Annotated in this window: 57 protein-coding genes and 1 riboswitch; of the genes, 47 read left to right on the forward strand and 10 right to left on the reverse strand. The window is 33.8% G+C overall.

The genetic code is table 11. The features are described from left to right. A partial coding sequence (locus tag RYK07_RS03800; RefSeq protein WP_314852475.1) for a DUF2785 domain-containing protein occupies positions 1 to 828 on the forward strand: 828 nt, incomplete at its 5' end. A 327-nt stretch (positions 829 to 1,155) separates the two neighbouring features. On the opposite strand, the gene RYK07_RS03805 is transcribed toward RYK07_RS03800, so the two are convergent. Further along, positions 1,156 to 2,331, reverse strand: coding sequence for a GTP-binding protein (locus RYK07_RS03805; RefSeq protein ID WP_314852476.1), 1,176 nt, complete (start codon positions 2,329 to 2,331; stop codon positions 1,156 to 1,158). Positions 2,332 to 2,508: 177 nt separating this feature from the next. Between RYK07_RS03805 and RYK07_RS03810 the strand changes: the two genes are divergently transcribed. The 5 genes from RYK07_RS03810 (at position 2,509) to RYK07_RS03830 (ending at position 7,618) form a co-directional block, all read left to right on the forward strand. Continuing rightward, positions 2,509 to 3,366: a methyltransferase domain-containing protein gene (locus RYK07_RS03810; RefSeq protein WP_314852477.1), complete on the forward strand. Its 858-nt coding sequence runs from the start codon at positions 2,509 to 2,511 to the stop codon at positions 3,364 to 3,366. 16 nt (positions 3,367 to 3,382) lie between these two features. Continuing rightward, on the forward strand, positions 3,383 to 4,738 hold the full coding sequence (locus tag RYK07_RS03815) for a hypothetical protein (RefSeq protein ID WP_314852478.1): 1,356 nt from the start codon (positions 3,383 to 3,385) through the stop codon (positions 4,736 to 4,738). Positions 4,739 to 4,868: 130 nt separating this feature from the next. Then, complete coding sequence (locus RYK07_RS03820) at positions 4,869 to 5,318, forward strand: MarR family transcriptional regulator (RefSeq protein ID WP_314852479.1); 450 nt, start codon at positions 4,869 to 4,871, stop codon at positions 5,316 to 5,318. Between the two features lie 55 nt (positions 5,319 to 5,373). Continuing rightward, positions 5,374 to 6,105, forward strand: coding sequence for an ABC transporter ATP-binding protein (locus tag RYK07_RS03825; protein ID WP_314852480.1), 732 nt, complete (start codon positions 5,374 to 5,376; stop codon positions 6,103 to 6,105). Continuing rightward, positions 6,098 to 7,618, forward strand: a complete 1,521-nt coding sequence (locus tag RYK07_RS03830; protein ID WP_314852481.1) for an ABC transporter permease/substrate-binding protein — start codon at positions 6,098 to 6,100, stop codon at positions 7,616 to 7,618. The genes RYK07_RS03825 and RYK07_RS03830 overlap by 8 nt, the downstream gene beginning before the upstream one ends. Positions 7,619 to 7,730: 112 nt before the next feature. Here RYK07_RS03830 and RYK07_RS03835 read toward each other — a convergent pair whose 3' ends face one another. Further along, entirely contained in the window at positions 7,731 to 8,291 is a 561-nt protein-coding gene (locus RYK07_RS03835; protein WP_314852482.1) for a TetR/AcrR family transcriptional regulator, read from the reverse strand. Positions 8,292 to 8,420: 129 nt separating this feature from the next. On the opposite strand from RYK07_RS03835, the gene RYK07_RS03840 reads away from it, so the two are divergent. From RYK07_RS03840 to RYK07_RS03875, 8 genes are all read left to right on the forward strand, one after another. Then, positions 8,421 to 11,072 (forward strand): YhgE/Pip domain-containing protein, encoded by a 2,652-nt coding sequence (locus RYK07_RS03840; protein ID WP_314852483.1) that lies wholly within the window; start codon positions 8,421 to 8,423, stop codon positions 11,070 to 11,072. 275 nt (positions 11,073 to 11,347) lie between these two features. After that, complete coding sequence (locus RYK07_RS03845) at positions 11,348 to 13,279, forward strand: PTS sugar transporter subunit IIA (protein WP_314852484.1); 1,932 nt, start codon at positions 11,348 to 11,350, stop codon at positions 13,277 to 13,279. Positions 13,280 to 13,291: 12 nt separating this feature from the next. Further along, entirely contained in the window at positions 13,292 to 13,771 is a 480-nt protein-coding gene (locus RYK07_RS03850; RefSeq protein WP_314255919.1) for a PTS sugar transporter subunit IIA, read from the forward strand. Beyond that, positions 13,768 to 14,046 carry a PTS sugar transporter subunit IIB gene (locus tag RYK07_RS03855; protein WP_314112220.1) on the forward strand — a complete coding sequence of 93 codons (279 nt, stop codon included), beginning with the start codon at positions 13,768 to 13,770 and terminating at the stop codon, positions 14,044 to 14,046. The genes RYK07_RS03850 and RYK07_RS03855 overlap by 4 nt, the downstream gene beginning before the upstream one ends. 11 nt (positions 14,047 to 14,057) lie before the next feature. Next, on the forward strand, positions 14,058 to 15,398 hold the full coding sequence (locus RYK07_RS03860) for a PTS transporter subunit IIC (protein WP_314852485.1): 1,341 nt from the start codon (positions 14,058 to 14,060) through the stop codon (positions 15,396 to 15,398). 531 nt (positions 15,399 to 15,929) lie between these two features. Next, positions 15,930 to 16,763: a rhamnulose-1-phosphate aldolase gene (rhaD, locus tag RYK07_RS03865; RefSeq protein ID WP_314450174.1), complete on the forward strand. Its 834-nt coding sequence runs from the start codon at positions 15,930 to 15,932 to the stop codon at positions 16,761 to 16,763. Between the two features lie 163 nt (positions 16,764 to 16,926). Then, positions 16,927 to 17,676: an SDR family oxidoreductase gene (locus RYK07_RS03870; protein WP_314852487.1), complete on the forward strand. Its 750-nt coding sequence runs from the start codon at positions 16,927 to 16,929 to the stop codon at positions 17,674 to 17,676. Positions 17,677 to 17,720: 44 nt separating this feature from the next. Further along, positions 17,721 to 18,650, forward strand: a complete 930-nt coding sequence (locus RYK07_RS03875; protein WP_314852488.1) for a 2-keto-3-deoxygluconate permease — start codon at positions 17,721 to 17,723, stop codon at positions 18,648 to 18,650. A 54-nt stretch (positions 18,651 to 18,704) separates the two neighbouring features. On the opposite strand, the gene RYK07_RS03880 is transcribed toward RYK07_RS03875, so the two are convergent. Next, a complete protein-coding gene (locus RYK07_RS03880; protein ID WP_314852489.1) occupies positions 18,705 to 19,010 on the reverse strand; it encodes a hypothetical protein in 306 nt (101 codons plus the stop codon). A gap of 153 nt (positions 19,011 to 19,163) precedes the next feature. Here RYK07_RS03880 and cdaA point away from each other — a divergent pair, with 153 nt between their 5' ends. From cdaA to RYK07_RS03900, 4 genes are all read left to right on the forward strand, one after another. Further along, positions 19,164 to 20,009, forward strand: coding sequence for a diadenylate cyclase CdaA (cdaA, locus tag RYK07_RS03885; protein WP_314852490.1), 846 nt, complete (start codon positions 19,164 to 19,166; stop codon positions 20,007 to 20,009). Then, complete coding sequence (locus RYK07_RS03890) at positions 20,002 to 21,009, forward strand: CdaR family protein (RefSeq protein WP_314852491.1); 1,008 nt, start codon at positions 20,002 to 20,004, stop codon at positions 21,007 to 21,009. Before cdaA ends, RYK07_RS03890 begins: the two co-directional genes overlap by 8 nt. A gap of 30 nt (positions 21,010 to 21,039) precedes the next feature. Beyond that, the gene (gene glmM, locus RYK07_RS03895; protein ID WP_314255902.1) at positions 21,040 to 22,395 is read left to right on the forward strand and encodes a phosphoglucosamine mutase; all 1,356 of its coding nucleotides are present in this window, start codon (positions 21,040 to 21,042) and stop codon (positions 22,393 to 22,395) included. Between the two features lie 252 nt (positions 22,396 to 22,647). Continuing rightward, a complete protein-coding gene (locus RYK07_RS03900; RefSeq protein ID WP_169816064.1) occupies positions 22,648 to 22,752 on the forward strand; it encodes a putative holin-like toxin in 105 nt (34 codons plus the stop codon). 249 nt (positions 22,753 to 23,001) lie between these two features. Here the strand turns inward: RYK07_RS03900 and RYK07_RS03905 are convergent, their stop codons facing one another. Both RYK07_RS03905 and RYK07_RS03910 read right to left on the reverse strand, forming a co-directional pair. After that, a complete protein-coding gene (locus RYK07_RS03905) occupies positions 23,002 to 23,352 on the reverse strand; it encodes a type II toxin-antitoxin system RelE/ParE family toxin (protein ID WP_314852492.1) in 351 nt (116 codons plus the stop codon). Beyond that, complete coding sequence (locus RYK07_RS03910) at positions 23,342 to 23,629, reverse strand: type II toxin-antitoxin system RelB/DinJ family antitoxin (protein ID WP_314852493.1); 288 nt, start codon at positions 23,627 to 23,629, stop codon at positions 23,342 to 23,344. The genes RYK07_RS03905 and RYK07_RS03910 overlap by 11 nt, the downstream gene beginning before the upstream one ends. A gap of 183 nt (positions 23,630 to 23,812) precedes the next feature. On the opposite strand from RYK07_RS03910, the gene RYK07_RS03915 reads away from it, so the two are divergent. The 3 genes from RYK07_RS03915 to yidD all read left to right on the forward strand — a co-directional run bounded on the left by RYK07_RS03915 (position 23,813) and on the right by yidD (position 25,380). Continuing rightward, complete coding sequence (locus RYK07_RS03915; RefSeq protein ID WP_314852495.1) at positions 23,813 to 24,343, forward strand: acyl-CoA thioesterase; 531 nt, start codon at positions 23,813 to 23,815, stop codon at positions 24,341 to 24,343. A 115-nt stretch (positions 24,344 to 24,458) separates the two neighbouring features. Beyond that, entirely contained in the window at positions 24,459 to 25,070 is a 612-nt protein-coding gene (locus tag RYK07_RS03920) for a VTT domain-containing protein (RefSeq protein WP_314852496.1), read from the forward strand. A 22-nt stretch (positions 25,071 to 25,092) separates the two neighbouring features. Beyond that, positions 25,093 to 25,380: a membrane protein insertion efficiency factor YidD gene (gene yidD / locus RYK07_RS03925; RefSeq protein WP_399546352.1), complete on the forward strand. Its 288-nt coding sequence runs from the start codon at positions 25,093 to 25,095 to the stop codon at positions 25,378 to 25,380. Between the two features lie 24 nt (positions 25,381 to 25,404). Here yidD and RYK07_RS03930 read toward each other — a convergent pair whose 3' ends face one another. Beyond that, a complete protein-coding gene (locus tag RYK07_RS03930; protein ID WP_314852498.1) occupies positions 25,405 to 25,944 on the reverse strand; it encodes an ECF transporter S component in 540 nt (179 codons plus the stop codon). Beyond that, positions 25,944 to 26,345 (reverse strand): DUF4430 domain-containing protein, encoded by a 402-nt coding sequence (locus tag RYK07_RS03935; protein ID WP_314852499.1) that lies wholly within the window; start codon positions 26,343 to 26,345, stop codon positions 25,944 to 25,946. Before RYK07_RS03935 ends, RYK07_RS03930 begins: the two co-directional genes overlap by 1 nt. Before the next feature lie 193 nt (positions 26,346 to 26,538). On the opposite strand from RYK07_RS03935, the gene RYK07_RS03940 reads away from it, so the two are divergent. Together RYK07_RS03940 and RYK07_RS03945 are read left to right on the forward strand one after the other, a co-directional pair. Next, on the forward strand, positions 26,539 to 27,339 hold the full coding sequence (locus tag RYK07_RS03940) for a formate/nitrite transporter family protein (RefSeq protein ID WP_314852501.1): 801 nt from the start codon (positions 26,539 to 26,541) through the stop codon (positions 27,337 to 27,339). A 146-nt stretch (positions 27,340 to 27,485) separates the two neighbouring features. Next, complete coding sequence (locus tag RYK07_RS03945) at positions 27,486 to 29,102, forward strand: peptide ABC transporter substrate-binding protein (RefSeq protein ID WP_314852502.1); 1,617 nt, start codon at positions 27,486 to 27,488, stop codon at positions 29,100 to 29,102. A gap of 35 nt (positions 29,103 to 29,137) precedes the next feature. On the opposite strand, the gene RYK07_RS03950 is transcribed toward RYK07_RS03945, so the two are convergent. Together RYK07_RS03950 and RYK07_RS03955 are read right to left on the reverse strand one after the other, a co-directional pair. Continuing rightward, a complete protein-coding gene (locus RYK07_RS03950; RefSeq protein ID WP_314852503.1) occupies positions 29,138 to 29,704 on the reverse strand; it encodes a GNAT family N-acetyltransferase in 567 nt (188 codons plus the stop codon). A gap of 9 nt (positions 29,705 to 29,713) precedes the next feature. Beyond that, complete coding sequence (locus tag RYK07_RS03955) at positions 29,714 to 30,556, reverse strand: AraC family transcriptional regulator (RefSeq protein ID WP_314852504.1); 843 nt, start codon at positions 30,554 to 30,556, stop codon at positions 29,714 to 29,716. A gap of 194 nt (positions 30,557 to 30,750) precedes the next feature. Beyond that, positions 30,751 to 30,850, forward strand: a riboswitch (THF riboswitch). A 63-nt stretch (positions 30,851 to 30,913) separates the two neighbouring features. On the opposite strand from RYK07_RS03955, the gene RYK07_RS03960 reads away from it, so the two are divergent. The 7 genes from RYK07_RS03960 (at position 30,914) to RYK07_RS03990 (ending at position 35,470) form a co-directional block, all read left to right on the forward strand. Beyond that, positions 30,914 to 31,441, forward strand: coding sequence for a folate family ECF transporter S component (locus tag RYK07_RS03960; protein WP_314852505.1), 528 nt, complete (start codon positions 30,914 to 30,916; stop codon positions 31,439 to 31,441). Positions 31,442 to 31,475: 34 nt separating this feature from the next. Further along, complete coding sequence (locus RYK07_RS03965; RefSeq protein WP_227931913.1) at positions 31,476 to 31,655, forward strand: 2-hydroxymuconate tautomerase; 180 nt, start codon at positions 31,476 to 31,478, stop codon at positions 31,653 to 31,655. 234 nt (positions 31,656 to 31,889) lie between these two features. Beyond that, positions 31,890 to 32,261 carry a GntR family transcriptional regulator gene (locus RYK07_RS03970; RefSeq protein ID WP_314852506.1) on the forward strand — a complete coding sequence of 124 codons (372 nt, stop codon included), beginning with the start codon at positions 31,890 to 31,892 and terminating at the stop codon, positions 32,259 to 32,261. 1 nt (position 32,262) lies between these two features. Then, the gene (locus RYK07_RS03975; protein ID WP_314852507.1) at positions 32,263 to 32,952 is read left to right on the forward strand and encodes an ABC transporter ATP-binding protein; all 690 of its coding nucleotides are present in this window, start codon (positions 32,263 to 32,265) and stop codon (positions 32,950 to 32,952) included. Then, entirely contained in the window at positions 32,949 to 33,743 is a 795-nt protein-coding gene (locus tag RYK07_RS03980) for an ABC transporter permease (protein WP_314852508.1), read from the forward strand. Before RYK07_RS03975 ends, RYK07_RS03980 begins: the two co-directional genes overlap by 4 nt. 13 nt (positions 33,744 to 33,756) lie before the next feature. Next, positions 33,757 to 34,977, forward strand: coding sequence for a hypothetical protein (locus RYK07_RS03985; RefSeq protein WP_314852509.1), 1,221 nt, complete (start codon positions 33,757 to 33,759; stop codon positions 34,975 to 34,977). Between the two features lie 256 nt (positions 34,978 to 35,233). Beyond that, on the forward strand, positions 35,234 to 35,470 hold the full coding sequence (locus RYK07_RS03990; protein WP_314450145.1) for a hypothetical protein: 237 nt from the start codon (positions 35,234 to 35,236) through the stop codon (positions 35,468 to 35,470). A gap of 53 nt (positions 35,471 to 35,523) precedes the next feature. On the opposite strand, the gene RYK07_RS03995 is transcribed toward RYK07_RS03990, so the two are convergent. Further along, positions 35,524 to 36,057, reverse strand: a complete 534-nt coding sequence (locus tag RYK07_RS03995) for an aromatic acid exporter family protein (RefSeq protein ID WP_314852511.1) — start codon at positions 36,055 to 36,057, stop codon at positions 35,524 to 35,526. 110 nt (positions 36,058 to 36,167) lie between these two features. On the opposite strand from RYK07_RS03995, the gene RYK07_RS04000 reads away from it, so the two are divergent. The 17 genes from RYK07_RS04000 (at position 36,168) to RYK07_RS04080 (ending at position 55,466) form a co-directional block, all read left to right on the forward strand. Continuing rightward, on the forward strand, positions 36,168 to 36,848 hold the full coding sequence (locus RYK07_RS04000) for a glycoside hydrolase family 73 protein (protein WP_314852512.1): 681 nt from the start codon (positions 36,168 to 36,170) through the stop codon (positions 36,846 to 36,848). Positions 36,849 to 36,855: 7 nt separating this feature from the next. Continuing rightward, on the forward strand, positions 36,856 to 37,968 hold the full coding sequence (locus RYK07_RS04005; RefSeq protein ID WP_314852513.1) for an ATP-grasp domain-containing protein: 1,113 nt from the start codon (positions 36,856 to 36,858) through the stop codon (positions 37,966 to 37,968). A gap of 26 nt (positions 37,969 to 37,994) precedes the next feature. Further along, entirely contained in the window at positions 37,995 to 40,292 is a 2,298-nt protein-coding gene (gene pcrA, locus RYK07_RS04010) for a DNA helicase PcrA (protein ID WP_314852514.1), read from the forward strand. Then, entirely contained in the window at positions 40,293 to 42,305 is a 2,013-nt protein-coding gene (gene ligA, locus RYK07_RS04015) for an NAD-dependent DNA ligase LigA (protein WP_314852515.1), read from the forward strand. It abuts the gene before it with no gap. Continuing rightward, on the forward strand, positions 42,302 to 43,420 hold the full coding sequence (locus RYK07_RS04020; protein WP_314852516.1) for a CamS family sex pheromone protein: 1,119 nt from the start codon (positions 42,302 to 42,304) through the stop codon (positions 43,418 to 43,420). Before ligA ends, RYK07_RS04020 begins: the two co-directional genes overlap by 4 nt. A gap of 68 nt (positions 43,421 to 43,488) precedes the next feature. Beyond that, positions 43,489 to 43,788, forward strand: coding sequence for an Asp-tRNA(Asn)/Glu-tRNA(Gln) amidotransferase subunit GatC (gatC, locus tag RYK07_RS04025; RefSeq protein WP_227931903.1), 300 nt, complete (start codon positions 43,489 to 43,491; stop codon positions 43,786 to 43,788). A 5-nt stretch (positions 43,789 to 43,793) separates the two neighbouring features. Beyond that, positions 43,794 to 45,251 carry an Asp-tRNA(Asn)/Glu-tRNA(Gln) amidotransferase subunit GatA gene (gatA, locus tag RYK07_RS04030; RefSeq protein WP_314852518.1) on the forward strand — a complete coding sequence of 486 codons (1,458 nt, stop codon included), beginning with the start codon at positions 43,794 to 43,796 and terminating at the stop codon, positions 45,249 to 45,251. Between the two features lie 13 nt (positions 45,252 to 45,264). Continuing rightward, positions 45,265 to 46,695 carry an Asp-tRNA(Asn)/Glu-tRNA(Gln) amidotransferase subunit GatB gene (gene gatB / locus RYK07_RS04035; protein WP_314852519.1) on the forward strand — a complete coding sequence of 477 codons (1,431 nt, stop codon included), beginning with the start codon at positions 45,265 to 45,267 and terminating at the stop codon, positions 46,693 to 46,695. A gap of 146 nt (positions 46,696 to 46,841) precedes the next feature. Beyond that, positions 46,842 to 47,252 (forward strand): DUF1934 domain-containing protein, encoded by a 411-nt coding sequence (locus RYK07_RS04040; protein WP_314852520.1) that lies wholly within the window; start codon positions 46,842 to 46,844, stop codon positions 47,250 to 47,252. A gap of 62 nt (positions 47,253 to 47,314) precedes the next feature. Next, on the forward strand, positions 47,315 to 47,923 hold the full coding sequence (rpoE, locus tag RYK07_RS04045) for a DNA-directed RNA polymerase subunit delta (protein WP_006703627.1): 609 nt from the start codon (positions 47,315 to 47,317) through the stop codon (positions 47,921 to 47,923). A gap of 84 nt (positions 47,924 to 48,007) precedes the next feature. Then, positions 48,008 to 48,436 (forward strand): GtrA family protein, encoded by a 429-nt coding sequence (locus tag RYK07_RS04050; protein WP_314852521.1) that lies wholly within the window; start codon positions 48,008 to 48,010, stop codon positions 48,434 to 48,436. Positions 48,437 to 48,526: 90 nt separating this feature from the next. Next, positions 48,527 to 50,539: a methionine--tRNA ligase gene (metG, locus tag RYK07_RS04055; RefSeq protein ID WP_314852522.1), complete on the forward strand. Its 2,013-nt coding sequence runs from the start codon at positions 48,527 to 48,529 to the stop codon at positions 50,537 to 50,539. Positions 50,540 to 50,626: 87 nt separating this feature from the next. After that, positions 50,627 to 51,988, forward strand: a complete 1,362-nt coding sequence (gene brnQ / locus RYK07_RS04060) for a branched-chain amino acid transport system II carrier protein (RefSeq protein ID WP_314852523.1) — start codon at positions 50,627 to 50,629, stop codon at positions 51,986 to 51,988. Between the two features lie 14 nt (positions 51,989 to 52,002). Next, positions 52,003 to 53,031 (forward strand): YdcF family protein, encoded by a 1,029-nt coding sequence (locus RYK07_RS04065; protein ID WP_314852524.1) that lies wholly within the window; start codon positions 52,003 to 52,005, stop codon positions 53,029 to 53,031. 180 nt (positions 53,032 to 53,211) lie between these two features. Beyond that, on the forward strand, positions 53,212 to 54,036 hold the full coding sequence (locus RYK07_RS04070) for an ABC transporter ATP-binding protein (protein ID WP_314405489.1): 825 nt from the start codon (positions 53,212 to 53,214) through the stop codon (positions 54,034 to 54,036). Further along, positions 54,029 to 54,757, forward strand: coding sequence for an ABC transporter permease (locus RYK07_RS04075; RefSeq protein ID WP_314405490.1), 729 nt, complete (start codon positions 54,029 to 54,031; stop codon positions 54,755 to 54,757). Before RYK07_RS04070 ends, RYK07_RS04075 begins: the two co-directional genes overlap by 8 nt. Before the next feature lie 328 nt (positions 54,758 to 55,085). After that, entirely contained in the window at positions 55,086 to 55,466 is a 381-nt protein-coding gene (locus RYK07_RS04080; RefSeq protein WP_314348964.1) for a hypothetical protein, read from the forward strand. Positions 55,467 to 55,954 lie beyond the last annotated feature (488 nt).

Genomic DNA, 55,954 nt, shown 5'->3' on the forward strand with positions numbered 1-55,954 from the left:
GAGGTGAATATCATGTTAGAACAAGAAATGATTTCTCAGTTAAAAATAAAACAAGGGAATAAATTAGCATTAACACAAGAAGAGTTAGAATGGTTATGGGAGAATATCGGAAATCCGAATCCAGAAATTCGTGATGACTTAGTTTTTAATTTATTTGGACAATTTATTTTTGAACAACTGATAACAAGAGAACAATTACGTTGGCTGATTGAAAAAATGAATGTCACGAATCCTTTGGAGTATAGAATAGAAGAGACCGGTAGTGTAACAGCCTATCGTTCATTCTCAGCACTTGTCATGGGAATGATTTTACAAGTTGATGGGGATCAAACAAGTGGATATGACTCTTGTTTAACAAATTCAGAGAGAGTTACGTGGATGCAAAATGGAATTGGTTATTTGAAAAGAGAAAAAGACAGAATGGGATATGATGAGAAGTTAGGATGGGTACATGCATTTGCTCATGGTGCCGATTTATTAGGAACCATTATTTCTCATCCGAATTGTACTCAAGAATATGTAGTAGAAGCATTAGAAGTCATTAGCGATATTTTTCAAAAGAGTCAACAACCATTTATAGATGAAGAAGAAAAAAGATTAGGATTAGCAATCTTTTTTGGAATAGAGTCTGGAAATCTTTCTCAAAAACTTTTGTGTGAGTGGATGAAAAAGCAAAGATTTGAAGAATTAAATGGAAGCCGTGAAAGTTATTATCGTTTAGCAATGTATAAAAGTTTTTTAGCGGCCATCTATTTTAGATTGGAGTCTTTAAACCTTTGGGAAAATTCTTTGAAAGAGGAAATGATGATTATTCTCCAAGAATATTAAAAAAACCACCGACACAGCGGTCGGTGGAAAAAAGGATTTTGAAATATTTAACTTGGGAGGATAATATTTCTTATTTGGGAATGACTAAAGTATAGAGTGCAATTTTGAAAATTATATGAATACTCCAATAAGAAAGTGAGAAGAAATGTGAAAAAATAAAACAGACAAAAACATTTCTCCGTAGCAAAAGTAATATAAGCCTTCAGCTTATATTACTGGGAAAAATCGAGCCTGAGGCTCGATTTTTAGCCATGAGACAGCATTGCTGGCTGCTGGCGACCATGCTACGGCTAGGAATGTTTTTTCTGTTTTATTTTCTTACGCTTATTATTTATTTGTACAAGCGACAAAGCTTTCTCTTAATGTATCTTCTGGCAAGTTTTTACCAATAAACACTAAAGTCGACTTACGTTCTGTATCATTCCAATCACGTCCACGAGAAATATCAAAGCTCATTTGAACCCCTTGGAAAATGATTTGATAATCTAAACCTTCTACGCTTAAAATCCCTTTATAACGATATAATTCAGGTCCATAAATATAAACTAATTCATTCAACCATTCGTTAATATGAGCTAAAACAAGAGGTTTCTCTGTTTCAATGACAAATGAATTAATACCGCTGTGGTGGTGATGTTTGTGATGATGATGTCCATGATGGTGATGATCATGGTCGTGATCGTGGTCGTGGTGATGTTCTTCATCATGATGGTGGTGATCGTGATCGTGTTCACCGTGTGCATGAGCATGACCGCATTCTTCGCAGTGTTCTTCATCGTGATGATGGTGGTGATCATGTTCGCCATGAGCATGAGTGTGTCCACATGCTTCACAATATTCTTCTTCAGAATTTTCTTGCATTTCTAAAATTTTCTTTTCAGAAGCATAGAATAATTCAAGGCCAAACATATCTTTCATTTCAACTGGACGAGCATCTAAATCTTGAATTTCTGCAAAAGGATTGATAGAACGAACTTCGTTAATCACTTTTGCATAAATTGTATCGTCTACTAAACTATGTTTAGACATAAAGATTTTGTCTGCAAAACCAACTTGTTTTGCTGGTTCAGTTTGATGAGTGGTTTGATATAAGAAATTTTTTGAATCGACAACTGTTAAAACAGCGTCTAAAATAAAATGTTCATTTAAAAATGGTACATTGATAAATGTTTGAGCAATTGGTGCAGGATCTGCTAAACCAGTTGTTTCAAATAATACACGGTCTACTTTAATACCGTTTTGTTCTTTGACCATTAAAATAGATTTTAACATGTCTGCAATATCTGTACGAAGAGTACAACATAGACATCCATTATCCATTTGATAAATTTCTTCTTCTACATCTAAGACGAATTGGTGGTCGACACCAATTTCTCCAAATTCGTTAATAACTACGGCAATATGTTCGCCATGTTTTTCTTTTAATACTTTGTTAATGAGCGTTGTTTTACCTGCTCCTAAAAATCCGCTGACAATGGTTACTGGAATTTTACTACTCATCATGATTTCCTCCATTCATGTAATTAAATCGGGATAATTACGATTCTATTCTATTGTATCATTGCAGGAAAAAATGTCAAAATAAAAAATCGGTTATTTTGATGGAGAAAGAAAATCAAACAGAAAAGTAATTTTATGGTATACTGACAATTGAGAATAAATGGAGCAGGAGTGTGGATGATGCAAAAGAAAATCGACTGGAGTCGAGACTTTATACAAAAACATCAACATTTATTTGCATGTCCCTACTGTCATGCAGCTATTGAAACAATAGATGGGTATAGTATGGTTTGTACGAATCGTCATCGTTTTGATATTAATAAAAAAGGAACGCTCCATTTGATGAAACAAAAAGCGAATGAGGATTATGATGCAAAGTTATTTATGCATCGTTATGAATTAGCGCAGAGTGGTTTCTTCAATCCGCTATTAGACGAAGTTTTGTCACGGATTCCAAAACAGGAGAATAAACTGATTGTTGATATTGGTTGTGGAGAAGGAAGCCCACTTGCTTATTTATCGTCATTTTTAGAAGATATTCCTTTATTAGGGATGGATATTGCTAAGGAAGGAATTTTGGCTGCTAGTCATCATCACTCTCAAAAAGCTTTGTGGATTGTGGCAGATTTAGCGCAGCTGCCTTTCGGGGATGAATCCTGTGGCACGCTTATCAATATGTTAACTCCTTCGAATTATAAGGAGTTCAACCGTGTGCTAGCACCAGGAGGAACATTCATTAAAATTATTCCTGGAAGTAACTATTTAATTGAATTAAGACAACAATTATATAAAAGTAATGAAGAAAAACAACACTATTCGAATGAGGATATTGTAGAACGGTTTAAACAAGAATATTCATCGATGAAGATGGAAGAAGTTTCATATCAAGTAAAACTGACTACAGAAATGTATGAACACTTATTACAAATGACTCCTTTATATTGGGGATCTAGTAAAGAAGATCAAGAATATAGTAAAAATCATCCATTAGAAACGATAACGGTTCATTTATGGATATTAGTTGGAGAAAAGAATTAACGACGGAGGAACGAAAATGGGATTAAAAGATTTATTTAAAAAACAAGAAACAGAAGAAACAGCACAAGAAAAACCAGCATTCAAACTAGGAGTAGAGGATGTTTATAAAATTAGTGATGACTCACTAGACCTAGTAGTAACAGGAAATCTTGAAGGAACATTAAAAGTAGGGGACTTTGTTTGGTTGACAAACCTTGGAGATGACAATGGAACTGTCACAACTTCTGCGATTTACGCAATGGAAAATGCTCAGCGAGAAAAAGTGTTTGAAGTAACTAATGAACCAGTGGCTCTTTGGTTAGAAGATGCAATGCCTTTAGGCATTAAAAAAGGAACTGTATTACACGAAGAAGGTGCCGACAAGGAAGAAATCTATAAAACATTTGTCAATACATTAGGAAATGTCTTTGTGGGACGTCAAGAAGGTGTTTTAACACAAAGAGATATTGATACATTAAGCTTAGCAGATTTATCAGAAATTGCACGTGTATTTTTACTATACTGTCATATGAATGCTTCACAAGAAATACCAGAAGAGCATGCTGCAAATGTCGGCAAAATTGAACAATTAATGATTGCTGTGCGTGATAAATTACTACAAGCAGATGAGTTAGTAACTGTGTATTCTAAAAAAACAGAAGAACCTTATTTATTCTCTCAAACACAACAAAGAGAAGAAGGTGGATTCATTTGTAGTTCGCCAATGATTTTCATTGCTCCAGTAGCGTATGAAGAAAGATTAGCGTCTCGATTTGCAGACACAGAAATTTTTGAATTACGTCGTATTCAAAAAGGAGAAGATGGAAAAGGAATTGAGAATTTCTTCTTAGAAACGTTCTACCAAAACGGAGCTACAGGAGTCCATCTTGTAACAGAACAAACATCTCTTGCAGCAGAAGGAATTATTGCTGCACCTGATTATACAGGAGTAGCAGAAGAAGATATTCCTGTTACAAATCCTGATGCCATGAGATGGATCTTGTTATTAGGACAATTAGGATTTCCGCAGACAGAAGAACAAAAAATTATGCACGGATTATACTATCGATTCTTATGCTTAGAATTACCAAAAGCAAAATTCTTAACACCAATTAAATTAGAAAATGCAGATCCAAATGCACAAATTGATTTACAATCTGGAGAGAAATTAAATGTTGCCATTTTACCAGGGAAAGATGAAAAAGAAGCAATGGTCTTCTATACAGATTGGAAGAGATTGAGACAAATTTATGATGAAAGCTGGAGTGGAATGATTCAGACTTTATCTCAAGTAACAAAAGCTTTCGATGTAGTGATTAACCCATCTGAAAATCCTGCTCTAGGTTGTTATGTCAATGATGAAATGTTTGAAGAAATGAAAAAAGTAGATTAATGAATCGAAGAGGAGTGTTCGAGTACGAACGCTCTTCTTTTTTATAAAGTTTCTACATAGAAGTAATTGACAAAGTGAGCAAAAAGGAATATAGTTCTATATAGAAACAAAAAGAAAGGAGATGAATGTCATGGGGGCTAGAAAGAATGGGGGATATTTAATTCACCATATTCGTTTATTGAATGGAAGACTTTATCAAAAGTTATTAAGTAAAGAACCGGATGCACTTTTTAGAAGTGAACAAGGGAAGATAATGTCTGTTTTATGGAATGATACGGAAGGGTATATTACCTGTTCAGAATTGAGCTGTAGAACAGGACTAGCAAATAACACATTAACGAGTATGTTAAAACAATTAGAAAAACAAGGTTTAGTGTGCATGGAAGATTGTCCGAAAGATAAACGTAGAAAATATGTGAACTTAACGGAATTAGGAAAATCTCAAAAAGAAATCGGAGAAAGAGTTAGCAGAGCGTTAGGAGAAATCTTCTATGCAGGATTTAAGGAAGAAGAAATTGTTCAAGTAGAGAACTATTTAAATCGAATTTTGCAAAATTTAAAAGATGGAGAACTGGAGTAAAATTAGAGGAGCTGTTTGTTGATACAATCTGCTTTTACTAAAAGGGGGAGTTAAAATGATTGAATACAAAAATGTAGCATTGCGCTACGCAGAAAAAACTGTCTTAAAAGATGTTAATTTACGCATTGAAGACGGTGAATTTATGGTTTTAGTGGGACCATCGGGTTCAGGGAAAACGACGATGATGAAAATGATTAACCAATTAATCGAACCAACAGATGGAAATATTTACTTGAATGACAAGCGTATTAAAGATCATAATCAACGAGAATTACGATTAGAAACAGGCTATGTCTTGCAACAAATTGCACTTTTTCCAAATTTAACGGTAGCAGAAAATATTGCCTTAATTCCTGAGATGAAAGGTTGGAAAAAAGAACAAATTCAAGAGCAAACAAAGGTGTTATTAGAGAAAGTTGGACTTTCTTTTGAAGATTACGCGCATCGTTATCCAAAAGAATTATCTGGAGGAGAACAACAACGAGTAGGGATTGTTCGAGCAATTATTGCGACTCCGAAAATATTATTAATGGACGAACCTTTCTCAGCATTAGATGCGATTAGCCGTAAACAATTACAAGATTTAACGAAACAATTGCATCAAGAATTTAAGATGACAACTTTATTTGTTACACATGATACAGATGAAGCTGTAAAATTAGCCGATCGAATTGCTGTGTTAAAAGATGGAGAAATTGTCCAAGTAGACACTCCTTACGAAATTCAAACAAATCCGGCTAATGCATTCGTTAAAGAATTATTTAAAGGGGGAGAACATCATGAATGAATTCATTCGAACTTTTCAAGAGAGAAATAGTGAATGGATGTTAGCTCTTGGACAACACCTTCAACTGTCGTTATTAGCGTTATTATTAGCAGTAGTAATTGCTATTCCTGTTGCAGTATTAGTGAGTCCATCGAAAAAGATTTCTGGATTTTTATTACAAATTGCAGGGATTATTCAAACATTACCATCTTTAGCGTTAATTGGATTATTTATTCCGTTTATGGGGATTGGAACATTGCCAGCCTTAACGACTTTAGTGTTATATGCTTTATTCCCAATTTTGCAAAATACAATTACAGGACTTCAAGGAATTGATGAAAGTCTTGTTGAAGCAGGGATTGCTTTTGGGATGACAAAAGTAGAACGTCTTAAAAAATTTGAAATTGCATTAGCAATGCCTGTCATTATGTCAGGAATTCGTACCGCAGCTGTATTCATTATTGGAACAGCGACTTTAGCCGCGTTAATTGGTGCAGGAGGATTAGGAAGCTTTATTTTATTAGGAATTGACCGAAATAATTCAAGTCTTATCTTGATTGGAGCGATTTCTGCGGCGATTTTAGCCATTTTATTCAACTTCTTATTAAAATGGATGGAAACTGCAAAATTAAGAACGATTTTGGCAGCATTTTTAGTCTTGATTATTGGCTTAGGAACTTCCTATGCTCCAACAATTGCTAAAATGCAAACATCAGATAAGCTAGTTATCGCAGGAAAATTAGGACCAGAACCTGAAATTTTGATGAATATGTATAAATTATTAATCGAAGATCAAACGAAATTAAAAGTTGAAGTGAAGCCAAACTTCGGGAAGACGAATTTCTTATATGAAGCATTGAAAAAGGGAGATATTGATATTTACCCAGAATTTTCAGGAACCATTACAGAAAGTTTATTGAAAAATAAACCAAAAGTTAGTCATGAACCTGAAGAAGTGTATGAAGTAGCTCGTAAAGGGATTTTAGAACAAGATGGTTTTGTATTCTTAAAACCAATGGCGTATCAAAATACTTATGCCGTTGCTGTGCCAAAATCATTAGCTGAAGCTGAAAATTTAACAAAAATTTCTGATTTGAAAAAAGTGAATCGTCCATTAAAAGCTGGATTTACCTTAGAATTTAATGATCGTGAAGACGGAAATAAAGGATTGCAAAGTATGTATGGTTTACAATTGGATGTAGCTACCATGGAACCTGCATTACGTTACCAAGCGATTCAATCTGGTGATATCCAAGTAACAGATGCTTATTCAACAGATGCAGAAATTTCACGTTACCAATTGAAAGTATTAGAGGATGATAAACAATTATTCCCACCTTATCAAGGGGCTCCTCTAATGAAACAAGAATTGTTGAAAAAACATCCTGAATTAGAAGGGATTTTAAATCAATTAGCTGGTAAAATTTCTGAAGAAGAAATGAGCCAAATGAACTTTGAAGTAGGGGCAAACGGAAGATCTGCTGAAGACGTTGCTAGAGAGTATTTAGTGAAGATTAATCTTTTGAAAAAGTAAGAAAGACAAGAGAAAAATCTTTTTGTTTGTGAGTCTCATGGGGAACTTTCGTTACAAAAAATTATAAATGTTAAAAACGCATGAATCGTAAGCGTACGATTCATGCGTTTTTCTATTTTTTTGAGAAAACTTCGCTGACGGCATTTGTTAGTGGGAATAAAAAGTCTGTTATTTCTTGAGGGCTTTCTTTTTTACCGTGAGCAATCCATATTTGACAAACACCAAATAGTGCATTGGCTAAATAAACGCCACAATATTCTAAATCTGTTTCATTTAACGGGCGATTTGCAGAGCGTGTTAAAATATCTGTTTTTAGTAAAATAAGCAATTTATTGCGAAGGAAATTTTGAATTTCTTTTGTCCCGTTTTCAGATAATAGGGCTGCTAATAGTGGTTCAGACTGTAAATATTCAAACACTTCTAAAATAGCTTGTTGTTTATGGTTAGCATATTTCCCAAATATATATTCTAGCGTATGAAATAGTCTACTTTGATAGTGATCAATCATGTCGTACTTATCTTTGTAATGCGTATAAAAACTTGAACGACTGATTCCAGCTGTTTCAGCTAATTTTACCGTACTAATTTGATCGAAAGGTTGTTCTGTTAGTAATTGTACCATGGCATTTTCAATAGCTTGTTTTGTTTTTTGTCGTTTATTACTCTCTGTCATAATGTCTCCTTTATGCACATTTTTATACACTGTGTCTAAAAATGAATTTTATTACTTGATATCTTTTTTTACTGATGTATAATCTATTTTATCAAAAATTAGACAGTATGTACAGAAAAGAGGAGTTATATGTTTAGAGAGTGGAAAGCCATTTTGAAAAAACCAACTTTCATTATTGTGATGATAGGAATTGCACTGATTCCTGCCTTATATAACATTATATTTTTATCTTCTATGTGGGATCCATATGGAAAGTTATCTGAATTACCAGTAGCGGTTGTGAATAAAGACCAGGCTGCTTCGTATAATGGAGAGTCGATGAATATTGGCGAAGATATGGTTTCGAATTTGAAAGATAATGATGCGTTGAATTTTCATTTTGTAACAGAAGAAGAAGGGGTAGAAGGACTAGAAAATGGGACTTATTATATGGTTGTGACATTACCTAGTGATTTATCCCAAAAAGCTGCATCGATTTTAACGAATCATCCAGAACAAATGAACATTGATTATCAAACTTCTAGTGGGCATAGTTTTATTGCTAGTAAAATGAGTGATTCAGCAATGGTTCAATTAAAGCAAACTGTTGCGAAAAACGTGACAGAAACTTATACAAAAGCTTTATTTGAAAAAATGGGTACTTTAAAAGATGGAATGGAACAAGCTTCGCAAGGAAGTCAAACTCTTGCTTCAGGTTCCAATCAATTAAAAGAGGGAAGCCAACAATTAGCTGATAATCTACAAACTTTAGCTCAATCAAGTGTTACTTTTTCAAATGGAGCAGAGCAATTTACGAGTGGATTAACGACTTATACAGATGCCGTTAAAAAAATCGATTCAGGTGTAGCAAGCTTCCATAATGGATTGCTAACTTACACAGGAGCTGTATCTCAGTTAGATAATGGTTTAAATCAATTATCTTCTAAAACTCCAGAATTAGCATCTGGAATCCAACAATTAAACGACGGGGTTCAAGCGTATGCTGGAGGAGTTGTAAAACTAGACTCTGGGTTGAATCAATTATCTAGTGGAGTTCAAGCATACACTTCTGGAGTAGATAGCTTATCTTCAGGGGCAAGTCAATTGGCAGGGCAATCAGATACTTTGCGAAATGGAGTTCAACAATTGAACCAAGGAATTCAGCAATTATCGAGTCAATTAGAGGCGTCTGCACAAAAGAGTAGTCAAGTTTCTCAATTGGCAGCTGGATTAGATCAATTAAATCAAGCCATTCAATCAGCGAATGCAACTGAAAGTACAGCATTAATGGGTGAAGTAACGAATGCTTTATCTACAATTGCTGCTTCAGCACAAAGTGTAATGGTGAATAGTCAAGCTTCTCAACAAGCTGCATTAACAGCCATTCAATCAACCAATGCTTATAGCACTTTAAGTGCGGAACAACAAGCAGAATTAACAGCAGCTGTATCGAATCAAACGAATACGAGTGCACAATCTGCAAAAGAAATTTTATCGACAATTCAAGCATTAAAAGGGAATTTGGAACATGCAAAATCTCAAGCGGAGAGTGTCGCTAAATTACAATCTGCAGCAGGACAAGTGTTGCCATTAGCATCTTCTTCATTAACACAATTATCAGGAGGAATTGGAACACTACAAGCTGCAGTCAGTCAACAACTTGTTCCAGCAAGTCAAGCAATTCAAAGCGGTGTTGGTGCTTATACAAGTGGAGTGGATAAAGTAGCACAAGGAGCTAATACTTTAAGTTCTAAAAACAGTACTTTAAACGGTAGTGTGAGTCAGTTAGCATCAGGTTCTTCTCAATTAGCCCAAAAATCTTCTACGTTAACTTCTGGAGTTGGACAATTAGCACAAAAAGCTCCTGAACTAGTCGCAGGGATTGAAAAAATTTCTTCTGGAAGTAATCAGTTAAACCAAAAATCTTCAGAATTAGTATCTGGAATCACTACCTTACAATCTGGAACAAGCCAGTTAAATCAAAAATCTGAACAACTTCTTTCAGGTTCTTCTAAATTAACAGATGGATCACAAAAAATTGCAGAAGGTTCAGAAAAACTTGCTGATGGAGGAAATACCCTTTCAGCTGGATTGGAAACTTTATATGGTGGAGTGACTACTTTAAGTACAGGATTAATGGATGCCAATGAACAATTAGCATTAGCTTCGACAGAAGAAACAAATGCGAAAACTTTATCTAATCCATTGGCATTATCAAAAACAGATCATGATGTCGTAGCAGTCAATGGGATTGCAATGGCTCCATATATGATTTCTGTTGCATTATTTGTGGCAGCATTATCAACGAATATGATTTTTGCAAAACTTCCATCTGGAAGACATCCAGAAACACGTTGGGCTTGGTTTAAAGCTCGATTCGAAATTAATGGAATGATTGCTGTATTAGCAGGAATACTTGTTTATGGTGGAGTACACATGATTGGATTAACAGCAGTCCATGAAATGAAAACTCTAGTTCTTATTCTATTAGCAAGTGTCACATTTATGGCAATGGTAACGGCATTAACAACATGGAATTCTCGTGTGGGAGCATTCTTCTCATTAATACTCTTATTATTACAATTAGCCTCAAGTGCAGGAACTTATCCTCTTGCATTGACGAATGATTTCTTCAAGAGTATTAACCCATGGCTTCCAATGAGTTATTCAGTATCAGGATTACGACAAACGATTTCGATGGCAGGAACGATTCAGGAACAGGTTGTATTCTTAATTGTTACATTAGTCATCTTTATGGGGTTAGGCGTGATGGCGTATCGACCTGGTTTAGGGGAAGAGTAGAATTTAGGATGAATTAACGACTTTTACTGTTAGATTTTTTCTAATAGTTAAAAGTCGTTTTTATATTTTGATTTACAAATTTGATGGAAGGTATTGATTAAGAAGGGATAAAGTAGGAAAATAATAGGAAATAAATTCTGCATTTCTATAATTGAAATTTGTAATTTGATGAGTGGAAAATAAAACTTCCACAATGTTCTGGAAAAAAGTTGACTTAATATATTTTTGCAAGCGGTTTAAAATGGAAATGTGGAAATAGTTGGAGGGTGATTTTAATGAATAATAGACAGGTGGATCTATTGAATCGGTTAATTCAAGAAAACGAGCCTGTTACAGGGAAGGTGTTAGCTCAACAGTATTTAGTTTCCACTAAAACGATTTACAATGATATTTCAGTAATTAATCAATATTTAAAAGCTTTTTCTTCAGAAATAAAGAAAAAACCTAGTACGGGGATTTATATTGAAATAGATGAAAAATACAAAGAACAATTGAAGAAAACTTTTCAAACTTCACAAAAGACGAATAAGCAAAATGAAGAGTATAAACTATTATCTACATTTATGCTAAAAAATGAAGTTGATATTTTAGATTGTTCAATTGAAAACTTCACGAGTGAATCTACTATAAGAAGAGAAGTTCATGAATTGGAAAAAGAAATTAATAAGAATGGAATCAAATTGATTAAACATCAAGGGAAAATTTCATTGGATGGTTTGGAAGATAATATTAGAAAATTCTTTCGTAACAAGCTGTTAAGTGGATTAATTCATTTTAATTTAACAGGATTATCGAATTATGGATGTATTAATCAGAATAGAGTTCAAGAAATTATTCAAATTATGAATCATTTGTTAGAAAAATATAAATTTTCAGTTTGTTATGAATATCGTCATTACTTATTAATGGACTTGATTATTTTCGATATTCGTTGGAAAAACGGCTATTTTATAGAACAGCAAAATGATTTAGATAGTAATAACCCAAAAATTATTGAAACTTATTTATTAGCTAGAGATTTATTGAATGAAGTTTCTGGAAAAGAAGTTGCCGAGAAAGAAATCATTTCTCTTTCTCAGAGCTTAATTACTATTGGAAATTATGAAAATACTTATTTAGAGTCCAATGCTCAAATTGAGAAAACAGTCGATGAATTTATAGCCTTAGTTGGTGAGTTAGCGGGTATTCATTTTGAGCAAGACGATTATTTACGAGGAATGTTAATCAATCATATCCCAGCAATGATTATGAGATTGCGAAATAAAATTCATTTGAAGAGTGATTTGATGGAAGAAATTAAGTACCAGTATGGAGTCTTGTATAACTTTGTTTGGTTATCAGGAAAAGTTTTTAAGAATAATTTTAACGTTGAATTAACAGATAATGAAGCAGCGCTTTTAACCATACATTTGGAGATATCAGTAGAAAAGATAAAAAAACCAATGAATATCTATGTGATATGCCCTCATAGTTTAGCAACATCGGAATTATTATTGAATCAAGTTAGAAAAATAACAGGTCAATACGAACATATTCATAAAGTTGAGTATTCCAAAGCAAGCTCTTTAGATATTAGCATAAACGACTTAGTGATTAGTTCTGTGGAATTAAAGAATGTGTCGTTTCCTTACATTCATGTTGGAACGATTATGAAAGAAGATGATTTACTAAAAATCCAAAGAAAATTTTTAGCCAATACAATGGAGCAAACACAATATAACTTTTTAACGAAAAATGATGAAGAATATACGAATCGACTTATAAAAAAATTACTTGGAAAATCAGTATATATCAGAGAAAAAGTAAGCAGTGTGGAAAAGTGTTTATCAAAGATTATTCAATTGGCTAATGAGAAAAATCTTGAAAATATAAAATTTGAAAAGACTATACGACATAGAGAAAATTTAGGAATTACAAGTACTTATACAGGTATAGCACTTCCTCATGCAAATCCAAAAGAGGTTCAAACTAGTGAACTGATTATGATGACATTAGAGAAACCAATCTATTGGGGACAAAATTTAATTAAAGTCGTAATGTTAATTGCAATTGCAGAAAAGGAATTAGAGTTTTATAAAGATGCTTTAAAAGTTATTTATTCTAAGATTGATAGTTCTTCTTATATACAGAACTTATGGAAGAGCGAAGATTATGAGAGTTTTATGACGGCATTATTTTCAGAAGCTAACTTTGAATCAATTTTATAAGGAGTGAAAAAGATGACAATTATATCACAGTTAGTCAATAAACAATTAATTAATTTAGAAGGAGTGGGTGAAAACCAAAAAGATTTATTACAGCAATTATCAAAAACTTTGTTTGATAAAGGGTTTGTAACTGATGGATTTGCAACTGCAATTGTGGAAAGAGAGGAGGAATTTCCAACAGGATTGAGATTAGAAAAAACAGCAGTAGCAATTCCGCATACGTATAGTGAGTATGTGAAAAAACCGTTTATTTACATTGTAAAATTATCAAAACCTATAACTTTTATTCAGATGGGGACATCAGATGAAGAGGTTCCTGTAAATTTTGTAATTGTATTAGGAATTTCTGAGCCAAAAAATCAAACAGGTTTGTTAGTCGAACTAATGAATATTTTTGGACAAGATGAATTTATTACAAAATTACAAAACGCAAAATCTGAAGAAGAAGTTTATCAATTATTTGTAACAGTAGAAATGGAGGAAGAGTTATGAAAAAATTAATTGTTGCATGTGGATCAGGAGTGGCTACTTCTCAAACAGTAGCATCAAAAGTTGAAAGATTATTAAAAGAAGCTAACGTACCTTGTGAAATTGAAGCTGTAGATATGAAGGCATTAGAAACGCATTTGAAATCAGCAGACGGATATATTTCAATCGTTAAAGCAAAAAAAGATTATGGTGTTCCAGTATTTAATGGAATTGCATTTTTAACAGGAATGGGTCAAAAACAAGAGTTACAAAAAATTATTGATTTTTTAAATAGTTAGGAGGAAATAATATGGAAACCTTGCAAGTCATTATTCAATATATTTTGGATTTAGGAGCGGCAGTATTTGTTCCATTTTTAATGTTAATTGTTGGATTAGCAATGAAAATGAAGTTCAGAGAAGCTTTCACAGCAGCGTTAACTCTAGGGATTGCATTTACAGGTATGGGAATTCTTGTAAACTTTATCATGACAAGTATGGGTGCAGCAGCAAATGATTTAACAACTCATACTGGATTAAGTTTACCAGCGGTTGATATTGGTTGGCCTGGTGCAGCAGCAATTAGTTGGGCTTGGCCATATGCGTTCTTAGTTTTCCCATTACAATTAGCGATTAACTTCGTAATGTTAGTAACTAAACAAACAAAAACATTAAATGTAGACTTATGGAATGTGTGGAATAAAATTTTCACAGCAGTAATTGTAACGTACTTTACAAATAACATTTTCCTAGGATTTATTGCAGCGGCTATTATTATTGTATTAGAACTAAAACTTGGAGATGTATTTGCACCAGAAGTAGAACGTTTAACTGGAGTTCCAGGGATTACAGTACCTCACTTCATTTGTATGATTGCAGTAATTTTACATCCAATTGATGAATTATTGAAAAAAATTCCTGTATTAAATAAACAATTTGATGCAGATACATTAAAAGAAAAAATTGGTGTATTTGGTGAAAATGGAGTAATGGGAGCTATTATTGGATTTGCATTAGGAGCTGCATCTGGTAATGGTATTAAATATGCATTAACTCTTTCAGTTCAAGCTGCAACAGCTTTAACTTTATTCCCAATGGTATCAAAATTATTCTCTCAAGCTTTATCACCAATTTCAGAAGCAGTATCTGACTTTATGCGTGAAAAATTTGAAGATCGTGAAGTTTATATTGGTTTAGACTGGCCAGTACTTGGTGGACGTAATGAATTATGGGTAGCTGTTATCTTTACTATTCCATTCCTATTGATAGGATCTATCGTTTTACCAAATAATATTGTATTACCTTTTGCAGGTATTATTAATTTATCATTTGTAGTAGGAGCACTATTATTAACAAATGGTAATGTATTAAGAATGATTATTCATGGTTTAATTTCTACTCCTTTATTCTTATATGGAGCAACTTACTTCACTCCATATATGACTCGTTTAGCAGAAGAAACAAAAACGTTAAATCAAAGTGGTTTAATTTCATGGGCAACTTTTGAAGGTCCAGATATTCGTTATATTTTAGCTAATGGATTTAATGGGGATGTTATTGCTATTGTATTAGGAGTTGTATGGTTGGCACTATACGTATGGTTATTAAAAGATAGAAAGAAATATAATGAAACATTAGAAGTAGGCGAATAGAATGAAGAAATTGCTTGTTTTAGTATTAGGAATACTATTTGTCTATTCTATTATCTCTCAAATAATTTGGTTAACGGTCTTAATTTTACCTGTCGCAATCTACTTGGATAAGCAAAATTTATTCAAGGAATTTGATGAAAGCAGATTAAAAAAATTCCGTAACATGAAAAAAGAATCGTAAATAAGACGAAATTTCAAAGGATTGGTTCAGAAATAGATGGAATAGAAGAATCAATGAATTTGGTTGAATGGGAAAAATTTGAAGAAATAAAAGAATGGATCTCATTATAGGGATCCGTTCTTTTTGTAGAATTAATATTAGGAATCGTTCATAGAGTTTTTTAATTGAATACTTAATCTCAATAAAAATCCATATTATTCAACCAGTGAAATAAAATAAGTATAAATTGCTAAAATTAAACAAATTAGGTTGACGATGAACAAGAAAACGGTTACTATTATGTTGGATAAACAAAAAAATTTTTTTCAGGTACGGCTGAAAAATATTATAGTTAAAGAAGGGGAATAATTATGGGGTATCCTAAGTTTATTGAAGGATTATGTCAAGTGACATATGATATGTGGAATAAAGGCTGGGACGAATATAACGGAGGAAATGTTAGTTATCGTTTAACAGTTGAAGAAGCTGAGAATCTTGAAAGCAGCTTAGCAGGTACAGAATATACGTACTATGCTGAAAATAGAAAAGAAGTGGAAGTTTTAGATGTTCCAGAACATGTGAGAGGAGAATATATTTTAATTACAGCTTCTGGAAGTCATTTTAGAACATTACATTCACAACCACATGCGGATACTGGTATCATTCAATTAACAGATAAAGGTTATCAAGTAGTTGCAGGTTTTGTTACAGGAAAACGTCCTACAAGTGAAATCTTCATGCATGTATTATCTCATGCAGCTAGATTAAAACAAAATCCAAATCATAGAGTAGTCATTCATAACCATGCAACAAATGTTGTAACATACTGCTTATTAAATGATGTAACAACTGAATCTTTATCTTTAGATTTATGGTCAGTGTTAACTGAATCAATCGTAGTATTCCCTGATGGAATTGCTGTTCTACCTTGGGAAGTACCGGGAACTCAACAAATTGGTTCTGCTACAGCAAAAGAATTGGAAACTCATCGTTTAGTTGTTTGGAGTAAACACGGAGTGCTTTCTACTGGTGTAGATTATCAAGATTGCTTCGGATTAATTGAAACTGCTGATAAAGCTGCTCATATTGCATTAGATGTTCAAAGAGTTAGTGGTAAGAGCATTTATGAAAGTAATGTTCTATCAAAAGAAGATTTGAAGAAAATCTGTGCCGTTCTAAAAGTACCAGAAAGATATTTAGATTAATTGGAACAATTTCGTAACCTGTTGGTGAATCCAGCAGGTTTTTTTAGTTTCACGGATTTTCCATAAAAAATTTGCAAAAACTGTGAAAATAGTAACAAATGATAACAAACTGATTTTTTCATAGGAATAGAATGTAAACAATCAATCAAAGGAAGTGATTTTTATGAATTTTTCAGGAAAAGTTGCTATCGTGACAGGTGGAGCAAATGGGATTGGAAAAGAAGTAGTAAGAGGAATTGTTGAAGGTGGAGGTTTTGTAGTTATTGCAGATATTAATGAAGCTGCTGCTACAAAAACAGTAGCCGAGTTTGGAGCAGAACATACTGCATTTGAATACATGGATTTAGGAAATCATGAATCCATTGTTGCAAGTATGAAGAAGATTCTCTCTGAACGTAAAGTGGATATTTTAGTCAATTGTGCAGGAGTGATTAGTGCGAAACCTTTTGATCAATTAACTTATGAAGAATGGGAAAGAACAATTCGTATTAATCTTTCTGGATGTTTCTCAACGATTAGTACGATTTTCCCTCACTTTATTGAAAATAAAGGCGGTAGAATTGTCAATGTTTCTTCCGTTGCTGCAAAATTAGGGGGAGGTCTTCTAGGAACTGCAGCGTATGCTTCTTCAAAAGCAGGCTTGAATGGTTTGACAAAAGCAGTTGCTAAAGAAGGCGGAAAATACAATATTGCTTGTAATGCAGTATGTCCATCCTTTACAAGAACAGATATGACAACGGTACTTTCTGAAGATAAAGAAAAGAGTCAAAAAGTGATTAGTATGATTCCTTTAGGACGTCGTGCAGAACCTGTTGAAATTGCTCAAATGATTTTATTCTTTGCTAGTGATTTAGCAAGCTTTATTACTGGCGAAATCGGCGACTGCGATGGCGGTATTACATTAGATGGTTGATTTTTTTCCGTTTAGTAAAATTTTCAAAAAGGTATGTGAATGCAATGAAAAAGATTAAAATTCCTGGGGATACTATTATTGTTCCAATGTTTATTGGATGTTTTATTAATACATTTATTCCTCAAATTTTGCAAATTGGTGGGTTTACCACTCCGATTGTAAAAGGTGCAGGGCCATTAGTTGGGGCGTTCTTATTTGTCATTGGGGGAACGATTTCCCTTAAAAATACACCGAAAGCTGTTGTTCGTGGGGCGTCCATTATTATCGCCAAAATTATTGTATCAATTATTCTAGGACTATTGGTAGCGAAAGTGTTCAATGATAATTTCTTAGGATTGAGTGCAGTAGCGGTGATTGGGGCGATTTCAGTAGCGAATAATGCCATGTATGCTGGAATAGTCGAAGTTTATGGAGATGAAATTGATGCTGGTGCTGTTGGGATTACGACTTTAAGTGTTGGTCCAATGGTAACAATGGCAGTGTTAAGTACTGCAGGACTTGCGAACATTTCCATTTGGAATTTGATTGGAACGATCTTACCGCTAGTTATTGGGATTATTTTAGGAAATGCCTTCCCTTATATGAAGAAGGTTCTATCAAATGGGATTACAGCAATTATTATTGTCGTAGGATTTTGTCTAGGGGCAAATATGAACTTTGGACAAATTCTTGAAGGTGGACTTCCTGGTATTTTACTAGGGGTGATTACAACCTTAATTGGTGGGGTTGCAGCGATTGCTGCAGATAAGTTGTCTGGAGGAAATGGAGTTGCAGGTGCTGCGATTTCTAGTACGGCTGCAAGTGCTATTGCGACACCAGCTGCACTTTCTGCGGTGGATGCTTCCTTTAAAGCAATTGAAGCGACTGCTACGACTCAAATTACAGCTTCTGTTATTGTAACGGCTATTTTAACACCAATTTTAACGGCGTATATCGCTAAACGAGTTCAGCAAAAAGACAAAAATGTTGGATAAAGTAGATAGATAACCAAAACCACTCCGCAATATTAAACGGAGTGGTTTTTCTATTTAATCTAAGAAATAAGTATGTTCAGCTTTCCATTCTAGTATTTTAATATGAACCCAGAATCCATAGATTCCTAATGTGATAATACATAAGAAAAACCATTTGACCCAGTTTCTAAACAATTCGAGTGCAGTGCCATTAAATCCAAGACGACGGCCTTCAACAACGGTATGTTCAATTTCCCATTTATAAAAAATGCAAATTGCCCAAGGAGTTCCTAATCCAAAGGTAAATGTGATAATAAAAAATGAAATAATACAACTGAAAATATACGTTAGTATTCCACCGTCAAAATAACTTTTTTGCATAATAAATCCTCCCTTAATTAGTTGATTGTAGTGTAGCATGCAGAGGAATTTACTGTCAAAAAATAAAGATATAAATAAGTTCATGCTAGGGGCAGTTGTAATGTTTTTAGAAAAGGTATAAACTAAAGAAGATATAGAAATGGGGGTTGAGTGATGCAATTTAATTGGAGTAGTTTAGGTGCTTGGAGTAGCATTCGTAATATTGTCGATATTGTGATTGTTTGGTACTTATTATATAATCTATTACTCATCATGAAAGGTACAAGGGCTGTACATTTGATGAAGGGATTGGCAGTTATTGCTGGGGTAAAATTCATCAGTTATATGTTTGGGCTAATTACTCTTGACTGGATTATGAATTTAGTAATCCAATGGGGAGTTGTGGGAGCTATTGTCGTCTTTCAACCAGAAATTCGAAGAGGGTTGGAACATATTGGTCGTTCGAACTTTTTCTCAAGGAGAGCTTCGGGAACGAATCAAGCTCAAAGGATGATTGAAGAGTTAAATATTTCTGTACAATATATGGCGAAACGAAGAATCGGTGCATTAATTTGTATTGAACAATCGAATTCTTTAGAAGAATATATTAATACGGGGATTCCTTTACAATCACGAATTTCAAATCAATTAATGACGCAAATTTTTATTCCGAATACACCTCTTCATGATGGTGCGGTGATTATTCGTGGTCATGAAGTGGAAGCAGCGGCATGTTATTTACCATTATCAGAAAGTAAATTTATTCCTAAAGAATTAGGAACAAGACACCGTGCAGCTATCGGATTAAGTGAAGTAACAGATGCTTTAATTATTGTTATTTCAGAAGAAACAGGGAAGGTTAGTGTCGCTTTGCGTGAAAAATTATTACGTGAGCTAACTCCGGATGAATTTGTAGAAGTGTTAAGTGAACATTTAATTACAAAAGAAACTTCTCAAAAAGATTCGACTATTCTAACAATGATTATCGATTTCTTTAGAGGAGGTCGTATAAATGATTAGTAAATGGATGACGAAGAAATCATTTTTAGTGTTTATATCCTTTATTTTGACAATGGCTTTATTTGTATATGCAAGTGAATCAAGTCCAAGTAGACAATCGTCGTCAGTATCCGTTCAGACAACTTCGAATACAATTGGCAATGTTCCGGTGTATGTTGATATCGATAGTCAGTTATATACAGTTACTGGCTTGCCGGAAGCTGTTACGCTAAGGGTAGAAGGATTTAGTAGTTCCTTATTAACGGTTGTAGGAAATGGTTCCTATCGTGTAAAAACTCCTAATTTAAATGAACTAGGAACAGGAAAACATATGATTACCTTACAAGTAACAGGTTTACCTTCAGGAGTAAAAGGATCCGTTTCTCCTGAGACAGTTGAGATTATGATTGAAAAGAAAGCGACGGTTGAATTACCCGTTTCAGTAAATGTGAATCGTGCAAATTTACCAGGAGCTTATAAAAATGGACAAGCTTTAGTGAGTCCTGCTAGAGTAACGATTTCTGGACCAGAATCACTGATCAATCAAGTAGAAAAGGTTGTCGCAAATGTGACAGTACCAGAAAATACAAAAGCAGACTATACTTCTTCCGTTGCCGTACAAGCATTGGATGCAACAGGAAAACCTCTGGCACTAAAGATGGAACCGGAACAAGTTCAAGTAAGAGTACCAATTACAACGAATAGCAAAAAAGTTCCTATTATATTAACGACAACAGGAAGTGCGGGTACGCAATATTCCTATCAGTTGAAATCTGATACCAAAGAGGTTACAATTTTAGGAGCTCAAGAAGTGTTGGATAAATTGACAGCCATTCCTGTAGTGGTAGATGTCAGTCAAGTAACTAAAACAACAACACAAGTTGTGAAGATAACTCTTCCAACTGGAGTGGATAGTATCAATCCAGAAAATATTTCTGTTGAAGTGGTTGTCACATCTACAACACCAGAAACAACAGAAACGACGCAGACAACGCAAACTACACAAACAACAAGACAATAGAAATTGATAGAGATTTAAAGGAGATTGAACATGGGCAAATATTTTGGAACAGATGGTGTAAGAGGAGTAGCAAATGCAGAATTAACCCCAGAATTAGCGTTTAAATTAGGACGTTTTGGTGGCTATGTCTTATTACAACAAGCAGGTGGGGATAAACATCCACGTGTGTTAGTCGGAAGAGATACTCGTATTTCAGGACAATTATTAGAACATGCTTTAATTGCTGGATTATTATCTGTAGGGATTGAAGTCATGCAATTAGGAGTTATTCCAACACCAGGAGTTTCTTATTTAACACGTGTGCAAGGAGCTGTTGCAGGGGTTATGATTTCTGCATCTCACAATCCAGCACAGGATAACGGAATTAAATTCTTCGGAGCAGATGGTTTTAAATTATCTGATGAAACAGAAGCAGAAATTGAAGCTTTATTAGATAGTCCAGAAGATACATTACCACGTCCTTCAACAGATGAATTAGGAACTGTGGATGATTATTTAGAAGGAACAATGAAATATAGTCAATTTTTACAACAAACAATTGACGGCCCTCTAACAGATATGAAAGTAGCGTTAGATGGTGCAAATGGAGCAACTTCAGCAGTCCTAAATCGTTTATTTGCAGATTTAGAAACAGAGTTTTACACAATGGGAAATAAACCAAATGGTGTGAACATTAATGATGGAGTGGGTTCAACACATCCAGAAGCTTTAGCAGAATTTGTAAAAGAAAATGGCGCAGATTTAGGATTAAGTTTCGATGGAGATGGAGACCGTTGTATTGCTGTTGATGAAAATGGTGAAATCGTGGATGGCGATAAAATTATGTTCATTTGCGGAAAATATTTACGCAGTGTAGGACAATTGAATCAAGATACGATTGTGTCAACAGTTATGAGTAACTTAGGATTCCATAAAGCAGTTGAAGAAGAAGGAATGGTCGCTCTTCAAACAGCGGTAGGAGATCGCTATGTTGTAGAAGAAATGCGTAAAAATGGCTATAACTTCGGGGGAGAACAATCAGGACATATTGTATTCTTAGATTTAAATACAACAGGGGATGGATTGTTATCAGGAATTCAATTGATGAATGTTATGAAACAAACAGGTAAAAAATTAAGTGAATTAGCTAGTGAAGTACCAACTTACCCACAAGAATTAGTAAATATTCGAGTGAGCGATAAAAATGGTGCAATGGAAGTTCCAGCGATTAAAGAAATTATCGATACAGTGGAAGCTGAAATGGCAGGAAATGGTCGTGTGCTTGTTCGTCCAAGTGGAACAGAACCATTAGTACGTGTCATGGTAGAAGCACCAACAGATGAATTATGTCATGATTATGTAACACGTATCGCAGATGTCGTTCGTCAAGAGATTGGATTAGATTAAGAATTGAAGTTTGAAAGGGAGAGTAACGAAAGTTGCTCTCTTTTTTTGTGTGGGGAATTTGTATCAAACACAAGTAAAAATGTCTCAAATAATAATATTATAGCAACGTGATATTTTGCACATTTAACTATTATTTTTATTTCGTTTATGGTACACTCTCAGCGTAGAAAGTTTTAAAGCGGTGGCAATCTCTATAAAGGTAGGTGATGCTTATGAGCATCTTCATTAAATCTATCGAAAGGAGGTTGCACTTTGTCAGTCTATGAAGCATTGACATTAGTGTGTTCTTTTGCGACTTTACTAGTTGCGTTAGTGGCACTCATTGTTAAACTAATAGAAATAAAGACAAAAAAATAACACCGCTCTAACTTTGGAGAGTTAGCGGTGTTATGCACCAAAATTCTGCCACCGTCTTTTCAACGGTCTACATCAGAGTCGAGTTGCTGCTCGGCTCTTTTTGTATCTTCATTATACCAAAAACAAAACGAATTGCAAACTTCGCCAATCCAAGTGATAATGTCTCAATGAAACACAAGTAAAAATGTCCTATATCATGAAGTGCTCTCTTTTTCAATATACTTGGTCATCGGACGTTTACCATTCTCGTTAAGATTTTCTTTTAAATAATCTAATATAATCTTGTTTACTATGTATAATATTAGAAATAAAGATGGATTTTCTATCTTCTAAGATTTGATAGAAGGCTAAATAATTTCCTAAAACGATACAGCGAGTTTTGTATGGGGGATAGATGATTTTTCCGACTCTTTCATCTGCATTAAACCCGGCTTCAGGGAAATTTGTTAAGCGTTCTAATCCGTGAAGAATATTATTAACCGTATTAATTCCTGCTTGCTCTGAAAAGTACATAGTTTCAATGTAGTTTTTAATAGTTCGAAGTTGATTTTGAACATATTCTGGAATTATTAAGCTATACGAGTTTGATTCAAATTCCAAGGTTAGCCCTCACTTCGTTTACAGTATAGATTCTACCTTGTTCTAAATCTTTGAAACTTTGAGTGATTTCAGATCTTAATTGTGTCAATAATTCTTCTCGTTCTTTATCGGTATCTGTCTCAAAGGGTAATTTTTTATTTTGTACAATATTTTCTAAAAAAAGATTGAAACTAGCTGTCATATCCAGATTATATTCAGAGATAATTTCTTTTGCTCTTTCAAGCAAATCACTATTTGTTCTAAAGTTAACTTGAGTATTTTTTTCTAAGCTATACATTCTAATTCCTCCTTTTAGCTTATTTTATCACTAATAACTATTTCTGTATAGCAGGAGCTATACAAAAGCTTGTTGAAGTTAGTTAAGTAATTTTAGAGTACCTATTCCAACTTCAAAGCCATACTTTTTGAAAAAAAGAAAAGGAATGGTACAATAGCGTTATCGAATATTAGAGGAGTTAGTATGAATACAACAATCAAAACATGCGCACAAACACGTGCGATTCAGTCTAGAAGAATTTTTCCATTTGATGTGAATATGCATCAAACATTATTTGGAGGGAATTTAACTCGTATTATTGACGATTGTGCATCCATTACGGTGTCTCGTCATTGTCGCCGTTTAGCAGTGACTGCTTCAGTTGATGCTATGAATTATTTAAAACCATTACCATTAGGACATTCTGTTTGTGTGGAAACGTATATTTCTGGTGTTGGAAAGAAAAGTATGGAAGTCTTTTGTAAAGTAGTAGGGGAAGATGTTTTAACAGGTGAACGTTATTTGGCAGCGACTAGTTTTTGGACATTTGTAGCTTTACCTCGAGAAGGGGAAACGGATTTTGCAGTTCCAGCGATCGAACCGGAAACTGCAGAAGAGAAATTCATTTGTAGTGGCTATGAAGACAGACGTTTAGCTCGATTAGAACAATTGAAACGACAAGAAGAATTAATGAATCATGTTTCTGTTCATAAACCTTGGATGGAATCATTGTGACAGTAATGTAAGGTTATCACTGTTTTTGTTAGAAAAAATCAAGGATTTTTCATATTTGATTTGTTAAAGTAGTCTTATCAAATGATTCACACTGAAAAGATTACTGGAGGAAATTATGAATAAACAAAGTGCCATTGAATTTAATAGAAAGTTAATTCAATTCTTTACAATAGCGGGAATTATCCTAACGATTTATTTAGGATATATCATTGCTAAACATCATTATTTTGAAGTTGGAGGAGCATTCCAGCAGTTGGTCGGCAATTGGGGAATGTATGGAGTATTATTCTTTATCTTCATTCAAATTGTACAAGTGGTTTATCCGATTATTCCGGGTGGCTTAACTTGTGTCGTTGGGCATCTTGTATTCGGACCTTTATATGGGTTTATTTATAATTTTATTGGCATTATGATTGGTTCAATGATCAATTTTTGGTTAGCAAGACGGTATGGAGAAACAGTTGTTCAAGCATTTGTTTCTCAAGCAACTTATGATAAATATATTGGCTATTTAAATGATGGGAAGAAATTCGAACGTTTCTTCTTTTGGGCATTAGTGTTGCCAGGATTCCCTGATGATTTCTTATGTATGGTAGCAGGATTAGGGAAGATGACATTTAAAAAATTCGTAGCGATTTGTTTAGTGGCAAAACCTGTCACACTATATGTGTATACATTGATTGCAGCAGAAGGAGTACAAGTTCTTTTTAAATGGATTCAAGGGTAGAGGTGTTTCAGTGAGAAAAATCATGATTGGATTGGTTCGAGGATATCAAAAGTGGATTTCACCATTATTTCCACCAACTTGTATCTATCGACCAACTTGTTCAACGTATATGATTCAAGCAATTGAAAAACATGGCGTTATCAAGGGTGTAATAATGGGAATTGGCAGAATTATGAGATGTCATCCATTTATTTTAGGAGGACAAGATCCAGTTCCAGACGAATTTACAGTAAGACGACATAAAGACTATCGAAAAAAGCGAACTTGCCAATGTTGTCAATCGATAGAAATCAAAAAAGAAGGAGATTGAACGGCATTCAATCTCCTTTTTATATTACTGAAATTTAGTTTGATACTTTTGAATAATACGTGGCAATAATGGCGATAAGAGTATCCAAAAACCAATATTTCCCAAAGCATGTAGCGTATCAAATGGTAGTCCTTGTAAATAATATACCCAAAATTTAGGAATATGATAAAAATATACAGAAAAAATCGAAATGACAAATCCGTATAAATATCCCGTTAAACCAGCCATGATTGTAAAAAAGGCTAATTTCAATAAGGGTTGTTTCCAAGTTTGTCTCCAGAAAGGTTTCAAACAAGAAAATACAAGAATGACAATCGCAAAACTAGCAATTTGATACAAGGTCCATGGTCCCATTCCTAAAAAGATATTAGATAGAATCATAGATAAACTGGCAGTTAAAATTCCTTCTACTAATCCCATTTCAAGGGTAATGATTAATAGAATCACAGTCACCGGTTGAACATTTGGAATCCAGGCAAATAGCAGTCTACCAATGTAGGCTAGTGTTGATAGTAATGCGATCAGTGTGATTTTTCTAATGGAAAAAATAGGCGTATTTTTCATTATTGTTTAAATGCTTCTAATTTCCAATCGATAACGTCACCTTGTTTTAAGTCAACTTGGTTAGCTCCGACTGGGCTCATTTCACCATTGACATCAAATAACCAATATTTTTGGTTAGCTGGTTCTTGTTCAATTCCGTTAATCGCAGATACGAAACCATCTTTTTCAACGATTTGCATTTGTTCTTTCATAACGGTTAATAATTTATCTCCATCTTTGAATGTTAATGTAAATGGGCTGCCTGAAATTGGTTCTCCATCTTTTTTAACATTGACAGTAATCGTTTGTTCAGCTTTTACTGTAGTTGTTGTTTCTTGAGATGTTTGTTTAGTAGGGGCTGCTGGTTGTGCACATGCTCCTAAAGATACGGTTAATAAAGCTAAAGCTAATAATTTTTTCATAAAATCCTCCTAGAGTGTTCTTTTAAACCTATACCATCATAGCGAAAGCGAGATAGAATGTAAAGCCATTTATATTCTATGAAGAAATTAAAAAAATATAAAATCTTATCTTCTCACCTTGTGAAAAAAGTGGTATACTGACAAAGTATTATTCCAAAAAGGAAGAGTAATTAAAAAGGAGGAAATGACCTATATGGCACAAGGTTATGAATTTTCAGAAAAAGTAGCGAAAGCTTGTCAAAAGAAAGAAGCGTTGTTTGACGAAAGTAAAGCACGTTATGCATTACGTTCAATGTTTGCAGGAGCTTTTCTAACAATGAGTACAGCAGCAGGGGCGGCAGCAGCACAAGTGATTGCAGGATTAAATCCAGCGTTAAGTAAATTTTTCTTTGCATTTATTTTTACTTGGGGATTAGTTTATATCTTATTCTTAAATTCTGAATTAGCAACATCTAATATGATGTATTTAACAGCAGGAGTTTATCAAAAAAATATTCGCCTATCAAAAGCTGTAACAATTTTATTATACTGCGGAATCTTCAACTTGATTGGAGCGATGATTATTGGGGCAGCATTTGCATATAGTTCAGCTTTTAATGCAATGGATGTACAACACTTCATCGTTGGTCTTGTTAAAGGGAAAGCATTAAGAGGAAATGGACAAGTTCTTCTAGAAGCTGTTTTAGCGAATATCTTTGTTAACGTTGCAATCTTAGCATTCTTATTAATTAAAGATGATGCTGCTAAAATGTGGATTATTATTTCAGCAATTTTCATGTTTGTATTTTTAGGAGAAGAACACGTTGTGGCAAACTTTGCTTCATTCTCAATTGTTAAGTTCTCAGCAGTTTCTCCATCTTTAGAATTTATGAATTGGTTTAACTTAATTCGTCACTGGGTAGTAGCTTTCATTGGTAATACTATCAGTGGTGGTGTTATCGTTGGATTAGCATACGCATTCTTAAATAAAACAAAAAGTGTATATCATGAATAATGAAACTAAGGGTTGCCTGTAAGGGCAGCCTTTTTTATTTTCAGAAAATTTTCAAAACCGTGAGCAGAATAATTGGGAAATCGCGTAAAATCTGTTACGATAGCTGTATCGTAATAACGATGAATGAAATGAAAAGGAGAATTGTTATGAAAAAAACAACCAAAATGTTAGCGACCAGTTTATTAGTGGCGGTAGGTTTGGCTGCTTGTGGCAGCAATTCATCAAGTTCTACGAATGCTGCGAATCGCTTAACAATGACAACCTTTGGAGAATTAACAACATTAGATAGTGCAGATTATGATGATGTGCCAAGTTCAGATATGATGGGACAAATTTTTGAAGGATTATATCGTGTAGCTGCGAATAATAAAGTGGAATTAGGAATGGCTGCGCAAGAGCCAAAAGTGAGTGAAGATGGTTTAGTCTATACGTTCATATTACGTGATGCAAAATGGTCTGACGGTTCTGCTGTAAAAGCACAAGATTTTGTATTTACTTATCGTAAATTAGTCAATCCTCAAGAAGGACATGTAGCGCAATCAGCGGATGTGTTCAAAAATGCGAAAAAAATTCGTAGTGGAGAATTACCAGTGGAAGAATTAGGAGTTAAAGCTCTTGATGATAAAACATTAGAAATTACACTTGAAAATCCAGCTCCATATTTACCAAAATTATTAACTGGTTCACGTTTCTTACCGCAATCTGAAGCAGTCGCTCAAAAATTAGGTGATCAATATGGTTCAAATGTTTCGAATGTAGTCGTAAATGGACCATTCAAATTAGAAGGATGGACAGGTTCAGAATTAACTTGGAAATTAGTGAAAAATGCTGATTATTGGGATGCAAGTAATGTTGCTTTAAACGAAGTAACAGTGAATGTATCGAAAGAAGTAGCAACTTCTGTTCAATTATTTGATTCAAAACAAGTTCAATATACAACGATTAGTGACCAATTTGTGGATCAATATAAATCTCAACCAACATTCCATGCGCAACCAAAAGCAACAATGGGATATATGAATTTTAATACATTGAAACCAACAACAGCAAATCAACACTTCCGTCGTGCCATTGCGATGGCTTATGACAAACAAGCATTAACAAATAATGTCTTAAAAGATGGTTCAATCCCTTCAACAGGATTAATTCCAAAAAGTTTTGCAACAAATGAAGTCACTGGAAAAGATTTTGTAGATGAATCAGGCGATTTCTTGAAATTTGATGTACAAGAAGCTCAAAAAGAATGGGAATTAGCGAAAAAAGAATTAGGTGTTAGTGAAGTAACGGTTACTTTATTAACTTCTGATACAGGAACTTCAAAACTTGTAGGGGAATATTTACAAGCGCAAATTCAAAAGAACTTACCAGGTGTAACATTTAAATTACAACCTGTTCCATTGAAAAATCGCTTAGAATTACAACGTGCAAGCGACTATGATATTTTTTACGGAACTTGGGCTCCAGATTATCAAGATCCATTGAACTTCTTAGAGCAATATATTACAGGTGGCGGTATTAACTTTGGGAAATACTCTAATCCTGAATATGATAAAGCAGTAGATACTGTGAAATCTACTTATGCGACTCAACCAGAAAATCGTTGGAATCAAATGCTAGCTGCAGAAAAAATTATTATGAATGATGCAGTAGTAGCTCCAATTTACCAAGCTTCTCAAAGCTATTTATTAGCTGAAAATGTAAAAGGCTTTGAAGTTTTACCATTTGGACGTACAGTGAACTTACGTCAAGCAAGTGTGCAATAATAGAATATAAAACAAAAAACTTGAGTGATTAAATATCACTCAAGTTTTTTTGTCATATGATAATAAGAATGTCCACTTAAGATTTTTGTACTAGTCGCTGTATAGCCTAGTTTTTGATAGAGTTGATAGGCTTTGTCATTGATTTCTTCGCAATTTAGAGCAATGACACTAGCACCTTGTTGTTTAGCTAAGTCTTCAGCTGCTTGTAGTAATTTTATGCCAATTCCTTTTCTGCGATAATTTGGATGTACTGAAAGAATATCAATATACCATTCACCGGCTTGTGTTTCAGAATCTTCATAGAGACGAATGGAAGAAGGAATATTGTACGTTTCATACAATTGATAAAATGGTTCATCAATACTTGGTTCGAGATGTCCATGATATCCGAAGATGGCTCCAGCAACCGTTCCGTCTTCGATATAAACAAGAGTATTCGTTAAACTGTAGCGAAAGTTCTCTTGTAGCATAGCTTCTTCTAGCATCGCATGAAGAGTGTTGAGTGATACTACTTTTAAAATGGGTAACTCCATATCTTCGATAATGGTTTGAATGAGCGGAATGATTTGCTTTCTTTCTTCGGGTTTGGGTTGTCGGATCATTGTTTCACCTTATTCTAGTTGAGATTTACGGTATGCGAGTGGGGTCATACCCATTTTTTGTTTAAATTGTTTTGAAAAATATGCTTGAGTTGAAAATCCAACAATAGATGCAATTTGTGACATTGAGTAATTCGTTGTAGAGAGGAGTACTTTACTTTCTTCAATTCGAATATCTGTCAAATATTCCATTGGTGTTTGATTCATTTCATTTTTAAAACTGTGTGAGATATAAAATCTGCTTAAGTGTGTTAAATCAGCTAAATCCTGTAAGGAGATTTGTTCTCGATAATGTGTTTTTAAATAGTGTTTAATGAGACTAATATCTTTTGTCGTTTTATTAATTGGACTAACATCAATTTCAAACGATTTATTTCGAAGAATTTTAATGAGCAATATTTCTAATAAATTATGACAAACTAATTCATAGCTCATCGAGTGATTAGTTGCTTCAGTTACCATTGCGTTTAAATACACTAAAATATCCTTTTGTTCGTCTCGTAAGTTGAAAAATGAAAAAGGTTGCTCGACATTTGTTTGCGTATTAAAAAAGTTAGAAAAAGAAAGTCCTGTAATTCCTAATACAATATATTCGAGAGGTTCTTCAGGTGAAGAAACTTCTGTATGATCGACTTGTGGATTAATAATAACGAAATCTTGTGCCTTTACTGGGAAACGTTGGTTTTCAATTAAAAATTCTCCCTTTCCATCTAAAACATAAAATAATTCCATAAATGGATGAGAATGGATTGTGCTGTGCCAGTCGCTATCATATTTTGATTTTGTAATAGATTCTAAATGGAAGGATAAACTTCGCATATTCGATTCGATTACTAAATAACGTTCATTACTCATACTTTTCACATCCTTATCTGTTACTTTCATTATACTTGAAAGCGCCTTTTTCATCAATTCTCTTTAGGAAAAGATAGAAAGAAACCGAAGAATGACAGTTTCGTTGACGCCAACTTAAAAACCAGGTATGCTATTTTTGGTAGAAAGGAGTGTATGGAAAAGGTTTCGTCAATCGAAGAGATGAACCACTACAAATCAGAGTAGAATACATTGCGTTAAGTGCCAAACGGATGGGATGTTGCCGATTGGACGAAAAAGAGAACTCTTTGCGGTAGTGTATTCGCATTCGCTGCATTTAATGACAGACCATTTATTAAATGGAGCAGCTCTTTATGACAGATAAAAGGAGATGCTAATATGAACAAACAAACACAATTAACACGAACATTAACGGTAACGGCATTAATGATTGCCATGCGTTTAATTATTGAGATGATTCCATCGATTAAAATGGGGAATCTCGTACAAATCGGATTCGGATTTATCGGAGCGGCACTTGCTGGGGTGATTTTAGGACCTTATCGAGCAGCTGTTGTAGGATTTTTTGTAGATATTTTAGGAAATTTCCTAAGAGGGGAAGCGAGTACCTTTTTCCCTGGATTTACTTTAACAGCCGTTTTAGGTGGATTAATTTATGGCTATTGCCTGTATCGTAAAGAATTAACACTTCCACGTATTTTTGTGACGGTATTAATCATTACATTTGTGATTAATTTAGGATTGAATTCGCTTTGGATTTATATGATAACGCAAAAAGCTTTTTCAGCCTTTATGGGACTTCGAATTTTGAAAAATATCATCAGCTTACCGTTGAATACTGTGATTTTATATGTGCTGTTTCGTAATCAAACCATGCAACAGATCATTGAGAAATATCGAGTATAGGCGTATACTATTCATACAATAAGGAGGGATAGCAATGCCATTTATTCATATTGAAATGTTAGAAGGACGTACACGTGAACAAAAAGAAGCGCTTGTCAAAGAAGTAACAGAAGTTGTTTCTAAAAACACGGGAGCTCCTACAGAACACATTCACATTATTATTCAAGAAATTAAACATGAAAATTTAGGGCAAAACGGTCAATTACGTGGCTAATGCTTAGTGAAAACTTTAGATGGGAATTTCCGGTCTAAAGTTTTTTTATTGCCAAAATCGCTATTCGTTCAACAAATCTATTACAAAAAACAGCCAGCAAAAGAATTTTTCGGATTTTTTAAAAATGTTTTCAAAAAATGATTGACGAAATGAGTGTATCAAGCGTATAATACAGTCAAGGAATAAAGTGTATTAATGCATTAACACAATAGTACAAGGAGGGGATGAAATGTTATGATCCAATTTGATAAACGATTGCCGGTATATGAACAGATTATTGACTATGTTAAAAAGCAAATTGTATCAGGTGAATGGGAATTAGGAAGAGAATTGCCAAGTCGAAGAGAATTTGCTAGTCAACTTCAAGTGAATCCGAATACTGTTCAAAGGGCATTTCGAGAAATGGAGGAGATGGGGTTGATTTCAACAGGAAATAATGTCATGAGTCGAGTGACAGATAATCCCGAATTAATTGGGCAATTAAAACAAGAAATGTTACAAGAAGCAATACAAATTTTTGCAGATTCGATTTATCCATTACATGTTTCGAATGAGGAAGTCATGGAACAGTTGGAACAAGCGATGAAGAGAAGAGAGGGAGAGTAGCATGTTAGAAGTGAAACATTTACATAAGAGATTTGGCAACAAAGCGGTGTTAAATGGAATTTCTTTTACAGCAGAACGTGGAGAAATTACCGTATTAATCGGAGTTAATGGGATTGGGAAAACAACGATTATGAATATGATCATGGGATTAATTCCAATCAAAAAAGGGGAAGTAAGTATTGATGGACAAGTAATCAAAGGAGATCGCTCGAAGAAGTTAGCTTACATTTGTGATCAGATTGTTGTGAATAAAGGTGAAACGATTTTTGAAGCAATTGCTTTTATGAGAACTTTTTATCCGAATTGGAATGATGAGAAAGCTAAAAAATTATTACATTTCTTCAAATTCAAAGGAAATGAAGTGATTCAACAATTATCAAAAGGAAATGTTGCAAAAGTTAACTTGTTATTAGGATTATCTTTAGATGTTGATTTTGTATTAATGGATGAACCATTTTCAGGAATTGATATTTTTTCAAGAGAACAAATTGTACAATTATTTACTTCAGATTTATTAGAAGGAATTGGAGTTATTTTAACTTCGCATGAAATCGAAGATATTGAATATATCGTTGATAAAGCCATCTTATTAGATGAAGGAAAAGTAATTAAAGAATTTTACGCAGAACAAGTGCGTGAAGAAGAAGGTAAGTCCATTGTAGATGTGATGAGGGAGGTGTATCAATCATGAAAAAAATTTTTAATTTATGGTTGTATGAGTTGGGAAAAAGTAAATTTATGTTAGGATTTCTAATGATTGTGTTCTTTATCATTCAAGTATTAGTTCATCTGATGCGTATTTTAAGAATAGATCCTAAAAATCTGAATGTCGAAGATACAAGAAGCGTGACGGATTTAGTGCAATCAAGATTTGGAATGAATTTAGCACTGATGGCAGCTTTTATCATTATTATTATTGCTTCGGTTTATATTTGGGTCAAAGAATTTCGTAGTAAAGGGAATTTTATTAATCGATTATTCTTACTACCAGGGAATCGAATGCAAGTGTATTTTGCAAAATTCCTAACAATTTTGTCTTACATTTTAGTACTTCAAATAACACAATTTATCATTCTTGGAGTGAATAAGGCGCTATTGATTTGGAGATTCCCAGTTTTAGCAGACCATATTCATTACACGGACTTCTTGAATTCGGGTTCAATGTTACAATATTTATTACCGTTAAATGGAACTGCTTATGCATGGTGTATGGCATTTTTAATGGTTGTCATTGTTTTCTTCTTCCAATTAGCGATTTTAGAAGAAGGATTGAAAGCGTATGGTTGGGCATTGATGGTGGCATCTTTAGTGGGTTACTTTGTCATTTGTTGTGGTATTTTAGCAAGTTATGTTCAAGTGATGATAAACTTATCGTTTACTCAAACGGAGCAATATTTTGTGACAATCTTGTATGCAGTCGTGTTTATGGGTATTCATTGGTTCGTCGATTATTATTTATTAGAACGTAAAGTTAGTGTTTAATGGGGGTGAGAATATGAAATCAATTAAATTTGCATGGGGATTACTCGTAATTGTTGTTGGTTTTCTAGTTTTAGGAATTGGGAATATGGTTTGGACGTCAATGTCAGATGCTCCATATACAATAGAATCTTCAGCAGAAGGCAATCAATATTTAAAAGGGACAGTTTTTGAAGTAGGAAAAGAAGGCGCTGGAAAATTAAGTAATAATGTTTCGACATCAGCCATTGTTGATGGGAAAGTGGAAAAACTATTTCAAACAGTAGGAACTTGGAATGGACAGATGAGAGAACAAGCGACATTAAGCAAAATCCCTCTTTTGGAACGTTCATTACTTGTCAATCATAGACACGTATTACAATTAGACAATTCTTCACTATTTTATGATATTCATTGGGATTCATATTTCAGTAGTAGAACAGATTTTAAATTTAATTATGCGTTGTACTCTAATGAAAATAAACGAATCATTGATAAACAAATTCCGATTCATATAGATCAATCAATAGCCTGGGGAGAAGAGCCAATCTTCCAACGTAAGGGAAAAGAGTTAGGGGTCATTATTCCTATCATAGAAAGAAAAGCGAATGAAAGAAAATTCTTGAAGTTTATTTTATCTTTCGAAGAAGGTACTGTGAAAGATGTGGGAGAATTAACACTTGAAAAAGATGGTTTAATGCTCAATGCAGCATTTGGAAATCGTTCTTATAATCCCGAAACAATTGTGTTTAATGTGCTCCCTATAAAAGATGGACCAAAACCTTCTGAAAAACCAGAGGAAGAGGAGTATTATCAATATGATTTGTTTACAAATACATTCCGCAAATTGGATACTACTTCACTAAAAAATTCAGCAAGTTTCTACATTTCAGGTTCTCAAATTTATGCAGTAGAAACGGCTCATCCAAGAGTAAGTGGTAGAAAATCAGGAAGAGACCATGCGGTTGAACGTCCGGAATATGTTGCGGCTAAAGATCGTCAAGCAGAGTTAGAAACGGTGTATCGCGCTACAGCAGAATTATCTTTAGAAAAAATTGGAACACTTCAACGTGATTCATATTCTTCAGAAGAAGTACTAAACAAAGATACATTAGTATATGTTGGACTTGATCAAGGTCAAAATGCACTACGTGTGTTTGATTTGAATAAGAAAGAAGAAGTTTTCTCAGCAAAAATCACACCAAAAGCAGATGCGAAGTTATATTTCCAAAGAAAACGTGACTATGTGATTTACTAATAGGTTGTAAATATAGTACAATCAAAGTAATAAATAGGGCAGTAGTTCAAAAAGGAAGACGCCTTTCTAGTAATAGAGAGGAGATGACGGTGCGACTCCGTCCGACTATTTATTAATGGCACTCCGTATGGGGTGCCTTTTTTAATCTTCATTAAGGGTTTGATACTGAAGGTGAATTAAAAGGCTTATAAAATTGTTTGAAATTTCATTAATAGAAGATATAATAGCTTTGAAGATACAAAATGGAGGAGAAAAAATGCATAAAAATTATTATGATGGACCACCTGAATATAGACCATTAAGTGCATGGGAATATTTTGGGTATGGGCTTCTTGTAGCAATTCCGATTGTGGGTTTTGTGATGATGTTATATTATAGTTTTGATAATTCTAATATTAATCGTCGAAATTTTGCTCGTTATTTATTGTGTAACGGTATTTTAGTGCTTGTATTTGGAGTTTTCTGGATTGGAATTAATTATTATCCGAAATAAAAAAATTATAGAAAAATTAGTTGACAAAAAAGAGCATTCCGTTTTGGGATGCTCTATTTTTCTTGTAAATGTGGACTTGGTAATAGTCGGTTGACAAGCATCGCAATAACTGCTCCGATTAATGTATCTAATACTCGTTGAATCGCGTATTCCACATTAACAGCAGCTTCGATATTGTAAAAAATAACTAAGAAAGTTGCCGAAGAGTTAATGACCGCTGTCTTGTTGAATCGATTGCAAAATAAAATTAATAAAATAATTCCAAGAGGAACTAATAGTAAGTCAGTGTAGTCTGGAAGAGTGAAATATCGATATGATTGAAGAAGGATAATGGCTAATATCCCTCCAGACATATTCCCATAAAAGCGAGAAATTCCAAATTTCCAAGTTTGTTTATGATCTGTTCTTAAACTAAATACGGCAGATAACACTGCTAACATTGGAGACCCACGATGAAGCACTTTAAAAAGAACAATACAGATAAAGGCAGATACGGCTGTTTTTAAAGTTCGGAGTCCAATGTGAAATGGACTTTGTTGTTGATTAGGCACACTTTCACCTCGTTGGTTAAAATTCTTGAATATCATATCATAAAATGCATAAAGCGACAACGAGTAAGAATGTCGATTAAAGTTAGGTTTAAAATGTAATTAATTTTATAAAAAACATGGAAAATTCAAGCGTAAAATTAAGGTTTATGATAGAATTAGAGGTATGTATAGAAAGTGGTGTTGCTGTGGGAAGACGAAAATCAATCAAATGGAAATCGCATATGAAATTAGGAGCTAAGAGATTAACAGTTGGAATTATTTTAGTATTTGTGGCTCTTTGTAGTGTCATTATTATGGGTACATTACAGTTTCAAGAAACAAGGCAAGATCCTACAGAAGTTGCACACCAACAATTTATTCAAACGCTTGTCCCGTCTTCTCAAAAAGCATATCAATTATATAAAGTTTTACCGAGTATTAGTTTAGCTCAGGCTATATTAGAGTCTGATTGGGGAGAAAGTGGACTTTCGAAGGACTATTATAATTTATATGGGATGAAAGCTGGTGCTGCAGAACCAAGTGTCCAATTAGAAACGAGTGAATTTATCAATGGTCAATGGATTACCATTATGGCACCTTTTCGAGTTTATAATAGTTGGGCAGAATCCGTGGAAGCTCACGCTAAGTTATTAACGTATGGAGTGGACTGGAACCCTAAACTATATGAGCCTGTTTTAAAAGCAAAAAATTATAAAGAAGCAGCACACGCCCTTCAAAAAGCAGGATATGCTACAGATCCAACTTATGCACAAAAAATTATTACGGTCATTGAAACATATCATTTATCACAATATGATCAACTTCAAGAAAAATCTGTAAAGGAGTAGAAAACACATGAGTCAATTATTACCAGGAAGTATTATTGGAATTATTGGTGGAGATTCTCAAATTTCATCCGTTATTTTAATGGCGAAACGTTTAGGGTATCGTGTTCACCATTTCCGCGAAGAAGATGAACCTAGTGTTTTGTTAGCAGATAAAGAAGTGGTTGCTCGTTATTCGAATAAACATGCATTATCAGATTTTGCAATGCAAGTGGATACGATTTATGTTTTAACAAATCAAATTGAAATAGATACGATTATAGCCTTAAGTGGGAAAACTCGTTATTATCAATCGTTTGAATTAGCAGAAATTTCTCAAAATCGAATGGTTGAAAAGTTATTTTTAGAAGAACATGCGATTAATGTAGCTCCTTATGGAATGATTACAAGTATTGGTGAATTACCAAGCTTATTATCAAGTATTGGATTTCCCGCTGTATTAGAGACAAATCGTTTCGATAAAAAACAAAAGGAAATGATGATATATGACCATGATATGGATGATCATGTATTCCAACTAGTAGAGGAACAATCTTGTATGGTAACAGCATTTGTTCCCGGTCAACGTCATTTTAGTATGACGATTTTACGAGATTATGAAGATCATATTACGATTTTACCGATTACGGAAGATGTATATGTAGATGGAAAATTAAAATATTCAATTGCCTCAAAACGAATGAATCCTGAGTGGGTTGGAGAGCTTCGTACAATTGCATCAAAAATTATGCGTTCAATCTCAGGCTCAACTCTAGTATCGATTCAAGTTGTAATGGCAAAAAGTGGAATTTTTTATGTAAAAAAAGTAGATCAATTACCGCTTCTTCAACATCAATTTAGCGCAAGACAAATTCCTCAATCATTTAGTGAAATTGTTTTACGATTGGCAACAGGATTAGGCGTATTAGAAAGTGGATTGATAGAGGAAGGATTAATTGTTCCGATTTATCAAGAAATGTTAGAAAAAGCGCATATTTTAACAGTAGTAAAACCTCATTGGGAATTTGAATATTTCCAAGTAGTAGGAGGGAAACTCCAAGAAGCAGTCGGAGTGATTCGATTAACAGGTGCTTCAAGTGTGGATTTAGTCAATGAATTAGAATTAAGTGGATTACACGATTAGAATGTAACAAGAGAAAGGATGACTTTGTGAGTATTTCGGCGAAATTACTAGAAGGAATGAATGAACGTCAAAAAGAGGCGGTTCAACATACTCAAGGCCCATTGTTGATTATGGCAGGTGCTGGTAGTGGGAAAACAAGAGTACTGACGCACCGTATGGCGTATATTTTAGCAGAAGAAGAGGTTCATCCTTGGAATATTTTAGCGATTACCTTTACGAATAAAGCAGCACGTGAAATGAAAGAGCGAGTGAGTCAATTAGTTGGACCGCAAGCAGAAGATATGTGGGTATCTACTTTCCACTCGATGTGTGTGCGTATTTTAAGAAGGGATATCGAATTATTAGGCTATCAACGTTCTTTTACAATTTGTGACCCAAGTGAACAACAAACGGCAATGAAACGAATTTTAAAGAAATTAGATATTGATAGTGAAAAATATGATTATCGCATGATTTTAAATCGAATTAGCCAAGCAAAAAATGATTTAGAAGATGTAGAAAAATTTAGTGAAAAATATACGGGATATGTGGAACAAATTATTGCGAAATGTTATCGTGAATATCAAAAAGAATTAGCCAAAAGTATGACGCTAGATTTTGATGATTTAATTATGTTGACGGTACAATTATTCCAAAAACATCCGGAAACATTGCAGTATTATCAACAAAAATTCCAATATATCCATGTAGATGAGTATCAAGATACAAACCATGCTCAATATCGATTAGTAACGATGTTAGCGAAGAAATTCAAAAATATTTGTGTCGTTGGGGATGCAGACCAAAGTATTTATGGTTGGCGTGGTGCTGACATGAGTAATATTTTAGAATTTGAAAAAGATTATCAAAACGCAAAAGTTGTTTTATTAGAACAAAATTATCGTTCAACAAAAACGATTTTACAAGCAGCGAACCATGTCATTGAAAATAACTTTAATCGTAAAGTGAAGAAATTATGGACTGAAAATGATGAAGGACAACCGATTACGTATTATCGTGCTCAATCGGAGCAAGATGAAGGGCGTTATGTATTGTCACAAATTCAAAGTCTATTAAGAGATGGATATAACTATGATGATTTTGCGATTTTATATCGTACAAATGCGCAATCTCGTGTGATGGAAGAAAATTTATTAAAATCAAATATTCCATTCCGTTTAGTCGGTGGGCAACGATTCTTCGAGAGACTAGAAATTAAGGATTTACTAGCGTATTTACGTTTAATTGTAAATCCTCAAGATGATTTAAGTTTTAGAAGAATTGTGAATAGTCCAAAACGAGGAATAGGAGCAACTTCTTTAGATAAATTAAATGATTTTGCTTCTATGCATCAATTTTCATTATTAGAAGCCAGTTCGCAAACTGCACTTTCTCCTCTATCAGGAAAAGCGGCAAAGGCTTTAGAAAAATTTGCTGAAATGATTGAAGATTTAAGAAAAATGCAAGAATTTCTATCAATAAGTGAGTTTGTAGAACAAGTGATTGAAAAAACAGGATATCTTGCCTCTTTAGAGCAACAACATACAATGGAAGCTGATGCGAGAATTGAAAATATTCAAGAGTTTATCTCAGTGGCAAAACAATTCGAACAAGATCGATTAGAAGAAGAGTCAGAAGATTCGCCATTATTACAATTTTTAACAGATTTATCTTTAGTTTCTGATGCAGATAGTGATGAAGGTGATGGACGTATGGTAACATTGATGACCCTTCACGCTGCTAAAGGACTTGAGTTCCCAGTTGTATTTATTATCGGTTTGGAAGAAGGGATTTTCCCAAGTTTAAGAAGTATGATGGAGAATGGCGACGATGTGGAAGAAGAACGTCGTTTAGCGTATGTAGGAATTACCCGTGCAGAACAAAAATTATATTTAACAAATGCGTATTCCAGATTATTATATGGACGAACACAATCCAATCGTCCATCAAGATTCATTTTAGAAATTGGAGAAGAATTGTTTGATTCTAAACAACAGCAATCCTATGGACATACAAGTAGAGAGTCTTCCTCATTTGTTTCGAAAACTTCGTCTTCGGGTTCATTATTTGATAAATATAGAGCGAAATCTCAGGCAACTGCTTATCAACCAAAAGCAGTGCAACCTTCAAGCATCCAACCAGTTCGTAAACAGACCGTGGCTGCAAATGATGGTGCTGTATGGAAAGTGGGCGACAAAGTCATGCATAAGAAATGGAATGTTGGAACAGTCGTTAAAGTAACGGGTGAAGGTACGAATCAAGAAATTGATGTTGCTTTTGCAGGAATGGGCATTAAACGATTATTAGCAAGTTTTGCACCAATTGAAAGAATAGAGGAGTCGTAAATGGATACTTCAGTAGAACAAAAAATCCAACAATTAAGAGAACAATTGAATCGTTGGAGTCATGAATATTATGTTCAAGATCGTCCAACCGTTACGGATCATGAGTATGATGAAGCGTATCATGAACTAGTGCGATTAGAAACGGAGTATCCAGAATTGATTACTCCAGATTCTCCAACTCAACGTGTTGGAGGAATTGTGTTAGACAGTTTTGAAAAAGTTACCCATCAAAACCCAATGTTGAGTTTATCAAATGCTTTTTCAAAAGAAGATTTACAAGCATTTGATGATCGAATTAAAAAATTAACGAATCGCACAATTGACTATGTGTGCGAATTGAAAATTGACGGTTTATCTGTAGCGCTAACGTATCAAGAAGGTCAGTTAGTTCTAGGTGCTACAAGAGGAGATGGGGTAATAGGGGAAGATATTACGCATAATATTCGAACGGTTAAATCTGTTCCTCTTTCATTAGAACAACCATGGTCGATTGAAGTTCGTGGGGAATGTTATATGCCGAAGAAATCGTTCCAACAACTAAATCAATCAAGGGAAGAAGAAGGGTTAGAAGTATTTGCAAATCCTAGAAATGCAGCTGCAGGAAGTTTAAGACAATTAGATTCTAAAGTAGCAGCTAGTAGAAATTTAGCAGTATTTCTATATCAAAGCCCTAGTGTAGAAGCTTTAGAAGTAGCTTCTCAAATGGAGGTGCTAGAAAAAATGCAAGCATTAGGCTTTGTGACGAATCAAGAAAGAGCTTTATGTCACTCGATTGATGAAGTATGGGCATTTATTGAAAAAATGACAGTGGAGAGAAATAATCTTCCTTATGAAATTGATGGAATTGTGATTAAGGTCAATGACTTTAAAGCGCAAGAAGAAATTGGATTTACCGTAAAAGCTCCAAAATGGGCAATTGCTTATAAATTCCCTGCAGAAGAAGCACAGACCATTGTGCGAGAGATTGAATGGACAGTAGGACGTACAGGAGTAGTCACGCCGACAGCCGTCATGGATCCGGTATTTCTTGCAGGAACTACTGTGAAACGTGCTAGCTTACATAATGTAGATTTAATTCGAGAAAGAGATATTCGAATTGGAGATACGGTTGTCGTTCATAAAGCGGGCGATATTATTCCAGAAGTAACTCGAGTGATTTTAGAAAAACGTCCAGAAGGATTACCACCGTATGAAATTCCAGAAAAATGTCCTTCGTGTTCGAACCCACTCGTTCATTTAGAAGAAGAGGTTGCTTTAAGATGTATGAATCCAAAATGTCCTGCTCTTCTAAAAGAAGGATTAACTCATTTTGTATCGAGAGATGCGATGAATATGTCTGGAGTTGGAACAAGAATCATTCATCAATTATTTGAAAGTGGATTGGTTCAAGATGTGGCAGATTTATATCACTTAACAATGGAACAATTATTAACACTCGATAAAATTCAAGAAAAATCTGCGCAGAAAATTTTACAGGCGATTGAAACGAGTAAAAAAAATTCACTAGAGCGTTTATTAACAGGTTTAGGTATTCGAAATGTCGGATCAAAAGCAGCGAAAGATTTAGCAATGCATTTTGAAACAATGGAGAACCTTCAAAAATCGACTGCGGAAGAATTGGTTGCCATTGAAGGGTTAGGAGAAGTTATTGCGCATAGCGTTCTTGCTTATTTTAACCAAGAAACCGTTCAAGAAATGTTAGAAGAATTAAAAACAGCAGGCGTTAATATGCGTTATTTAGGGAAAGCTAAGTCAGTCGTTTTAGAAGATTCTTTATTAGCTGGAAAAACAGTTGTGTTAACAGGAACGTTAGAACAGATGACACGACAAGAAGCTAAAGAAGCGATTGAGTCTCTAGGTGGAAAAGTGACGGGATCTGTTTCTAAAAAAACAGACTTAGTGATTGCTGGAGCTCAAGCAGGAAGTAAGTTAACAAAGGCAGAATCTTTAGGGATTTTAGTATGGGATGAAGAACAATTTAGAACAATCATTGAAGGAAAGGAATCGTTATGAAGAAAAAAATCATCACTCTGGCTAGTGCAACAATGATGTTATTAGCAGGGTGTGCGAATATTAATCAGGCAACACAAAAAAATGTTGAATCAGAATCTTCACGTGCAAAAGTGGCTCAACCAACAACAAACCAATTGTCGAATCAATTTTATCGAGCGTTGATTACGAATGGTAAGTATCAAGTAAGTAAAACTCGTGGAGCAACATTAAGTTTAAATACTGGATTTAACTTAAGAAATTTTGAATCAGGATTAATTGAATTATCACGTGCAGTTTTTCCAACGAATCAATATTTCTTTAGAGAAGGACAAGTTATTGATTCAACAACAACAAATCAATGGGTCGCTCGTAAATCTGAGAAAAATCCAGATGGATTAAACCCAGAAGATAATGGTGAAACAGATCCAAGTAAGAGAAATCCATATTATTTAGCGCAAATTTTAGAACAAGATTTCATGATTCAAACAGAAAATAATTATGAACTAGGTGGGATTAGTATCGGTCTTGCGATGAATTCAGTAGATTATTACACTGCTGGAGATAAAGATGCAGAACAAGAAATTTCTAATGAAGAAATGTTGAAACAAGCAAAATCAATTGCTAATACAGTATTAACTCGTTTACGTCAAAATGATGCATTAAAGACAGTGCCGATTGTGTTTGGAATCTTTAAGCAAGCTCCTAAAGACGATATCGGTGGAGGAGTTTATATTTTAGAAGCTACTTCAGTAGAAGGTACTGAAATTACAAATTGGACAAATATGAATCAAAAAATTGTAGTATTACCATTAATTGATGGTAATCCAACAGAAGAATCATCAGCTTTTGAAAACTTTAGAACAGAAGTTCAAAACTTCTTCCCGAATTTGTCAGGAGTAACCGCAAAAGTTTATTATCAAGAAAATGCGCCTAAAAAAATGGTTGTTAATATTATGACTCAATTTTATGGAGAATCAGAAATTATTGCTTTAGCGCAACATGTAACAGATGTTGCGAATAAATACTTACCAAAAACAACACCGGTAGAAGTTCGTATTTCATCGATTAATGGTATGGAAGCATTCTTAATGCAAGATACAACTCAAGGTGTGTTTACGTATCATGTTTTTGATTAAAGATTGACATAAAAGGTACGTGCCTTTTACAATAGAAACGAAAGAAAAGTAGAAAGTGAGGAACAGTCATGGCAATTGAAGAATCAGAAGTACGTCACGTTGCAAAATTGGCGAAATTATCATTTGCAGATCATGAGATTTTACATTTCACAGAGCAAATGAGTGATATCATCGATATGGTAGAACAATTAAAAGAAGTGGATACAACAGGAGTAGAAGTGACAACTCATGGATATTCATTAGTGAATGTTTTACGTGAAGATGTGCCGGTAAAAGGAACAGATCGTGATTTGTTAATGAGAAATGTAAAAACAAGCGAGGATGGATTTATCCAAGTACCTGCAATTATGGGTGAAGGAGAGGAGTAAGACGCATGAGTTTATTAGAAAATCAAACATTAGTAAGCTTGCATGAAGGTTTAGTTCAAAAGAAATTTACTTCTCAAGAATTAACAAGTGCAACATTTGAAAAAATTCAAGCACTAGATGATAAAGTTGGAGCTTTCTTAGCATTAAATGAAGAAGAAGCAATGGCTCAAGCAAAAGCTGCGGATGAAAAAGGTTATGATTCAACTCTTTCTCTTCAAGGATTACCAATCGGGATTAAAGATAATATTGTAACTCGTGATTTAATCACAACAGCTGCAAGTCGTATGTTGGAAGATTTCAATCCAATTTATGATGCACATGTAATGGACTTGTTGAAAAAAACAGGTGCCGTGAATGTAGGGAAATTAAACATGGATGAATTTGCCATGGGTGGTTCGACAGAAAATTCTTATTTCAAGAAAACTAGAAACCCTTGGGATTTAACAAAAGTTCCTGGAGGATCTTCAGGTGGTTCTGCAGCAGCTGTAGCAGCTGGAGAAGTATTAGCCACTTTAGGTTCTGATACAGGTGGTTCGATTCGTCAACCTGCAAGTTTTACAGGGATTGTTGGAATGAAACCAACATATGGTCGTGTATCTCGTTATGGATTAATTGCCTTTGCATCAAGCTTAGACCAAATTGGACCATTAACTCGTACAGTTAAAGATAATGCATTAGTATTAGAAGCAATCAGTGGATATGATCACCGTGATTCTACAAGTGTGAATGTACCTGTTCCAAATTATTACCAACAAATTAATGGGAATATTAAAGGATTAAAAATTGCTTTACCAGTAGAATATTTAGGAGATGGAATTGATCCTGAAATTCGTAAAGCAGTCTTAAAAGCAGCTGAACAATATCGTGCATTAGGAGCAACGGTAGAAGAAGTGAGCTTACCTTATTCTAAATATGGTATTCCTGCATACTATATTATTGCTTCTTCAGAAGCGTCTTCTAACTTACAACGTTTTGACGGTATTCGTTATGGACACCGTTCAGCTGAAGCGAAAACTTTAGAAGATTTATATGTTATGAGCCGTACTGAGGGATTCGGTATGGAAGTAAAACGTCGTATTATGTTAGGAACATTTTCATTAAGTTCTGGTTACTATGATGCTTACTTCAAAAAAGCAGGACAAGTTCGTACATTAATTAAACAAGATTTTGCGAATGTATTTGCTAACTATGATTTAATTTTAGGACCTGTAACAACTTCAACTGCTTATGGAATTGGCGAAAGAAATGATGATCCAATTGAAATGTATATGGCAGACTTATTAACAGTTCCTGTAAACTTAGCAGGTCTTCCAGCGATTTCTGTACCTGCTGGATTCTCTAGTGAAGGTTTACCAATTGGTATCCAATTAATCGGAAATTACTTCCAAGAACAAACTATTTATCAAGCTGCATTTGCATTTGAACAAGCAAATGACTATTACTTAAAACAAGCAAACGTATAAGGAGGAAAATAAGATGAATTTTGAAACAATTATTGGGCTAGAAGTTCACGTAGAGTTAAAAACAGATTCAAAAATCTTCTCTCCTTCACCAGCTCATTTTGGAGCAGAGCCAAATACAAATACAACCGTTATTGACTGGGGATATCCAGGGGTACTTCCAGTTATTAACAAACGTGCCATTGAATTTGGAATGCGTGCAGCATTAGCCTTAAACTGTGAAATTTCACAACATACAAAATTTGACCGTAAAAACTATTTCTACCCTGATAATCCAAAAGCGTATCAAATTTCTCAATTTGATTACCCAATTGGTCATGATGGATGGATTGATATTGAAGTAGAAGGAAAAACAAAACGTATCCGTATCGAGCGTGTTCACTTAGAAGAAGATGCTGGTAAAAATACTCACGGAACGGATGGTTTCTCATATGTAGACTTAAACCGTCAAGGAACTCCATTAATTGAGATTGTATCTGAAGCGGATATGCGTTCTCCTGAAGAAGCCTATGCTTATTTAGAAGCATTACGTCAAATTATTATGTTTACAGGCGTATCAGATGTGAAAATGGAAGAAGGATCAATGCGTTGTGATGCGAATATTTCTCTACGTCCTTATGGGCAAGAAAAATTCGGTACAAAAACAGAGTTGAAAAACTTAAACTCATTTAACAACGTTCGTAAAGGGTTAGCATTTGAAGAAGTGCGTCAAGCTCAAGTATTACGTAGCGGTGGCGTTATTGGTCAAGAAACAAGACGTTTTGATGAATCGAACGGGCAAACAATTTTAATGCGTGTGAAAGAAGGGTCAAGTGACTACCGTTACTTCCCAGAACCAGACCTACCAAACTTAGAAATTTCAGATGAATGGGTGGAAGAAGTTCGTCAATCGATTCCTGAAATGCCAACGGTTCGTCGTGAACGTTATGTTCGTGAATTTGGTTTACCAGAATATGATGCAATGGTATTAACTTTATCAAAAGAAATGTCTGATTTCTTTGATGAAACAGTTGCAGCAGGTAGCGATCCAAAATTAGCTTCTAACTGGTTGATGGGAGATATTTCTGCTCATTTAAATAGTAAAAAATTAGAATTACATGATTTATTATTAACTCCACAAAGTTTAGCAGAAATGATTCAATTAATTGGCGACGGAACAATCAGCTCTAAATTAGCGAAGAAAGTATTCTTATTATTAGCTGAAGAAGGCGGAACTGCTCGTCAAGTTGTTGAAAAACATGGTATGATTCAATTAAGTGATCCATCACAATTATTACCAATTATTCAAGATGTGTTAGCTAATAACGCACAGTCTATTGAAGACTTCAAAAATGGTAAAGATCGTGCAGTTGGTTTCTTAGTGGGTCAAATTATGAAACAAACAAAAGGAAAAGCAAATCCTGGAGTTGTAAACCAATTATTACAAGAAGAATTAGCAAAATATTAATAACTGAGAGAACTTGAATGCAGTAGATAGTCTTCTACTGTTTACAAGTGAAATAGTCACTGGGGGTGAATAGAAAACGGAATGAAATTTCCGACTTTTATTCACTCCTTCTCTCTTTTTCATAAAGAATGAATGGAGGTGTCAAAATGATTCGAGTTCATACAAAAATTATCCAAGCCGGAGAAACTTTACAAACGAAATTAGAAGCACCGATTGAATCAATTGAATGGAAGACTGAACAGAAACAATTAGCGTTGTCTTATCACGAAAAAGAAACTCAAACAAAAGTAGATTTACTTGTATCTGATGGAGAAATCCAATTATTCCGTAAAGGTGAAGTAGCTAGTCAATTAGTATTCCAACATCAAAAGAAAACAAAGGGTCGTTATCAATTAGCTCAAGGACAAGAAATTTTATTTGAGATTAAAACGAAGAATGTAGAAGTTTCGTCTGATTGGAAACAAATTTCCTTTGAATACCAATTATCTCAATTAGGAGAAAATTTAGGAGAATTTACAGTAAATATGGAAATTCTTAAAGAAAACATTGTGCAATAGTAGCGTATCATGGCTTTTGTGTGCTATACTGTTAAGGAATATGTGGAAAGGAAGTGTATCCTTTGGAATTAAAAGCACTGGATGGAATCAACAAAAATGAATTATCAATGGTTGAAGTAGCACATGCTATCTTGGAAGTAAAACAAGAAGTGATGGACTTTAATCAATTATTAGTAGAAGTTCAATCATATATGGAGTTAAGCGATGAGCAATTAGAAGCACGCATGGCTCGTTTTTATACAGATTTAAATATTGATGGAAGCTTCATTTCACTTGGAGAAAATCGTTGGGGCTTACGTTCATGGTATCCAATTGATTCAATCGATGAAGAAATTGTTTCATCAATGGATGATGAAGACTTGAAAAAACGTCGTAAAAAACGTAAAAAAGTTAATGCTTTTGGAACTGAAGAAGATCTTATCGATTACAATGATGATGATCCAGAAGATGAAGATGGCTTGTTAGAAGACGAAGAAGATGATGATGTTATCGACTTAGACGATGATGTAGATGATGAAGAAGAAACAGAATTAGATGCATATCGTTCAGATTTAAGTGAATTAGGTGCTGACGAAGACTTAGATGAAGAAGTTAGTGCAGATGAAGATTTATCTATTATTAGTGATGACGAGTTAGATAGTGATTTTGACGAAGAAGAGGATGAATTATAATTCCTCGTTCATCTACAAACGATAACGAATAGATTAGAAAGTGGGAGTGCGTAGCGCTCCTCTTTTTTATAGGGAGGAAAAGTTTTGAAAAAAATTTTATCATCTTTTTTTGATGCGACTTTTCTAAGATTTATATTAGTAGGAGTCGTCAATACACTGGTTGGAACAGCGATTATGTTTTTTTGCTTCAATGTATTAGCATGGAGTTATTGGATTTCAAGTGCGTTGAATTATATAGTGGGAAGCATCGTGAGTTATTTGTTGAATAAGCGATATACTTTCCAGCAAAAAGGCCATGATTGGAATACTATTTTGAAATTTATCGTGAATATTACTATTTGTTACGTCCTTGCTTATAGCTTCGCGAAACCATTTGTTATATGGTTATTATCAGGACTCTCTACAAATGTACAAGGAAATATTGCGTTATTGGTAGGAATGGTTTTATTTGTTGCATTTAATTATATCGGACAAAGATTTTGGGCTTTTTCACCAAAAAAAGACTTAAAATAATGACTTGCTCAGAAAAGAGTTAGTTGTTTAATTCTAGTAATCGTTATGGTAAAATAACACTATCTATAGATTTAAGGGGGATACTGCCAAATGGCGGAAGATAAGAAAACTTTTTATTTAACAACACCAATTTATTACCCAAGTGGACAATTACATATCGGACATGCATATACAACTGTAGCAAGTGATGCAATGATTCGTTATAAAAAATTACAAGGTTATGATACTTATTTCTTAACAGGAACAGATGAACATGGACAAAAAATTCAACAAAAAGCTCAAGAAGCAGGAGTGAGCGAAATTGAATTTGTTGATAATATTATTTTTGGGATTCAAGATTTATGGAAAAAATTAGATGTTTCTTATGATGATTTTATTCGTACAACACAACCTCGTCATAAAAAATCTGTACAGAAAATTTTCCAAAAATTAGTGGATAATGGCGATATTTACTTAGGAGAATATGAAGGATGGTATTCTGTGAGTGATGAAGAATACTTTACAGAATCTCAATTAGTGGAAGTGTATCGTGATGCAGATGGAAAAATGATTGGGGGAGTGGCTCCAAGTGGTCATGAAGTTCAATTAGTGAAAGAAGAATCTTATTTCTTCAGAATGAGTAAATATGCGGATCGCTTATTACAATACTATGAAGAACATCCAGAATTTATTCAACCTGAATCTCGTAAAAATGAAATGATTAATAATTTCATTAAACCAGGTTTGGAAGATTTAGCCGTTTCTCGTACATCATTTGACTGGGGAATTCCAGTACCGAATGATCCAAAACATGTCATTTATGTATGGATTGATGCGTTATCAAACTATATTACAGCTTTAGGCTATGGAAGTGATGACGAAACATTATTTAACCGTTATTGGCCAGCAGATGTACACTTTATCGGGAAAGAAATCGTTCGTTTCCATACGATTTATTGGCCAATTATGTTAATGGCATTAGATTTACCATTACCGAAGAAAATTTTTGCCCATGGTTGGTTATTAATGAAAGACGGTAAAATGTCTAAATCTAAAGGAAATGTCGTTGACCCTAACACATTAATTGAACGTTATGGTTTAGATGCTTTACGTTACTATTTATTACGTGAAGTACCATTTGGTTCAGATGGTATTTTCACTCCAGAATCATTTGTAGAACGTATTAATTATGACTTAGCAAATGACTTAGGAAACTTATTAAACCGTACAGTAGCGATGATTAATAAATATTTTGATGGAACAATTCCAACTTATTCTGCTCCAGTTTCAAGCTTCGACCATGAATTAGTAGAAGCTTCAAAAGTGATGATTGAAGAAGTAGAAGCAGCAATGGAAGAAATGCAATTCTCAGTTGCATTATCAGCGATTTGGAAATTTGTTTCTCGTACAAATAAATATATTGATGAAACAACTCCATGGGCAGCTGTAAAAGATGAAGCTCGTCAAGAAGAATTAGCTCGTACAATGAGTTATTTAGCAGAAAGCTTACGTATTATTGCGGTGGCTTTACAACCATTCTTAACACAAACGCCAGGAGAAATCTTAGCACAATTAGGAATTCACGACGAAGCTTTACGTGACTATCCTTCGCTTCATACATTTGGAGTGATTCCAGCAGGTACAACAGTTGTTGAAAAAGGACAACCAATTTTCCCACGTTTAGATATGGAAGAAGAAGTTGCTTATATTCAAGGTAAAATGGGTGGAACGGTGAAAGAAGAAGTAGCGACAGAATGGAACCCAGAAGAAGTGGAATTAACAACTGAAAAAGAAGCCATCAAATATGATGACTTTGACAAGTTAGAATTAAAAGTTGCAGAAGTCATTGACTGTAAACCAGTGGAAGGTGCAGATAAATTATTACAATTCCGATTAGATGCAGGAGATGCTGGCGGACACCGTCAAATTTTATCTGGTATCGCTCAATGGTATCCAAATCCAGAAGAGTTTATCGGTAAAAAAGTAGTGATTGTCGCAAACTTAAAACCACGTAAGATGAGAGGACAAATTAGTCAAGGAATGATCTTATCGGCAGAAAAAGATGGAGTATTACAAGTAGTTTTAGCTCCTCAAGAAATGCCAAATGGTTCATTTGTTTCATAATCAATAGAGAACACAATTATTGTAGGGAGAGTACGTTGCTTTACAACGTACTCTTTCGCATATTATAAGAGAAAAGGAGAAGGTAAGATGAAGAAGGGCTTGTTAACAGGTTTATTATTATTTGGTTTCTTTTTTGGGGCAGGAAATTTAATCTTTCCGCCTTCATTAGGATTGTTTTCTGGTGAGTATTTCTGGCCAGCGATTGCGGGATTTATTTTATCCGGTGTCGGTATTCCCATTATTACATTAATTGTAGGTGCAACGAGTAATGGAAGTTTTAAACATGAATTAGAAACTAAAGTTCATTCAGTATTTGCGGTAGCATTTTTAGCTATTTTATATTTATCGATTGGACCATTCTTTGCGATTCCAAGAACAGCAACTGTTTCGTATTCGATTAGTATTCAGCCATTTGAGTCAGCTTTAGCCTCAATGGGAATTTCAGGTACTTTATCATCATTTATTTATACAGTGTTATATTTTGCTGCAGCATATTGGATTGCAATTCATCGTTCAACGATTTTAAATAGTATCGGGAAAATTTTAACACCATTATTTGCAGGATTAATTTTAGTTTTAGTGTTATTAGGAGCGATTAAATACGCAGGAGTAGCACCAATGCAAGCAGCAACGGCGTATCAAAATGGTGGTTCGTTTGGAAATGGATTTATTGAAGGGTACAATACATTAGATGCCCTAGCTTCTGTTGCCTTTTGTGTGGTAGCGGTAAATACATTGAAGAAATTCCATTTTTCTTCAAAAGAAGAATTTACAAAAACGATTATCGGTGTAGGTTTAGTAACGGCTGTAGGATTTAGTATTTTATATTTAGGATTAGCAAATCTTGGAAATCATTTTACAGTGCCAGCAGATGTATTAGCAGATAATGCAGTTAATAAAGGGTCTTATATTTTGGCAGCTGCTTCAAAAGATATTTTTGGAGTATTTGGACAAATATTTTTAGGCGCAATGGTTATTTTAACGTGCTTTACAACAACAGTCGGATTAATTGTTTCAACTGGAGAATTCTTTGAAGAATTATTCCCTAAATATTCTTATAAAGTATATGCAACAGTTTTCTCTTTCATTGGATTTGGAATTTCTAATTTAGGATTAAATACAGTAATTAAGTTTTCATTGCCGGTATTATTAATTTTATATCCAATTACAATTATTATGGTTATATTAATTCTTTTAAATAAATTTGTTCCTCTTTCTAAAATTGGAATGCAGTTAACGGTTGGGTTAACAGTTCTAGTATCCGTATTAACAGTATTAGGAGACACTTTAAAATTATCTGCATTATCTACTGTGATGCACCAATTACCATTTTCTACTTTATCATTAGGGTGGATTGTTCCAGCTTTAGTAGGAATCGTGATTGCTTTGATTTTAAGTGATAAACAAAAAGGTGAAGCTTTTGATTTTGAAAAAATTTTAGCAGAGTAAGAAGGTAGGCGGATATGTTTTTATATGGAATTACGACAATCGTATTGATAGCTCTACTTTTTTCAATGTGGAAGGATAATCGCAGTTTATGGAATCCAGCTTTATTAGTCATTGAAGTGTTGTTTTTATATCTATCCATTGCGAATCTCTTTTTCAGCTCTGGGTATGAAAATGCTCATTTGGTGATGATAGTAGGAATTTTACTCATTCCTGTTCTGATTCTTTTGAGTGGTTTATTTTTAATCGTTAATGGCTTTATTTTGTTAAAAAAAGAAGGTTTTTCTAAAGCGAATCTTCTTTCTCCTATTATGGGGATTGTGATTTTATTATTCTTTGTTTTTATGTGGATTCGAGTGGGGCTAGTTACAAATAATTTTTTCATTTATAATCCGTGGTTTAATATACTATTTATGTTTATCATTTATTCTTATATTATTTTTGGATTTGCATTTGTAGGATTTATGATGTACTCCTGTGTCTATTTATGGGTACCGAAGAAACAGCATTATGATTTTATTATTATTCATGGTGCCGGATTGTTAGATGGGGAAAGAGTTACGCCTCTTCTAAAAAAGAGAATTGATAAAGCTGTACAAGCATTTCATCAATCAAAAAATCCTCAGATTCGACTTATTGCAAGTGGTGGACAAGGTAGTGATGAAAAAATATCTGAAGCACAAGCGATGTATAACTATTTAGTGGAACATACAGATGTGCCAAAAGAAGCTATTATATTAGAAGAAAAATCTACAACTACTTATGAAAATTTACTGTTCTCTAAAGAACTAGGTGAGCAATTAGTGGAAAATCCTCGATTTTTATTTGTGACAAATGATTATCATGTATTTCGTACGAGTACGTATGCTCGACAAATTGGAATGCAAGGGGATGGTTTAGGTTGCTCCACTGCAAGTTATTATATTCCGTCCGCTTTTATTCGTGAATATGTAGCGATGTGTGTGAAAATGAAAAAACTCTTTATAGGGTTTGAATTACTGTATGTTCTATTGGTTTTATTATCGTATCGAGGCATATTGTGGTAGAAAGTTAAATAGATGATAGGGAAGGCATACCGATTTCGGTATGCTTTTTTTGTCGTGACGATTTGCACGAGAAGTCGTGACTAAAGTCATTGTAGGTAGTGACTCTAGGCACTACTGAGAAAAAGAATTTTTTTCTATAATAAATTCATCAGTTAGGAAATCAGTAAAGAGGGGATAAACATGATTGTAGTAAAAAATGTAACAAAAAAATTTGGACAAAAAGTAGCTTTAGAAGAAATTTCTTTTGAAGTGAAGAAAGGAGAAATTTTTGGATTCTTAGGGCCGTCTGGTTCAGGGAAAACAACAATGATTAAAATTTTAACGGGTCAATTAAATTCCGATAAAGGACAAACAGAATTGTTAGGAAAAGTATCTGAGAAGCTAACTCCAGCAGATTTAGAACAAATCGGATTAGTGAGTGATACGAGTGGATTTTATGAAAAACTAAGCCTATATAAAAATTTACAAGCTTATGCAAAATTATATGGAAAACCAAATGCACGAGTAGATGAAGTGTTAAAACAAGTTGATTTATACGATAGTAAAAATTTAGCAGCAGAAAAACTATCGACAGGAATGAAACAAAGAATGTTTCTAGCAAGAGCTTTAATCAATAAGCCACAAGTATTATTTTTAGATGAGCCAACAAGCGGATTAGATCCAACCACTTCTAAGAAAATCCATGAATTATTATTAGACCTGAAAGAATCAGGAACTACGATTTTCTTAACAACACACGATATGAACGAAGCAACATTATTATGTGACCGTCTAAGTTTATTGAATCGAGGACATTTAATTGAATATGGCACACCTTCTTCGATTATTCAAAAGTATAATCACGAGAAAAAAGTTCAATTAACATTCGCAGATGAAACACAAACAGAAATTACATTTGAAGCATTAGGACAAACAGATTTAGCACAAGTCGTTGCGATTCACTCATGTGAACCAACTTTAGAAGAAATATTTATTCAATTGACAGGAGAGAAATTAAATGATTAAACGATTAACTGCCTTAATTTGGCTACGCACACAAGTATTATTAAGTAACAGCACTTTATTAGCAACTATTCTATTACCGTATGGATTGTTAGTGTTATATAATCAATTTATGAATGCAGATGGACAACATTCTTCGTATATGGTATTCATGTGTTTATCATTAGCATTCTCAGTTTCACTAGGAAGTTTGACTTCTTTAACCATTGCAGAAGATAAGGAAAAGAAAAACTTGAAATCTTTATTACTCAGTGGTGTTAGAAATGGAGAATATTTATTATCTGCACTATTTTATCCAGTCGTTGTTGGACTTGTAACAATTGTAAGTTTTCCAATGATTGTAAATGCAGACTTTGGGAAACACTCAGGAGAATATTTTGTAGTAGCGATTGTTGTGGGACTATGTATTGTTTTATTAAACTTATTAATTGCTTCACTTTCTAATACTCAATCTCAAGCGCAAGTGAATGGTTTAGTTCCTATGATGGCTATTTCATTCTTACCATTGTTCTCTGGATTAAGTGAGACTGCTTCTAAAATTGCTCATTATACATTTATGGGTGTTTACGTAGACTTCTTTACAAAAGAAAGTTTTGAGTTAAGTTTTGAAACAATTGGTGTAGCATTAGCTTGGTTAGTAGGGTTATTCTTAGTAAACTTAATTGTATTAAATCCAACACGTAAAGAAATCTTTTTAGCAAAACTAGCAAAGAAGGCTGTGTAAGGGCGAATTAGGTGTTTTGACTTTATAGTCAAAACACCTTTTTTAGTAAATTCTCAATCTAAGTTCTAGTTTTGATACTTAACTAGAACTTACTTTGAAACTTTATACAAGAAAACAGAAGACTAACACAGGTAAAGAGGAACGAGTTAGACCTATAAAACTGGGTTGAAATATGGTATAATATTATGAATGTCGAGTGAAATAAACTTGAATTTGTTGAGGATAAAGTACCTTTTGTAGAATTACTAAAAAAGCTAAAGTAGATAAATAAAAATTAGAAGTTGTGGGGGACTAATGATAATTTTCACACCACATTAAGGAGGTTGAGATGAAAAATATAGATATTTTTGTACATGAAAAATATAACAAAGCTGATTACGAAAAGGTAGCAGAACATATCTATAAAACGTATGACGATTTTATGAAAAGTGATTGCTTTGTTACTTCATTAAAATTTGTTCAAGAACCAGAATTAGGAGAAGGAGTTAGTCCGAGGAATATTTCCCAATATCCATTGGAAGATGTTTTAGACAAATTTTATGTGGCAATTCAGGATTTTTATGAAGATTTGAATTATACCAGTGATGAGACTTGTTATTTGGAATTTTCTGCTTCAGATATGGAAGATATACAGAAACTACTTGGAATCGTAAATAAGCATGTATACAATAAGGAAGATGGGGATTATGTAGAGCTGGTAATTGAATAGTGTATTAAAATAATTACGATATAATTTCACGGGTTCTGATAGTAAATGTACAGATATTTGTTCAAAAAAAGATAGTTACAAATCCCAGTTTGTCAAAGTAAAACAATTAAATAAAAACAATAATATAGCAACTTATGAAACAGTAAATCGAAAAAGGTTTACTGTTTTTTCTTTGTCTAAAAATGGAAAGGAGGACACATAGAAGAAGAAAAAAGAGATATAAAAAAACTACAACATAAACAGCTAATAATGGATATTGAAAAAACAAAATATACTGTAAATTTACATTTTAAGAAAGTACAGGCGAAACATACAAAGATAAAATACTGAAGTTAATCAAGAGAGAAACAGAGAAGATATAAATTTATCAAAGAAATTTTGTTTATGTCCTTGACAAATCTTTTCAAATTATTTAGTTTGAATTTCTCACTTCACTATAAAATTATCCCAAAATAAGCTATAATAAGTCAGATAAATAGTAGTAAGTG

The organism is uncultured Granulicatella sp., from assembly GCF_963528315.1.
Classification (GTDB): domain Bacteria; phylum Bacillota; class Bacilli; order Lactobacillales; family Aerococcaceae; genus Granulicatella.

Bases quoted from the DNA above. Each gene is read 5' to 3' on its own strand.
- RYK07_RS03955 (WP_314852504.1), bottom strand. From the start codon at position 30,556: ATGAGTAATGAACGTTATTTAGTAATCGAATCGAATATGCGAAGTTTA.
- RYK07_RS03815 (WP_314852478.1), top strand. From the start codon at position 3,383: ATGGGATTAAAAGATTTATTTAAAAAACAAGAAACAGAAGAAACAGCA.
- RYK07_RS03945 (WP_314852502.1), top strand. From the start codon at position 27,486: ATGAAAAAAACAACCAAAATGTTAGCGACCAGTTTATTAGTGGCGGTA.
- RYK07_RS03960 (WP_314852505.1), top strand. From the start codon at position 30,914: ATGAACAAACAAACACAATTAACACGAACATTAACGGTAACGGCATTA.
- rhaD (WP_314450174.1), top strand. From the start codon at position 15,930: ATGGGGTATCCTAAGTTTATTGAAGGATTATGTCAAGTGACATATGAT.
- RYK07_RS04070 (WP_314405489.1), top strand. From the start codon at position 53,212: ATGATTGTAGTAAAAAATGTAACAAAAAAATTTGGACAAAAAGTAGCT.
- RYK07_RS03940 (WP_314852501.1), top strand. From the start codon at position 26,539: ATGGCACAAGGTTATGAATTTTCAGAAAAAGTAGCGAAAGCTTGTCAA.
- gatC (WP_227931903.1), top strand. From the start codon at position 43,489: ATGGCAATTGAAGAATCAGAAGTACGTCACGTTGCAAAATTGGCGAAA.
- RYK07_RS03880 (WP_314852489.1), bottom strand. From the start codon at position 19,010: ATGCAAAAAAGTTATTTTGACGGTGGAATACTAACGTATATTTTCAGT.
- RYK07_RS03855 (WP_314112220.1), top strand. From the start codon at position 13,768: ATGAAAAAATTAATTGTTGCATGTGGATCAGGAGTGGCTACTTCTCAA.
- RYK07_RS03995 (WP_314852511.1), bottom strand. From the start codon at position 36,057: ATGATATTCAAGAATTTTAACCAACGAGGTGAAAGTGTGCCTAATCAA.
- metG (WP_314852522.1), top strand. From the start codon at position 48,527: ATGGCGGAAGATAAGAAAACTTTTTATTTAACAACACCAATTTATTAC.
- brnQ (WP_314852523.1), top strand. From the start codon at position 50,627: ATGAAGAAGGGCTTGTTAACAGGTTTATTATTATTTGGTTTCTTTTTT.
- RYK07_RS03805 (WP_314852476.1), bottom strand. From the start codon at position 2,331: ATGATGAGTAGTAAAATTCCAGTAACCATTGTCAGCGGATTTTTAGGA.
- gatA (WP_314852518.1), top strand. From the start codon at position 43,794: ATGAGTTTATTAGAAAATCAAACATTAGTAAGCTTGCATGAAGGTTTA.
- RYK07_RS03975 (WP_314852507.1), top strand. From the start codon at position 32,263: ATGTTAGAAGTGAAACATTTACATAAGAGATTTGGCAACAAAGCGGTG.
- RYK07_RS03935 (WP_314852499.1), bottom strand. From the start codon at position 26,345: ATGAAAAAATTATTAGCTTTAGCTTTATTAACCGTATCTTTAGGAGCA.
- RYK07_RS03850 (WP_314255919.1), top strand. From the start codon at position 13,292: ATGACAATTATATCACAGTTAGTCAATAAACAATTAATTAATTTAGAA.
- RYK07_RS03825 (WP_314852480.1), top strand. From the start codon at position 5,374: ATGATTGAATACAAAAATGTAGCATTGCGCTACGCAGAAAAAACTGTC.
- glmM (WP_314255902.1), top strand. From the start codon at position 21,040: ATGGGCAAATATTTTGGAACAGATGGTGTAAGAGGAGTAGCAAATGCA.
- RYK07_RS03970 (WP_314852506.1), top strand. From the start codon at position 31,890: ATGATCCAATTTGATAAACGATTGCCGGTATATGAACAGATTATTGAC.
- RYK07_RS03950 (WP_314852503.1), bottom strand. From the start codon at position 29,704: ATGATCCGACAACCCAAACCCGAAGAAAGAAAGCAAATCATTCCGCTC.
- yidD (WP_399546352.1), top strand. From the start codon at position 25,093: ATGATTGGATTGGTTCGAGGATATCAAAAGTGGATTTCACCATTATTT.
- RYK07_RS04000 (WP_314852512.1), top strand. From the start codon at position 36,168: ATGATAGAATTAGAGGTATGTATAGAAAGTGGTGTTGCTGTGGGAAGA.
- cdaA (WP_314852490.1), top strand. From the start codon at position 19,164: ATGCAATTTAATTGGAGTAGTTTAGGTGCTTGGAGTAGCATTCGTAAT.
- RYK07_RS03845 (WP_314852484.1), top strand. From the start codon at position 11,348: ATGAATAATAGACAGGTGGATCTATTGAATCGGTTAATTCAAGAAAAC.
- RYK07_RS03830 (WP_314852481.1), top strand. From the start codon at position 6,098: ATGAATGAATTCATTCGAACTTTTCAAGAGAGAAATAGTGAATGGATG.
- RYK07_RS03915 (WP_314852495.1), top strand. From the start codon at position 23,813: ATGAATACAACAATCAAAACATGCGCACAAACACGTGCGATTCAGTCT.
- RYK07_RS03980 (WP_314852508.1), top strand. From the start codon at position 32,949: ATGAAAAAAATTTTTAATTTATGGTTGTATGAGTTGGGAAAAAGTAAA.
- RYK07_RS03910 (WP_314852493.1), bottom strand. From the start codon at position 23,629: ATGTATAGCTTAGAAAAAAATACTCAAGTTAACTTTAGAACAAATAGT.
- RYK07_RS04020 (WP_314852516.1), top strand. From the start codon at position 42,302: ATGAAGAAAAAAATCATCACTCTGGCTAGTGCAACAATGATGTTATTA.
- RYK07_RS03820 (WP_314852479.1), top strand. From the start codon at position 4,869: ATGGGGGCTAGAAAGAATGGGGGATATTTAATTCACCATATTCGTTTA.
- RYK07_RS03985 (WP_314852509.1), top strand. From the start codon at position 33,757: ATGAAATCAATTAAATTTGCATGGGGATTACTCGTAATTGTTGTTGGT.
- RYK07_RS03990 (WP_314450145.1), top strand. From the start codon at position 35,234: ATGCATAAAAATTATTATGATGGACCACCTGAATATAGACCATTAAGT.
- RYK07_RS03965 (WP_227931913.1), top strand. From the start codon at position 31,476: ATGCCATTTATTCATATTGAAATGTTAGAAGGACGTACACGTGAACAA.
- RYK07_RS03810 (WP_314852477.1), top strand. From the start codon at position 2,509: ATGCAAAAGAAAATCGACTGGAGTCGAGACTTTATACAAAAACATCAA.
- RYK07_RS04065 (WP_314852524.1), top strand. From the start codon at position 52,003: ATGTTTTTATATGGAATTACGACAATCGTATTGATAGCTCTACTTTTT.
- RYK07_RS03875 (WP_314852488.1), top strand. From the start codon at position 17,721: ATGAAAAAGATTAAAATTCCTGGGGATACTATTATTGTTCCAATGTTT.
- ligA (WP_314852515.1), top strand. From the start codon at position 40,293: ATGGATACTTCAGTAGAACAAAAAATCCAACAATTAAGAGAACAATTG.
- RYK07_RS03860 (WP_314852485.1), top strand. From the start codon at position 14,058: ATGGAAACCTTGCAAGTCATTATTCAATATATTTTGGATTTAGGAGCG.
- RYK07_RS04040 (WP_314852520.1), top strand. From the start codon at position 46,842: ATGATTCGAGTTCATACAAAAATTATCCAAGCCGGAGAAACTTTACAA.
- RYK07_RS04075 (WP_314405490.1), top strand. From the start codon at position 54,029: ATGATTAAACGATTAACTGCCTTAATTTGGCTACGCACACAAGTATTA.
- RYK07_RS04080 (WP_314348964.1), top strand. From the start codon at position 55,086: ATGAAAAATATAGATATTTTTGTACATGAAAAATATAACAAAGCTGAT.
- RYK07_RS03840 (WP_314852483.1), top strand. From the start codon at position 8,421: ATGTTTAGAGAGTGGAAAGCCATTTTGAAAAAACCAACTTTCATTATT.
- RYK07_RS04005 (WP_314852513.1), top strand. From the start codon at position 36,856: ATGAGTCAATTATTACCAGGAAGTATTATTGGAATTATTGGTGGAGAT.
- RYK07_RS03920 (WP_314852496.1), top strand. From the start codon at position 24,459: ATGAATAAACAAAGTGCCATTGAATTTAATAGAAAGTTAATTCAATTC.
- gatB (WP_314852519.1), top strand. From the start codon at position 45,265: ATGAATTTTGAAACAATTATTGGGCTAGAAGTTCACGTAGAGTTAAAA.
- RYK07_RS03890 (WP_314852491.1), top strand. From the start codon at position 20,002: ATGATTAGTAAATGGATGACGAAGAAATCATTTTTAGTGTTTATATCC.
- RYK07_RS03930 (WP_314852498.1), bottom strand. From the start codon at position 25,944: ATGAAAAATACGCCTATTTTTTCCATTAGAAAAATCACACTGATCGCA.
- RYK07_RS03835 (WP_314852482.1), bottom strand. From the start codon at position 8,291: ATGACAGAGAGTAATAAACGACAAAAAACAAAACAAGCTATTGAAAAT.
- RYK07_RS03870 (WP_314852487.1), top strand. From the start codon at position 16,927: ATGAATTTTTCAGGAAAAGTTGCTATCGTGACAGGTGGAGCAAATGGG.